This is a genomic window from Intrasporangium sp. Soil_C_50 (genome assembly GCF_057656595.1).
In genome coordinates this window covers 1340923-1397321 of the sequence record NZ_JBDGKB010000001.1, presented here as the reverse complement: position 1 = coordinate 1397321, position 56399 = coordinate 1340923, and the positions used below count along the sequence as shown (strand labels likewise).

At 72.0% G+C, this 56399-nt stretch carries 51 protein-coding genes, 1 tRNA gene and 1 riboswitch (2 of these 53 only partly in view); of the genes, 32 read left to right on the top strand and 20 right to left on the bottom strand.

Annotated features, from left to right (window positions below; translation table 11 throughout):
• Positions 1 to 682, bottom strand: partial view of an ABC transporter ATP-binding protein gene (locus tag AC3A5R_RS06580; protein WP_487619926.1) — the 5' portion only. The gene continues 422 nt to the left of window position 1, outside the view; the window shows 682 of its 1104 coding nt (coding positions 1–682); the start codon lies at positions 680 to 682; its stop codon lies off the left edge, out of view.
• A gap of 278 nt (positions 683 to 960) precedes the next feature.
• Between AC3A5R_RS06580 and AC3A5R_RS06575 the strand changes: the two genes are divergently transcribed.
• The 5 genes from AC3A5R_RS06575 to AC3A5R_RS06555 all read left to right on the top strand — a co-directional run bounded on the left by AC3A5R_RS06575 (position 961) and on the right by AC3A5R_RS06555 (position 7822).
• Positions 961 to 2283, top strand: coding sequence for a sugar ABC transporter substrate-binding protein (locus AC3A5R_RS06575; protein WP_487619925.1), 1323 nt, complete (start codon positions 961 to 963; stop codon positions 2281 to 2283).
• A gap of 147 nt (positions 2284 to 2430) precedes the next feature.
• Positions 2431 to 3975, top strand: a complete 1545-nt coding sequence (locus AC3A5R_RS06570) for an ABC transporter permease subunit (RefSeq protein ID WP_487619924.1) — start codon at positions 2431 to 2433, stop codon at positions 3973 to 3975.
• Complete coding sequence (locus AC3A5R_RS06565; protein WP_487619923.1) at positions 3975 to 4919, top strand: sugar ABC transporter permease; 945 nt, start codon at positions 3975 to 3977, stop codon at positions 4917 to 4919. Before AC3A5R_RS06570 ends, AC3A5R_RS06565 begins: the two co-directional genes overlap by 1 nt.
• Positions 4916 to 6808 (top strand): glycoside hydrolase family 13 protein, encoded by a 1893-nt coding sequence (locus tag AC3A5R_RS06560; protein WP_487619922.1) that lies wholly within the window; start codon positions 4916 to 4918, stop codon positions 6806 to 6808. Before AC3A5R_RS06565 ends, AC3A5R_RS06560 begins: the two co-directional genes overlap by 4 nt.
• Positions 6809 to 7822 (top strand): LacI family DNA-binding transcriptional regulator, encoded by a 1014-nt coding sequence (locus AC3A5R_RS06555; RefSeq protein WP_487619921.1) that lies wholly within the window; start codon positions 6809 to 6811, stop codon positions 7820 to 7822.
• Between the two features lie 7 nt (positions 7823 to 7829).
• Here AC3A5R_RS06555 and otsB read toward each other — a convergent pair whose 3' ends face one another.
• Together otsB and AC3A5R_RS06545 are read right to left on the bottom strand one after the other, a co-directional pair.
• Positions 7830 to 8630, bottom strand: coding sequence for a trehalose-phosphatase (gene otsB, locus AC3A5R_RS06550; protein WP_487619920.1), 801 nt, complete (start codon positions 8628 to 8630; stop codon positions 7830 to 7832).
• Positions 8627 to 10156 (bottom strand): alpha,alpha-trehalose-phosphate synthase (UDP-forming), encoded by a 1530-nt coding sequence (locus AC3A5R_RS06545; RefSeq protein WP_487619919.1) that lies wholly within the window; start codon positions 10154 to 10156, stop codon positions 8627 to 8629. Before AC3A5R_RS06545 ends, otsB begins: the two co-directional genes overlap by 4 nt.
• A gap of 215 nt (positions 10157 to 10371) precedes the next feature.
• Here AC3A5R_RS06545 and AC3A5R_RS06540 point away from each other — a divergent pair, with 215 nt between their 5' ends.
• The 4 genes from AC3A5R_RS06540 to AC3A5R_RS06525 all read left to right on the top strand — a co-directional run bounded on the left by AC3A5R_RS06540 (position 10372) and on the right by AC3A5R_RS06525 (position 14116).
• Positions 10372 to 10803 (top strand): CBS domain-containing protein, encoded by a 432-nt coding sequence (locus tag AC3A5R_RS06540; protein ID WP_487619918.1) that lies wholly within the window; start codon positions 10372 to 10374, stop codon positions 10801 to 10803.
• An 86-nt stretch (positions 10804 to 10889) separates the two neighbouring features.
• Positions 10890 to 12707 carry a serine/threonine-protein kinase gene (locus tag AC3A5R_RS06535; RefSeq protein ID WP_487619917.1) on the top strand — a complete coding sequence of 606 codons (1818 nt, stop codon included), beginning with the start codon at positions 10890 to 10892 and terminating at the stop codon, positions 12705 to 12707.
• 311 nt (positions 12708 to 13018) lie between these two features.
• A riboswitch (cyclic di-AMP (ydaO/yuaA leader) is annotated at positions 13019 to 13222 on the top strand.
• 5 nt (positions 13223 to 13227) lie between these two features.
• Entirely contained in the window at positions 13228 to 13890 is a 663-nt protein-coding gene (locus AC3A5R_RS06530) for a transglycosylase family protein (protein WP_487619916.1), read from the top strand.
• 153 nt (positions 13891 to 14043) lie between these two features.
• A tRNA-Thr gene (locus AC3A5R_RS06525) sits at positions 14044 to 14116 on the top strand.
• A gap of 74 nt (positions 14117 to 14190) precedes the next feature.
• Here AC3A5R_RS06525 and AC3A5R_RS06520 read toward each other — a convergent pair.
• Positions 14191 to 14676 (bottom strand): DUF5994 family protein, encoded by a 486-nt coding sequence (locus tag AC3A5R_RS06520; RefSeq protein ID WP_487619915.1) that lies wholly within the window; start codon positions 14674 to 14676, stop codon positions 14191 to 14193.
• Positions 14677 to 15095: 419 nt separating this feature from the next.
• On the opposite strand from AC3A5R_RS06520, the gene AC3A5R_RS06515 reads away from it, so the two are divergent.
• Entirely contained in the window at positions 15096 to 15542 is a 447-nt protein-coding gene (locus AC3A5R_RS06515; protein ID WP_487619914.1) for a hypothetical protein, read from the top strand.
• Between the two features lie 599 nt (positions 15543 to 16141).
• Here the strand turns inward: AC3A5R_RS06515 and AC3A5R_RS06510 are convergent.
• Entirely contained in the window at positions 16142 to 16753 is a 612-nt protein-coding gene (locus AC3A5R_RS06510) for a helix-turn-helix domain-containing protein (RefSeq protein ID WP_487619913.1), read from the bottom strand.
• A 125-nt stretch (positions 16754 to 16878) separates the two neighbouring features.
• Between AC3A5R_RS06510 and AC3A5R_RS06505 the strand changes: the two genes are divergently transcribed.
• From AC3A5R_RS06505 to AC3A5R_RS06495, 3 genes are all read left to right on the top strand, one after another.
• Positions 16879 to 17814, top strand: a complete 936-nt coding sequence (locus AC3A5R_RS06505) for an NAD(P)/FAD-dependent oxidoreductase (protein ID WP_487619912.1) — start codon at positions 16879 to 16881, stop codon at positions 17812 to 17814.
• A gap of 61 nt (positions 17815 to 17875) precedes the next feature.
• Positions 17876 to 18148 (top strand): hypothetical protein, encoded by a 273-nt coding sequence (locus AC3A5R_RS06500; RefSeq protein WP_487619911.1) that lies wholly within the window; start codon positions 17876 to 17878, stop codon positions 18146 to 18148.
• Between the two features lie 88 nt (positions 18149 to 18236).
• Entirely contained in the window at positions 18237 to 20969 is a 2733-nt protein-coding gene (locus AC3A5R_RS06495; RefSeq protein ID WP_487619910.1) for a winged helix-turn-helix domain-containing protein, read from the top strand.
• 42 nt (positions 20970 to 21011) lie between these two features.
• Here the strand turns inward: AC3A5R_RS06495 and AC3A5R_RS06490 are convergent, their stop codons facing one another.
• Positions 21012 to 22274, bottom strand: a complete 1263-nt coding sequence (locus tag AC3A5R_RS06490; protein ID WP_487619909.1) for an MFS transporter — start codon at positions 22272 to 22274, stop codon at positions 21012 to 21014.
• 291 nt (positions 22275 to 22565) lie between these two features.
• Here AC3A5R_RS06490 and AC3A5R_RS06485 point away from each other — a divergent pair, with 291 nt between their 5' ends.
• The 5 genes from AC3A5R_RS06485 to AC3A5R_RS06465 all read left to right on the top strand — a co-directional run bounded on the left by AC3A5R_RS06485 (position 22566) and on the right by AC3A5R_RS06465 (position 29027).
• Entirely contained in the window at positions 22566 to 23630 is a 1065-nt protein-coding gene (locus AC3A5R_RS06485) for a DUF4386 domain-containing protein (RefSeq protein WP_487619908.1), read from the top strand.
• A 39-nt stretch (positions 23631 to 23669) separates the two neighbouring features.
• Positions 23670 to 24587, top strand: a complete 918-nt coding sequence (locus AC3A5R_RS06480) for an ABC transporter ATP-binding protein (protein WP_487619907.1) — start codon at positions 23670 to 23672, stop codon at positions 24585 to 24587.
• A complete protein-coding gene (locus AC3A5R_RS06475; protein WP_487619906.1) occupies positions 24584 to 25396 on the top strand; it encodes an ABC transporter permease in 813 nt (270 codons plus the stop codon). Before AC3A5R_RS06480 ends, AC3A5R_RS06475 begins: the two co-directional genes overlap by 4 nt.
• Before the next feature lie 72 nt (positions 25397 to 25468).
• Positions 25469 to 28183, top strand: coding sequence for a winged helix-turn-helix domain-containing protein (locus AC3A5R_RS06470; RefSeq protein ID WP_487619905.1), 2715 nt, complete (start codon positions 25469 to 25471; stop codon positions 28181 to 28183).
• Between the two features lie 157 nt (positions 28184 to 28340).
• A complete protein-coding gene (locus AC3A5R_RS06465; RefSeq protein WP_487619904.1) occupies positions 28341 to 29027 on the top strand; it encodes a hypothetical protein in 687 nt (228 codons plus the stop codon).
• Positions 29028 to 29144: 117 nt separating this feature from the next.
• Here AC3A5R_RS06465 and AC3A5R_RS06460 read toward each other — a convergent pair whose 3' ends face one another.
• Entirely contained in the window at positions 29145 to 30746 is a 1602-nt protein-coding gene (locus AC3A5R_RS06460; RefSeq protein WP_487619903.1) for an Hsp70 family protein, read from the bottom strand.
• A 157-nt stretch (positions 30747 to 30903) separates the two neighbouring features.
• Here AC3A5R_RS06460 and AC3A5R_RS06455 point away from each other — a divergent pair, with 157 nt between their 5' ends.
• Entirely contained in the window at positions 30904 to 32043 is a 1140-nt protein-coding gene (locus tag AC3A5R_RS06455) for an alpha/beta hydrolase (protein ID WP_487619902.1), read from the top strand.
• On the opposite strand, the gene AC3A5R_RS06450 is transcribed toward AC3A5R_RS06455, so the two are convergent.
• The 3 genes from AC3A5R_RS06450 to AC3A5R_RS06440 form a co-directional block, all read right to left on the bottom strand.
• Entirely contained in the window at positions 32024 to 32542 is a 519-nt protein-coding gene (locus tag AC3A5R_RS06450; RefSeq protein ID WP_487619901.1) for a copper chaperone PCu(A)C, read from the bottom strand. The two genes, AC3A5R_RS06455 and AC3A5R_RS06450, sit on opposite strands and share 20 nt — an antisense overlap.
• Positions 32543 to 32655: 113 nt before the next feature.
• The gene (locus tag AC3A5R_RS06445; protein ID WP_487619900.1) at positions 32656 to 33906 is read right to left on the bottom strand and encodes an arginine deiminase; all 1251 of its coding nucleotides are present in this window, start codon (positions 33904 to 33906) and stop codon (positions 32656 to 32658) included.
• A gap of 23 nt (positions 33907 to 33929) precedes the next feature.
• Positions 33930 to 35465 carry a basic amino acid/polyamine antiporter gene (locus tag AC3A5R_RS06440; protein WP_487619899.1) on the bottom strand — a complete coding sequence of 512 codons (1536 nt, stop codon included), beginning with the start codon at positions 35463 to 35465 and terminating at the stop codon, positions 33930 to 33932.
• Positions 35466 to 35899: 434 nt separating this feature from the next.
• Here AC3A5R_RS06440 and AC3A5R_RS06435 point away from each other — a divergent pair, with 434 nt between their 5' ends.
• The 8 genes from AC3A5R_RS06435 to AC3A5R_RS06400 all read left to right on the top strand — a co-directional run bounded on the left by AC3A5R_RS06435 (position 35900) and on the right by AC3A5R_RS06400 (position 42205).
• Positions 35900 to 36985, top strand: a complete 1086-nt coding sequence (locus tag AC3A5R_RS06435; RefSeq protein WP_487619898.1) for a sigma-70 family RNA polymerase sigma factor — start codon at positions 35900 to 35902, stop codon at positions 36983 to 36985.
• Positions 36970 to 37875, top strand: coding sequence for an STAS domain-containing protein (locus AC3A5R_RS06430; protein ID WP_487619897.1), 906 nt, complete (start codon positions 36970 to 36972; stop codon positions 37873 to 37875). Before AC3A5R_RS06435 ends, AC3A5R_RS06430 begins: the two co-directional genes overlap by 16 nt.
• Before the next feature lie 26 nt (positions 37876 to 37901).
• Positions 37902 to 38288 (top strand): STAS domain-containing protein, encoded by a 387-nt coding sequence (locus tag AC3A5R_RS06425; protein ID WP_487619896.1) that lies wholly within the window; start codon positions 37902 to 37904, stop codon positions 38286 to 38288.
• On the top strand, positions 38285 to 38593 hold the full coding sequence (locus AC3A5R_RS06420; protein ID WP_487619895.1) for a phosphatase RsbU N-terminal domain-containing protein: 309 nt from the start codon (positions 38285 to 38287) through the stop codon (positions 38591 to 38593). The genes AC3A5R_RS06425 and AC3A5R_RS06420 overlap by 4 nt, the downstream gene beginning before the upstream one ends.
• 227 nt (positions 38594 to 38820) lie before the next feature.
• Complete coding sequence (locus AC3A5R_RS06415) at positions 38821 to 39381, top strand: ABC transporter substrate-binding protein (RefSeq protein ID WP_487619894.1); 561 nt, start codon at positions 38821 to 38823, stop codon at positions 39379 to 39381.
• Positions 39382 to 39647: 266 nt separating this feature from the next.
• The gene (locus AC3A5R_RS06410) at positions 39648 to 39962 is read left to right on the top strand and encodes a hypothetical protein (RefSeq protein ID WP_487619893.1); all 315 of its coding nucleotides are present in this window, start codon (positions 39648 to 39650) and stop codon (positions 39960 to 39962) included.
• A 6-nt stretch (positions 39963 to 39968) separates the two neighbouring features.
• Complete coding sequence (locus tag AC3A5R_RS06405) at positions 39969 to 41198, top strand: peptidase MATCAP family protein (protein WP_487619892.1); 1230 nt, start codon at positions 39969 to 39971, stop codon at positions 41196 to 41198.
• Positions 41195 to 42205, top strand: a complete 1011-nt coding sequence (locus AC3A5R_RS06400; protein WP_487619891.1) for an ATP-grasp domain-containing protein — start codon at positions 41195 to 41197, stop codon at positions 42203 to 42205. Before AC3A5R_RS06405 ends, AC3A5R_RS06400 begins: the two co-directional genes overlap by 4 nt.
• 21 nt (positions 42206 to 42226) lie before the next feature.
• On the opposite strand, the gene AC3A5R_RS06395 is transcribed toward AC3A5R_RS06400, so the two are convergent.
• From AC3A5R_RS06395 to AC3A5R_RS06365, 7 genes are all read right to left on the bottom strand, one after another.
• Positions 42227 to 42724, bottom strand: a complete 498-nt coding sequence (locus tag AC3A5R_RS06395; RefSeq protein ID WP_487619890.1) for a VOC family protein — start codon at positions 42722 to 42724, stop codon at positions 42227 to 42229.
• 7 nt (positions 42725 to 42731) lie between these two features.
• Positions 42732 to 43547 (bottom strand): maleylpyruvate isomerase family mycothiol-dependent enzyme, encoded by an 816-nt coding sequence (locus tag AC3A5R_RS06390; RefSeq protein WP_487619889.1) that lies wholly within the window; start codon positions 43545 to 43547, stop codon positions 42732 to 42734.
• 53 nt (positions 43548 to 43600) lie between these two features.
• Positions 43601 to 44266 (bottom strand): nitroreductase family protein, encoded by a 666-nt coding sequence (locus AC3A5R_RS06385; protein WP_487619888.1) that lies wholly within the window; start codon positions 44264 to 44266, stop codon positions 43601 to 43603.
• Between the two features lie 39 nt (positions 44267 to 44305).
• On the bottom strand, positions 44306 to 45244 hold the full coding sequence (locus tag AC3A5R_RS06380; protein WP_487619887.1) for a universal stress protein: 939 nt from the start codon (positions 45242 to 45244) through the stop codon (positions 44306 to 44308).
• A gap of 183 nt (positions 45245 to 45427) precedes the next feature.
• Positions 45428 to 46090: a response regulator gene (locus tag AC3A5R_RS06375; protein ID WP_487619886.1), complete on the bottom strand. Its 663-nt coding sequence runs from the start codon at positions 46088 to 46090 to the stop codon at positions 45428 to 45430.
• Positions 46091 to 46151: 61 nt separating this feature from the next.
• Positions 46152 to 47783: a sensor histidine kinase gene (locus AC3A5R_RS06370; protein ID WP_487619885.1), complete on the bottom strand. Its 1632-nt coding sequence runs from the start codon at positions 47781 to 47783 to the stop codon at positions 46152 to 46154.
• Positions 47784 to 48017: 234 nt separating this feature from the next.
• Positions 48018 to 49067 carry a zinc-dependent alcohol dehydrogenase family protein gene (locus AC3A5R_RS06365; protein ID WP_487619884.1) on the bottom strand — a complete coding sequence of 350 codons (1050 nt, stop codon included), beginning with the start codon at positions 49065 to 49067 and terminating at the stop codon, positions 48018 to 48020.
• A 119-nt stretch (positions 49068 to 49186) separates the two neighbouring features.
• Here AC3A5R_RS06365 and AC3A5R_RS06360 point away from each other — a divergent pair, with 119 nt between their 5' ends.
• A complete protein-coding gene (locus tag AC3A5R_RS06360) occupies positions 49187 to 50086 on the top strand; it encodes a universal stress protein (protein WP_487619883.1) in 900 nt (299 codons plus the stop codon).
• A 131-nt stretch (positions 50087 to 50217) separates the two neighbouring features.
• On the opposite strand, the gene AC3A5R_RS06355 is transcribed toward AC3A5R_RS06360, so the two are convergent.
• Together AC3A5R_RS06355 and AC3A5R_RS06350 are read right to left on the bottom strand one after the other, a co-directional pair.
• Positions 50218 to 50694 (bottom strand): CoA-binding protein, encoded by a 477-nt coding sequence (locus AC3A5R_RS06355; RefSeq protein WP_487619882.1) that lies wholly within the window; start codon positions 50692 to 50694, stop codon positions 50218 to 50220.
• Positions 50695 to 50792: 98 nt separating this feature from the next.
• A complete protein-coding gene (locus AC3A5R_RS06350; protein ID WP_487619881.1) occupies positions 50793 to 51713 on the bottom strand; it encodes a TIGR03618 family F420-dependent PPOX class oxidoreductase in 921 nt (306 codons plus the stop codon).
• 241 nt (positions 51714 to 51954) lie between these two features.
• On the opposite strand from AC3A5R_RS06350, the gene AC3A5R_RS06345 reads away from it, so the two are divergent.
• The 4 genes from AC3A5R_RS06345 to AC3A5R_RS06330 all read left to right on the top strand — a co-directional run bounded on the left by AC3A5R_RS06345 (position 51955) and on the right by AC3A5R_RS06330 (position 56065).
• Positions 51955 to 52473 carry a CcdC protein domain-containing protein gene (locus tag AC3A5R_RS06345; protein WP_487619880.1) on the top strand — a complete coding sequence of 173 codons (519 nt, stop codon included), beginning with the start codon at positions 51955 to 51957 and terminating at the stop codon, positions 52471 to 52473.
• A 397-nt stretch (positions 52474 to 52870) separates the two neighbouring features.
• The gene (locus AC3A5R_RS06340; protein ID WP_487619879.1) at positions 52871 to 54007 is read left to right on the top strand and encodes a sensor histidine kinase; all 1137 of its coding nucleotides are present in this window, start codon (positions 52871 to 52873) and stop codon (positions 54005 to 54007) included.
• A complete protein-coding gene (locus tag AC3A5R_RS06335; protein WP_487619878.1) occupies positions 54004 to 54801 on the top strand; it encodes a response regulator in 798 nt (265 codons plus the stop codon). Before AC3A5R_RS06340 ends, AC3A5R_RS06335 begins: the two co-directional genes overlap by 4 nt.
• 115 nt (positions 54802 to 54916) lie before the next feature.
• Complete coding sequence (locus AC3A5R_RS06330) at positions 54917 to 56065, top strand: acyltransferase family protein (RefSeq protein WP_487619877.1); 1149 nt, start codon at positions 54917 to 54919, stop codon at positions 56063 to 56065.
• A 35-nt stretch (positions 56066 to 56100) separates the two neighbouring features.
• Here AC3A5R_RS06330 and AC3A5R_RS06325 read toward each other — a convergent pair whose 3' ends face one another.
• A protein-coding gene (locus tag AC3A5R_RS06325; protein ID WP_487619876.1) for a TerC/Alx family metal homeostasis membrane protein crosses the window boundary here: on the bottom strand, positions 56101 to 56399 show its end. The gene runs 676 nt beyond the window's last position; the window shows 299 of its 975 coding nt (coding positions 677–975); its start codon lies off the right edge, out of view; it ends in the stop codon at positions 56101 to 56103.

Genomic DNA, 56399 nt, shown 5'->3' with positions numbered 1-56399 from the left:
CCGGGTGGTCGTACATGCGGCGCGGGGTGTCGCACTGCTGCAGGATGCCGTCCTTGAGGACCGCGACGCGGTCACCCATGGTCATGGCCTCGATCTGGTCGTGCGTGACGTAGACCGTCGTGACGCCGAGGCGGCGCTGGAGCGAGGCGATCTGGGTGCGGGTCTGGACGCGGAGCTTGGCGTCGAGGTTCGACAGCGGCTCGTCCATGAGGAAGACCTGGGGCGAGCGGACGATCGCACGGCCCATGGCGACGCGCTGGCGCTGGCCACCGGAGAGGGCCTTCGGCTTGCGGTCGAGGTAGGGCGTCAGGTCGAGGATCTTGGCGGCCTCCTCGACGCGCTTGCGGATCTCGGCCTTGTCGACGCCGGCGATCTTGAGCGCGAAGCCCATGTTGTCGGCGACGGTCATGTGTGGGTAGAGCGCGTAGTTCTGGAACACCATCGCGACGTCGCGGTCCTTGGGGGACAGGTTCGTCACGTCACGGTCGCCGATGAGGATGCGGCCGCCGTTGACCTCCTCGAGGCCGGCGAGCATGCGCAGGGACGTGGACTTGCCACACCCGGAGGGACCGACGAGGACGAGGAACTCACCGTCCGCGATCTCGATGTTGAGCTTGTCGACCGAGGGAATCGGGTTCCCGGGGTACTGACGCGTCGCGTTGTCGAACGTCACAGTTGCCATGGCTTCATTGCCTTCCTTCACCGGCAGGAACGTGCCGGACGATCCGTTGTAAAGGGCTGCCTGCCCGAGTGGGCGGGCACGGCCATCCTGCCCCATGGCCGTCTCGGTGACCAGACCCGGGTGCGGCGGGGCAGGGCTGTGGCGTCCACCGTGTCCCGACTTCGTGTCCGGAACGTTGCAAAAACTTGCTGCAAGACCCGTGGTTGGGCGTTGCAAGTTCTTGCTATCGTCTGCGCCACCGGTGGCGGCGTGTGCCACCTGGCTTCAAAGGAGAATCCATGCACAAGCGTGCGCTCGGCGCTGCTGCCGTCACGGGTGTTGCCGCCCTGGCCCTCAGCGCCTGCGGTGGGTCCAGCCCCACCACCCCGTCCAACACCGGCGGCGCCGGCACGAGCAAGCCGGCTGCCACCTCCGGCACCCCCGAGACGCCCAGCGGCACCGCGGCCCCCGTCCGCGACGCGAACGTCGACCTCGTCATCTGGACCGACGCCGACCGTTCTGCGGCCGTCCAGAAGTACGCCGACCAGTTCGCCCAGGAGAACGGCGTCTCGGTCAAGGTCCAGATCTCCACCGACGTGCGTGCGCAGTTCAAGGACGCGACGAAGGTCGGCAAGGGTCCTGACGTCATCGTCGGTGCCCACGACTGGCTCGGCGAGCTCGTCCAGAACTCGACCGTCGCCCCGATCAACCTCAGCTCCGACGTGGCGGCGAAGTTCCTCCCGAAGGCGATCGAGGCCACGAAGTTCAACGGCCAGTCCTACGGCGTCCCCTACGCCGTCGAGAACATCGGCCTCATGTACAACAAGGACCTCGTCCCGAACCCGCCGAAGACGATGGACGAGCTGGTCGCCATGGGCGAGAAGCTCGTCAAGGAGGGCAAGGCCAAGCAGGTCCTGTCGCAGTTCGTCTCCAAGGTCGGCAACGCCTACTTCGCCTACCCGTACCTGTCGGCCTTCCAGGGCGGTGGCATCTTCGGCACCAAGCCCAACGGCGACTACGACCCCAACAAGGTCATCGTCAACAGCCCCGGCTCGGTCAAGGGTGGCGAGGTCCTCGCCGACCTCGGCAAGAAGAAGGTCCTGTCGACCAACGTCGACGACACGAACCAGGACGCGCTCTTCGACACGAAGGCCGCCCCGTTCATGATCAGCGGCCCGTGGAGCGTCGCCAAGGCCAAGGACGCCGGCATCAACTACGGCATCGCCCCGCTGCCCTCGCTCACCGGCGGCGGCCCGATGCAGCCGTTCCTCGGCGTGCAGATGTTCTACGTCTCGAGCAAGGCCAAGAACGCGGCCCTCGCCCAGGAGTTCGTCACGAACTACATCCCGCGCAAGGACGTCCAGCTGGCGCTCTTCGAGGTCGGCAAGCGTCCGCCGGCCCTCAAGGAGGCCTACGACCAGGTCTCCGCGAGCGACCCCGACGTCAAGGCCTGGTACGAGGCCGGTGTCGGTGGTGCGCCGATGCCCAACATCCCCGCGATGAACTCGGTCTGGGGCCCGTTCGGCCAGGCGACCGCTGACATCATCGCCGGCAAGGCCGGTGCCCAGGCGCGTCTCGACGCCGCCGCCAAGGAGATCACCGCCAACATCGCCAAGGGCTGAGTCCCTCTGATGTGACAGGGGTTCCGGGGTCCGCCACCATGGCGGACCCCGGGACCCCGACCCCTCTCGGGGTCTCTCGGGAGTGCTGGTTCTCCCTCTACGGCATCGACGGCAACGGCGCCGCGACGGCGCAAAAGGACGTGTGACATGACCAAGCCCCTCGCGCTCGCGATCAAGTGGGTCCTCATCCTCGTGACGATGGCCGGCCTCCTGTGGATCGCCACCAAGCTGGCCCAGGCGGGCAACACCACCTTCGTCATCATCACCGGGCTCGTGGGGATGGGCATCCTCGCGGTCTACGCGACGCGGCGCGCGGTGCCACTGAAGTACCTCGTCCCCGGCCTGATCTTCATGGCGCTGTTCCAGCTGTGGCCGGTGCTCTACACGGCGGCGCTGTCCACGACGAACTACGGCGACGGACACCTCTACAGCAAGGAGGCGTCGGTCAGCGACATCATCGCCCAGTCGGTGCGTGAGGTGCCCGACACCCCGCGCTACAAGATGTCGATCGCCACGAAGGAGGGCGGCGACCCCGCCACCGCGGACCTCGTGCTGCTGCTGACCAAGCCCGACGGCTCGATGTACGTCGGCGACAAGGAGGGCCTGCAGCCGCTGCCCGCCACCGGGGTCGAGAAGACCTCCATCGGAAAGATCACCAGGGCGCCGGGCTACACCGTCCTCAACGCCAAGCAGGCCAACGCGCGGAGCAAGGACCTGTCCGCCATCGCCATCCCGACGTCCGACGGCGGCGGCATCAAGCCGGTCGGTCTCTCCGAGGCGTTCGAGGGTCGCGCGACCGTCACCTACGACGCGAAGACCGACCGACTCACCGACCACGCGACCCAGCCCCCGACGGTCTACGGGCCGAAGGACGCACGCTGGGTCAACGTCGCCGACGCGACGCAGTCCTATCCGCAGGGCTGGAAGGAGAGCATCGGCCTGGCCAACTACACGCGCATCTTCACCGATGACACCATCCGCAGCGGCTTCCTCGGGATCTTCGTCTGGAACGTCGTCTTCGCCATCGTGTCGGTGCTCTCGACGTTCCTGCTCGGCATGCTCATCGCGCTGCTCTTCAACGACCCGCGCCTCAAGGGCAAGGCCATCTACCGGTCGCTGCTGATCCTGCCCTACGCCCTGCCCGGCTTCGTCACGGCGCTGGTGTGGAAGGGCATGTTCAACCAGGACTACGGCATCATCAACCAGACGCTGCACATCGGCGTCGACTGGCTCGGCTCCGACGCCGGAGCCAAGGCCGCCATCCTCATCACGAACCTCTGGCTCGGCTTCCCGTACATGTTCATCGTGTGCACGGGCGCCCTGCAGTCCATCCCGCAGGACGTGCGCGAGGCCGCGACCATCGACGGCGCCAACGCCTTCCGCACACTGCGCTCGATCATCATGCCGCTGCTGCTCGTCGCGGTCGGCCCGCTGCTGCTCGCGTCGTTCGCCTTCAACTTCAACAACTTCGGTCTGATCTACCTGCTCACGAAGGGCGGACCGTTCAACGGCGCCGACACGAGCATCGGGTCGAGCGACCTGCTCATCACCTACGCGTACCGCCTGGCCTTCTCCGGCAGCGCGCCCAACTACGGCTTCGCGGCCGCGGTGTCCGTCGTCATCTTCCTGCTCGTGGCGCTGATGAGCATCCCGGGCTTCCGTCGCACCAAGGCTCTCGAGGAGGTCAACTGATGTCGACCGTCAACCCCCCGGTTCCCGCTGACCCCCGCCTGGACGCCCGCGTCGAAGTCGAGACCGGCACGCGCGTGCCGAGCTCGCCCAAGCGTCGCGGCCTCGGCGGCTCGGTGTGGTGGCGCCACGCCCTCGGGATCGTCGCCCTCATGTGGGCCCTCTTCCCGATCCTGTTCATCTACTCGGCCGCCACGAACCCGAGTGGCACCCTCAACACGGCGAGCCTGTGGCCCTCCGGCTTCTCGACGAAGAACTTCACCGCCCTGTTCAACGACCCGTCGCGCCCGTTCTGGACCTGGTACAAGAACTCGATGATCATCTCGTTCTCGGGGGCGCTGCTGGCCGTCTTCATCGGCGCGTGCGCGGCGTTCGCCTTCTCGCGACTGCGGTTCAAGGGTCGCCGCCCCGGGATGATGTTCCTCCTGCTCACGACGTTCTTCCCGGCGCTGCTGGCCATCGTCGCGATGTACATCATCTTCGCCGGCATCAGCGACGTGCTGCCGGCCATCGGCCTCAACACGACCACGGGCCTGATCCTCGCCTACCTCGGCGGTGCGCTCGGCGCGAACGTCTGGCTGCTCAAGGGCTATTTCGACACGGTCCCGCGCGAGCTCGACGAGGCGGCGATCGTCGACGGTGCGAGCCATGCCCGGATCTTCTTCACCATGACCCTGCGCCTCGTCATGCCGATCCTCGTCACGGTGTTCATGCTCGTCTTCGTCGGCCTCTACGGCGAGTTCATGCTCGCCAGCGTGTTCCTCACCGACGTCGACCAGCAGACGCTCGGCGTCGGCCTCTACGGCATGACTCTAGGCAACGACGCGAACACCCTCTTCGGGCGGTTCACGGCCGGCGCGCTGCTCGGCTCCATTCCCGTCATGCTGCTCTACCTGGCCTTCCAGAAGCAGCTCGTCGGTGGCCTCACCACGGGCTCCGTCAAGTGAGTCCGAGCCCCGCACCGATCACCACCCTCCTGTCCGAACCGCACCACGACGGCTCCGCCCGTTACGTCTCCAACCTCGCGCCACGGCTCGGCGACACCGTCGACGTGCTCGTGCGAGTGCCGCTCGAGTGCGAGGTCGACGCCGTGCACGTGCGCACGTCACCCGACGGCGAGCAGCAGTTCGCCAAAGCGCGTCTCGTGCGCACGACGGCGACCGACGCGTGGTGGAAGGCGAGCCTCGTCTGCCACAACCCGGTGACGAACTACCGCTTCCTGCTCGCGGGCGGCCCGACGAAGTACGCGTGGCTCAACGGCACCGGCGTGCAGCTGCGCGACGTGCCCGATGCCAGCGACTTCCGTCTCGTCGCGCACGACAAGCCGGCCCCGGCGTGGGCCGAGGGCTCCGTCGTCTACCAGATCTTCCCCGACCGGTTCGCGCGGTCGGCGCGGGCCGACCGGCGCACGCTGCCCGACTGGGCGGTGCCGGCGTCGTGGGACGACCCGGTCGACACGAGCCCGGGCGTCATCGCCCACCAGCTCTACGGCGGCGACCTCGACGGCATCGTGGAGCACCTCGACCACCTCGAGTCGCTCGGTGTCGACGTCGTGTACCTGACTCCGTTCTTCCCGGGGCGCTCCAACCACCGCTACGACGCGTCCTCCTTCGAGGCGGTCGACACCCTCCTCGGCGGCGACGCGGCCCTGCGGCGTCTGACCACGGCCGCGCACGAGCGGGGCATGAAGGTGCTCGGCGACTTCACGACGAACCACACGGGCGACACCCACGAGTGGTTCCTCACGGCGTCCGGGCCCAGCGGGAAGAGCACGCCCGAGCGTGACTACTACATCTGGGAGGGCGGCAAGTACGTCTCCTGGCTCGGCGTGCCCTCGCTGCCCAAGCTCAACCACCTCAACCGCGACCTGCGCCGGCGCCTGTTCGAGGACCGCTCGGGCGTCGTGCGCAAGTGGCTCAGCCGTTCCGGCGGCCTCGACGGCTGGCGCGTCGACGTCGCCAACATGACCGGTCGCTGGCGTGCCACCGACGTCAACCACGAGGTCGCCGCGCAGATGCGTGACGCCCTGGGCCGCTGGGCCCCGGAGGCGCTCCTCGTCGGCGAGCACGTCCACGACTACACGGTGGACATGCCGGGCGACGGCTGGCACGGCGTCATGAACTACGCCGGGTTCTGCAAGCCGGTGTGGACCTGGCTGCGCGACGACACCGGCGACCCGAACTTCCTCGGTGCGCCGGTGCCAGTGCCGCTGCTCGACGCAGGCGCCGTGGTCGAGACGATGCGCGACTTCACCTCGCGCATCGCGTGGTCCTCGCTCGTGCACTCGTTCAACCTCGTCGGCTCGCACGACGCGACGCGCGTGCGCACCCTCGTCGGCGACGACGACCGCATGGTCGACGCGGCGGCCGGACTGCTCTTCACGCTGCCCTCGATGCCGATGCTGACCTACGGTGACGAGATCGGCATGGAGGGCTCCTTCGGCGAGGACGGCCGCCGTCCCATGCCTTGGGACGAGTCTCGTTGGGACGCAAGGATCCTGGCTGCCTACCGCGGCCTGATCGCGGCGCGCCGGCGCTCGGTCGCGCTGCGGCGCGGCGGCCTGCGCTGGGTCCACGCGTCGGGTGACGCCATCGTGTTCCTGCGCGAAACCGCCGACGAGGTCGCCCTCGTGCACGTCGCCCGGGCGGCCCACGAGCCCGTCGTCGTCGACCGTCGCCACCTCGGCGGCATCGAGAACGGCACGTCGGCGTACGGACCGGCTCCGAAGCTCGGCGCGCGTGCTGTCACACTGTCGGCGAGCGCGCCGGGAGTGCGCATCTGGACGTGGAAGCCCACCGACGGCGGGGCCAAGCACGTCCGACGTAAGGGGGTCTAGGTGAAGGCACGGCTGCGCGACATCGCCGAGCAGGCGAACGTGTCCGAGGCGACGGTGTCGCGCGTGCTCAACGGCAAGCCCGGGGTGGCGGAGTCGACGAAGCAGGCGGTGCTCACCGCCCTCGACGTCCTGGGCTACGATCGGCCGAGCCGCCTGCGCCGCAAGAGCGCCGGGCTCGTCGGGCTGATCGTGCCCGAGCTGACCAACCCGATCTTCCCGGCGTTCGCCCAGATCATCGAGAACTCCCTCGCCCAGAACGGCTACACGCCGGTGCTCTGCACCCAGGTGGCCGGGGGAGTCCACGAGGACGACTACGTCCAGATGCTCCTCGAGCGCGGTGTGGCCGGCATCATCTTCATCTCCGGCCTGCACGCCGACACGACGACCGACCCCGACCGCTACGTCGCGCTGCGCGACCGGGGCCTGCCGCTCGTCCTCGTCAACGGCTACATCGAGGGCGTCGACGCGCCGTTCATCAGCAACGACGACGTCGCCTCGATGGGCCTGGCGCTCGAGCACCTCGTCGCGCTCGGTCACCGCGAGATCGGCCTGGCGGTCGGCCCGGACCGGTACGTGCCGGTCATCCGCAAGATCGCCGGCTTCCGCCACTCGATGCAGGAGCTGACCGGGCGCTCGGACGTCGACGACCTCATCGAGCGCTCGCTGTTCTCCGTCGAGGGCGGGGCCACCGCGGCCGGGCGGCTGCTCGACCGCGGCGCCACAGCCGTCGTGTGCGGGTCCGACCTCATGGCGCTGGGCGCGATCCGCGAGGCTCGCAAGCGTGGCCTGCAGGTGCCGCGCGACTTCTCGGTCGTCGGCTACGACGACTCGACGCTCATCGCCTTCACCGACCCGCCGCTGACGACGGTGCGCCAGAGCGTCAACGCGATGAGCGCCGCCACGGTGCGGGCCCTTCTCGACGAGATCGCTGGGCAGCCTTCTCCCCGTGCGGAGTACGTGTTCCGGCCCGAGCTCGTCGTGCGCGGGTCGACGGGCGCTGCCCGCCACCGCTGACCGCCGGTCAGTCGGTGGCGGCCGCCCGGCGTCGCTCGAGCAGGGTGTCGAGGAACCGGGCGACGGCGGGCTCGTCGTCGAGGCGGTAGCGCGCCGCCGTTGAGCCGGTGCCGACCTTGACCGTGACGTCCTCCGGTCGGGTCATCCGCATGAAGGCGTCCTCGTCGGTGACGTCGTCGCCGAGGTAGACCCGTGCGGTGGCGCCGACCGCGCGCCCGAGGGCCGTGACGGCGGATCCCTTGTCCGCGTGGGAGACCGACAGCTCGAGCACCGACTTGCCCTTGAGCACCTTGACGCCCTCGTGGTCGAGCGCGACGCGTCGGGCGTCGGCGATGGCGGCGTCGCCGACGTCCTTGGGCAGACCGCGGGTGTGCACCACGACGGCCGCGGACTTGTACTCGATTCCGGCGTCGGGGTGACGCTCCTTGACGAGGGTCTCGATGTCGGACCGAAGCTCGGCCAGCGTGGCCTCGTCCTCGGGCGTGACCGCTGCGGCCTCCATCGCGGCCCGCACGTGCTCGTCCGAGGACTCTGCGCCGTGGCTGGCGATGAGGACGATCGGCTCGTCCTCCGTGAGCCCGGTCAGGGTGCGCAGGGTGTCGAGGTCGCGGCCCGACACGACGGCCACGCGCACGCCGGGCAGGCCGGCGAGCGCGCGGAGCGTGTCGACGGTGCCCGGCAGCGGCAGCGCCTTCATGGGGTCGGCGTCGAACGGCGCGAGCACGCCGTCGAAGTCGGTGGCCACGAGCAGCGTCGACGCGGCAGCGACGCCGCCGAGGGCGTCCTCGGGCGACGAGGCGGCGCTCATCGGCCGCCCCCCTCACGCATCGGCTCCGAGGCGCCGTCGGGTGAGGAGACGTGTGCGGCAGAAGAGTCCGCTTGCTCCTCGCTCGACCGGGTCGAGCCTCCCGCAGGCGGCTGCGGCACGTCCGGCGCGGCATCGAGCGCTGCGAGGTAGCGCGCCGCCCACCGCTGCACGTCGTGGTCGGCGACGCGTCGGCGCAGCGCCCGCATGATGCGCTGCTTGTCCTTGGCCGGGGTGTTGATGGCGCGCAGGATGGTCTGCTTGAGGCCCTCGATGTCGTGCGGGTTGCACGCGAACGCCTGGTGCAGCTCGTGCCAGGCGCCGGTGAACTCCGACAGCACGAGCGCGCCGCCCAGGTCGTGGCGGCACGTGACGTACTCCTTGGCCACGAGGTTCATGCCGTCGCGCAGAGGCGTCACGAGCATGACGTCGGCGGCCTGGAAGAGGGCCGCCATCTCCTCGCGCGGGTAGGAGTGGTGCAGGTAGTGCACGGCTGGGGCGCCGATCTTGGCGAGGTCGCCGTTGATGCGTCCGACCGTCTGCTCGATCTCGTTGCGCAGCGTGCGGTAGGCCTCGACGCGCTCGCGGCTCGGTGTCGCCACCTGCACGAGGGTCACCTCGGGCGGGCCGATGCGTCGCTCGCCCAGCAGCTCCTCATAGGCCTTGAGCCGGTGCCTGATGCCCTTGGTGTAGTCGAGGCGGTCGACGCCGAGCATGAGCACCTCGGGATCGCCCAGGCTCGAGCGGATCTCGCGGGCCCGCGCCATGACGTCGGGTCGCTTCGCAAGCTCCTCGAGGCCGTGGAAGTCGACGGAGATGGGGATGGCCGATGCCCGCACCCGTCGGTTCTGGCCCTCGACCGTGACGAGGTCCCGCTTCGTGGGCGCGCCGAGCAGCTGACGGCAGGCCCGCACGAAGTTGCGGGCGTCGGCCTGGCGCTGGAAGCCGAGGAAGTCGGCCCCGAGCAGGCCCTCGAGCAGCTGGGCGCGCCAGGGCAGCTGGGCGAAGAGCTCGACGGGCGGGAAGGGGATGTGGTTGAACCAGCCGATCCGCACGTCGGGCCGCAGCCGGCGTACGAGGGCGGGGACGAGCTGCAGCTGGTAGTCCTGCACCCACACCCGGGCGCCCTCGGCGGCCACGTCGGCCACCGCCCGTGCGAACCGCTCGTTGACGGCGCGGTAGGCAGCCCACCACTCCCGGTGGAAGGTCGCCGGCACGATGACGTCGTGGTAGATCGGCCACAGGGTGTCGTTGGAAAAACCCTCGTAGTAGTCGCGGATCTCGTCGGCCGACAGCGCCACCGGGTGCAGGTGGATGCCGTCCTCGTCGAAGGGCTCGGGCGCCTCTCCGGAGTCGCCGGCCCAGCCCACCCACGCGCCGGGCTGCGTGCGCATCACCGACTCCATGGCCGTGACGAGGCCGCCGGGGGAGCGGCGCCACTCGATCTCGCCGTCGTCGAGGATCACCTTGTCGACGGGGAGGCGGTTCGCGGCGATGACGAGGTCGAAGGTCTGCCGTTCGGGCGGCACCGGGGATCAGCTCCTGTGGTCGAGGGGACGGCTGCGCGGCCACCGTCCGGCATACCCACGTCGGCGCCGGGTGGAGCGGGCAGGGTGCGATCTCACTCTAACGAGCGAACGGTGGCGCCCTGTCCGGTGTCGCTCTAGGGTCGAGTCAGGGCACCGCGCCGCGTCGTCGACGACGACACGCGTCGGGGCACTCACCCGAGGTGAAGGAGGTCGCCGTGAAGATTTCTGACGTGCTGAGGGCGAAGGGCAGCGGGGTCATCACCGTGCAGCCCGACGAGACCGTGTCCGGGCTCCTGGGACTGCTCGACGAGCACCGCATCGGCGCCGTCGTCGTCAGCTCCGACGGCACGACCGTCGAGGGCATCGTGAGCGAGCGCGACGTCGTGCGCCACCTGCACTCGACCGGCGCCGGCATCCTCGAGGCCCCGGTGTCGCAGATCATGACGAGCGAGGTGTCCACCGGCACCGCCGCCGACGACATCGCCGACCTCGCCGCGACGATGACCGAGGAGCGGGTACGCCACGTGCCGATCCTCGACGCCGAGGGCCGTCTCGTGGCCATCGTCAGCATCGGCGACATCGTCAAGCACCGCCTGTCCGAGCTGCAGTCCGAGCGCGACCAGCTGCGCGACTACATCTCCGGCTGACGCGGTCCGGACAAAACGGACATCCGACCCGCGCCACGTCCCGGAGGTCGTGGGCCGCAGACCCTGCGGTCGCATACCGTAGGACCATGACTGCGTACGACCGGACCGAGCGGGTCGCCGCCCCACGGTCCGGCCCGCGGTCGGGTCCGCGCACCGGCGGCGTGCCCATCGGTGGCGCGCGCGACGGCTGGGACACCGGGCGCATCGGACGGTACCGGCTCGTCGAGGAGATCGGCGAGGGTGGCATGGGCGTCGTCCACCTCGCGCTCGACCCCCGAGGCCGCGCCGTCGCCATCAAGGTGCTGCGCGCGCACGTGGCCCACGACGCCGACGCGCGCCAGCGGCTCATGCGCGAGGTCGAGACGCTCTCGCGCATCCGCGATCCCCGGGTCGCGAGCGTCATCGACGCCGACGTCATGGGCCCGCGCCCCTACATCGTCACCCGGTACGTGCCCGGTCCCGCGCTCGACGAGATCGTCGAGGAGCACGGGCCGCTGCACCCCGGCGAGCTGCTCAGCCTCGCCCGCGGCGTGGCCGAGGCGATCCGCTCGATCCACGCGTGCGGCGTCGTCCACCGCGACATCAAGCCCGGCAACGTCCTCGTCGAGGACGGCGAGCCGGTCCTCATCGACTTCGGCATCGCCCATGTCCAGGACGACGTGCGGCACACCGTGGGCGGCCTCGTCATGGGCACGCCCGGCTACCTGTCGCCCGAGCTCGTCGAAGGGGCGGCGATCACCGACGCCACCGACTGGTGGGGCTGGGCCGCGACGATCACCTACGCCGCGTCGGGACGCCCGCCGTTCGGCCGGTCGCGGATGGACGCCGTCCTGAGCCGCGTGCGCGCCGGCGACGTCGACGTCGAGGGCGTCGACCCCCGTCTGGTGCCGCTGCTGCGCGCGTCCCTGTCGCCCGACCCGTCGCGGCGCCCGCACGCCGACGAGGTCATCGCCGCGCTGGAGCAGTACGCCGCCGGCCGGGCCGCCACGGTGCCGACGCCACACGCGTCCTCGTGGGACGCGCCCACCGACGTGCTCGGCGCCGCGGAAACGGCTGCTCCCGGCGCCACACAGGCCTTCCTGGACCGCGGCACCGCCGTGCTGCCCCCGGTCGCGCCGACCGCCGACGACGTCCGATGGGCGCCACCGCCGAGCGGTCCGCGCCGGAGTCCCGAGCCCGAGCCCGACCCGACGCCGTACGACGACGGCGCGGGCGCCACCGACCTCTACGACGAGCGCTGGGGTCGCGGTGCCGGCCTGGACGACTGGGACGACGAGTGGGCCGAGCCCGAGCCGGCGCCGCGCGAGGGCGACCCGCGCATCGGCATGGCCATGCGTACCGGTGTGCTCGGCGCCGCCGGCATCGCCTGGGTCGGCGCCCTCATGGCCTGGCCCGGGTACGCGGTCGTCGCGCTGGCGGTGTGGTCGATCCTCGCCCGTGCCACCGACCGGTCGGTGTCCGCACTCGTCTTCCGGCGCTACGCCCACGGCCGACGCGGCAGCGACATCCCGCTCGCCGTCATCACGAGCCCGTGGCACCTGCTCGTCGGGGCCATCGCCACCGCCGTGACGCTCGTGCTGCCGATCGCGGTGGCGCTGGCGGGCATCTTCGCGACGGCGTTGCTGCTCGCCGGGGCCACCGGGGCCGACCTCGTCCCCGGTTCGCCCTCGACGCTTGCGGTCGGCGGGATCGTCGGGCTGGCCATGCTGTGGTGGGGCCCGGGCGGGGTGTCGCTGCGGCGTGGGTCGCGCTCGATCGTGCGGCGTGCCGTGCCGGTCGGGACGGCGTCGCAGGTCGTGGCCATCACGCTCGTCGCGGCCGGCCTGGTCGTCGGGCTGGTTGCGGTCGACCACGGTGCCAGCCTCACGTGGCTGCCGTTCGGCGCCAACCCCCTCCCCCGCTGAGGGGCCACGGGGCGGTCGTCCAGCCGACACGCGGGGTCCGGCGGGACCCGTCTGCGGCATCCGGCTTGGTCAAGCCCGGATATCGAGAAGATCACGAAATCATCTCGGACCGGGTTGTGGATCGTTGATTCCTCACGTACCGTCGTGCCTCGGCGGCCCCGACTCTCGGGCCGGACGGGGTGGGTCCCGGGTACGTCCCGGGGTGTCCACGACCGGTGGCTGCCATGGTGTTCCGGCCTCCACACGGCACGCTGCACAACTTCACATGGACACCCAGCAATCCGGTCCCTGAGCGCGCCGAGCCTCGCCAGCCAGGGACATCGCCCACTCCAGTGGGCCGGGCGAGGACGGGGGACCCAGTGTGGTCAGTGAGTCGTGATGTCGAAGGCCGTCGGTACACCGACGGTCGAGTCCTCGTGCTCGGCTGACCTTGGGGTGAAGCCGCATCCGCGGCAGGGCACCTGACGTCCCCAACCCGACAGCTAACCCCGCAGGCGCCGCGTCAGGAAGGAATACCCCTATGCAGTACCTGTCCAAGCATGCTGCCGCCAAGCGGGTCTCGATGAAGCAGCGCCTCGCCGGGGTCGGCATCGCCGGCGCCGCCACCGTCGTCGGTGGCCTCACCACTGCCGGGTCGGCCAAGGCCGCGTCGGTGTGGGACTCGGTCGCCCAGTGCGAGTCGGGCGGCAACTGGAGCATCAACACCGGCAACGGCTACTACGGTGGCCTGCAGTTCTCGCAGAGCACGTGGGCCGGCTACGGCGGTCGCGCCTACGCCCCGCGCGCCGACCTCGCGAGCAAGGCCGAGCAGATCACCGTCGCCCAGAAGGTCCTCGCCTCGCAGGGCCCCGGGGCCTGGCCCGTCTGCTCGCGTCGTGCGGGCCTGACCAAGGCCAACGGGGGCGCCAACGCCGCTGCGTCGCGCTCGACGGTCCGCGCGCCGATCACGACCGCCAAGAAGGTCGTGAAGAAGAAGACGTACGCGACGAAGACGACGACCAAGAAGGTCAACAGCTACGTGGGAGCCGGCAAGCAGGTCTCGGTGCGCCGTGGCGACACGCTCGGGAGCATCGCCCAGCGCTACCACGTCTCCGGCGGGTGGAAGGCCCTGTACTCTGCCAACAAGGCACGGGTGCACAACCCGAACCTCATCTACGTCGGCCAGGTGCTGCGTCTTCCGTGACGCACCTCTGACCGAGCACGACCGGACGGCCTCGCGCGACCAACCCCTGGGTCCCGCGGGGCCGTCCTTCGTCTGCCGTGTGGGACGGGACGGTCGGCCTCCGTTACGCTGGCGCCCGACCGGACGGCAGCGGATCTGCCGCACGACCGGGCCGCTGGCGTGGCGCAACTGGCAGCGCACCTGTCTTGTAAACAGGTGGTTGGGGGTTCGAGTCCCCCCGCCAGCTCTCTCACCTGTATGACTCCGCTTGATGCTTGACGTTTCGGCTCTGGCCCATGCCTGACGGTGCTTCGGCTTGGTCTAGGAGTCCCGCGGATCTCGATGGGGTGTTGCCAGCCCGTCGGCAAGCTGGATCAGGCCGTTGCCGTGTGCAGCGCTGCCGCGTTCCACGGCCCGTCGCATCATCCAGTCGGCGTTGTGAGGCGAGGTTGCAGGAGGAACGACGAGGAGCTCCACCCTCCTCCCATCGACCATCACCAGCGTGACCTCGTGAGGTTCGTCGGAGAGTACCGACCCCATCCGTAGTGCGACTCCCGAACGAGGGATCGTTCGTCGAGTCGCCGTCCAGATGCTGGGGTCGTAGGCGATGCCCTCCACCCGGCCGCTCCGCCGGGCCCCGACGACCCTGGCCAGGTCGACGGCCTGGCTCTCCAGGTCGTCCGAGTAGGGCCACCATGCGCCGTCGAGGCAGGCCCGGGCCCGCTCCGGGATGGCCACGGGAAGGTACAGCCGAAGTGGGTGAACCAACGGGAGGCCGGACGCCTCGACGGGGTCTGTGCCGGTCATGCCAGACCGCCTTGAGCCGGACGATGTCCAGCGAGAGGAAGAACTGGCAACGACCAGAATGCCGTCGCCGAGGAAGTCCTTGTTTCTCCACAGTACGTCCTGCGTGAGGGCGGACCATGAGCTTCACCCGAAAGGGGAACTAGGATGGGATGAGTCTCGCACGCCGGAACCGTCCCGGGCCGCGAGGGAGTCGAGGTCCTACATGCCCGCCGACCCGCTCCGTGGCTCCCGGCCCGACGGCCCTTCCCTGTCAGCGTTGCTGGACGACCTCCACACTGCTCGCGGGGAGCTCGGAAGGCTGCGTGCCGGGCCGGCGTCGCCTGACCGCCTCGTGGCCGCCCACGCGTCGCTGCTGCAAGCCATGGAACATTACGCTTCAGCTCTCACCGCCCGTGGGTGGCCCACTCCTCGGGGGCTGCGTGACGGTCTGCGCCTGGAACGCGACATCGGCGGCCGCCGAAGCCATCCCCGCCCCTGAAAGGCTGCGCGAGATGATGCGGCGCCTCGTTGTCATCGACCTGTTCTCAGGTCCGGGCTGGCTCGACGCGTCGGAAATGCCCGAGCACGTCCAAGCCGGGGAAGCCGGTGCGTGGCTCCTCATTGAGCCGCGCAGCATTCGCGTCATGGACGGTGCGGCCGGCGACCTCCAACAGCTACGCGATGCTGTCCAAGGGGGTCCATCCCTCTACTGCCACACGTGGTACACGACAGGGGGGCCCGATCGTCCGACGGTCCACACGTTGGAGGTCGGCCAGGCAGACCTGTACGAGGAGGTCCTCATGACTATCGGGTTCCAGCTGGGGCAGCCCGACGGGATCGAGCTCCAGAAGGATGAGTCGGGCGTCTACTGGGGGTACTACGTCTGAGCTGTGAGGTCATCTGCGACCAGCAGCACGAGAGCCGGGAATCGGTGGCCGCGGTGCCGGAGCCCGCCTGCCCGCGCACATCCGCTCCAGTCCGCGAAGTACGGTGACCGCTTTGATGGTGAACGTTGCGCAGCGGCCGGTCGCTGCTCAGAATGCTCACGTCGCCGCCTGGAGCCGCACTGCTGGAGCACCCAGGCGGCGGCGCCACAACGAGCCATACCCCAGTTCGGGCCGTCCACCCACCGTCGTCCCGGCAGGCGCTTCTCGCTGCGAGAGGCGCCGGATCGGCCGTATCCCGCGCATGCTCGGTCGGGTATTTGTGTGGGTCTTCCCATCTCGTCCCGACGAGCGCATGATGGCCAGAGGTCCGTAGGGAGGGGTCGGACCAGTTGCGCTTGTGGAGATGGCTGTGGGAGGGCCAAGGGCGCGGCGATCTGTAGGTGCAGAACCCGGCGCCGTCGAACTCCGCGACCTCACCGAGCGAGGCCGGCCAGCAGGGGTGTACCCGAGGCCGGCCTCGCGCATCTTCGGCGTCGCTGGTGACTCCTTGGGCTGTGGCCACCCTCGACCCAGCCACTCCGGCGCGCCGTCCTGCTCCGCTACCGGGTCCGTGGCTCTCCCTGCCCACCCACCGGGGGTCGCGCCCGGGCATGCACCCGCTCGCCCTGGGGGCCGAACAGGCTGAGGACCTCCGCCGGTCCGGTGCCGTCGCTGCCGAACCAGTGGGGTACGTGCGTGTCGAACTCCGCCACCTCGCCGGCGCGCAGCACCGAGTCGTGATCGCCCAGCACCAGACGCATCCGCCCGGAGAGCACGTAGAGCCACTCGTAGCCCTCGTGGGTCCTGAGCTCGGGCCTGCTGTTGCCGGCGGGCACGATGATCTTCCACGCCTTGACGCCGCCGGGCTGCCGGGTCAGCGGGAGCACCGTGCGGCCGTTGCGCTTGCTGGCCTTGAGCCGCACCCGCGGGTCGCCCACTTCCGGCGCGCCGACCAGGTCGTCGAGCGGCACCCGGTACGCGAGGGCCAGCGGCAGCAGCAGTTCCAGGCTGGCCTTCCGCTGCCCGTTCTCCAGCCGGGACAGGGTGCTCTTGGAGATCCCGGTCGCCTCGGCCAGCTCGGTCAGGGTCAGGCCCCGGTGCGCCCGCAGCAGCCTCAGTCGCGGACCGACCTGCTCGATCGCCTGCGCGATGACTGCAGCGGAGTCGTCCATGGACACATGGTGGCGACGTCGTGCCGGCCTGCGCAACGGGACTGCCCGGACGCAGGAGCGGCCGCCGTTCCCGGAAACGGCAACGTTTCTGGCGTGACGCGGTTGGGCCGCCGCACAGTGCCTCCATGAACACCTGCGACGTCCTGGTCATCGGCGGTGGTGCCGCCGGACTCTCTGCAGCCCTGGTGCTCAGTCGCGCCCGACGCGATGTCGTCGTCGTGGACTCCGGCGCCCCGCGCAACGCACCGGCGGCGCACATGCAGGGCTTCCTCTCCCGCGACGGGATGCCACCGGCCGACCTGCTCGAGGTCGGCCGGCGGGAGATCGCCGGCTACGGGGCCACCCTCGTGCGCGGCACCGTGCGAGAGCTGGCCCGCTGCGACGGCGGCGGCTTCCGTGCGTCGCTCACCGACGGCCGGCGCATCACCGCGCGAAGGGTCCTGGTCACCACCGGACTTCACGACGAGGTGCCCGACGTCCCGGGTCTGTCCGAACGCTGGGCCAAGGACGTGCTGCACTGCCCGTACTGCCACGGGTGGGAGGTCCGGGACCAGCGGCTCGGCGTCCTGTGGCACGGCGCGACGACGGTCCGGTATGCCCACATCGTCCGCCAGTGGACGCCCGACCTCGTCCTCTTCGTCCCCGAGGGACTGCTCACCGAGGGGGACCGGTCACAGCTCGTCGCCCGTGCGATCGGTGTGGTCGAGGGCGACGTCGAACGCCTCCTCATCGAGGACGACGCCCTCCACGGGGTCGCGATGAGCGACGGTCGCGTGGTCCCGCGTGACGCGCTGTTCGTCCCACCGCGGTTCAGCCCTCACACCGACCTCCTCGCCGGCATCGGGTGCGACCTCGACGAGCACGGCTGGCCCATGGCCGCCGCCGACGGTGCCACCACGGTGCCCGGGGTGTGGGTCGCCGGCAACGTGGCCGACCCCCGGGCCCAGGTCATCACCGCCGCGGGCGAAGGGTCTGCCACCGCCATCGCCATCAACAACGACCTCGTCGACGACGACATCCGCACGGCTGTCGCGCTCTTCGACGAGGGATCAATCGCCTGACCCGACCCGGTGCCGCCCCGGCACGAGCGTCCTCACCACCGCACGACCCAGGAGGTCACCCATGCCCAGCTCCCACACGCCTGCACCCGGCTCGGACGCCCCGTCGCCGGCCGTCGCGCCCCCGACCAAGCACCAGCTCGCCCTGATGATCTGGCTCAGCGTCTTTCCGACGCTGACCCTCATCAACCTGGCCCTGGGTGGCTGGCTGGTGAGCCTGAACCCGGTGCTGCGGACCCTGGTGCTCGCCACCGTCGCGGTGCCCATCGTCATCTACGGACTCATGCCGCAGCTGCACAAGGTCCGGGTGCGCCTGGTGACTCGCTCCTCGCGGTAGCGCTCGCGACCAGCGGAAGCCCCTCTGGTGTCGGCCTCGGCTGTTCTACGCTGCAAGCAGCCAGCCGGGTGTCACGAACGGAGCAGGAATGACGGGTCCCCTGCTCAGCAGCAAGCTGTACGTTCCCGGCTCCAGGGCGGGCGCGCTCGATCGGGCCCGCGTCAGCGACCTGCTCGACCGCGGCACGACGACGAAGCTCACCCTCGTCTCGGCCCAGGCCGGGTTCGGCAAGACCACCGCGATCGCCAGCTGGGTGCAGCACCGTCGCGCCCCGGGCGGGGTGGCCTGGCTCTCCTTGGACGCCGGGGACGCCGGGCCGGACGCCTTCTGGACGTACGTCGTGACCGCCCTCTCGGGCGTCGACCCGGACCTCGCCGCCGGTGTCGCACCGCTGCTGGCAGCGGGAGCAGCACTGCCGGCCGTGCTGACCGAGCTGCTCAACCGGCTCGCGGACCTCGACCACGACCTCGTCCTCGTCCTCGACGACTACCACCTGGTCGACGGCCCCGAGATCGCGGACGGGCTCGCGTTCGTGCTCGCGCACCTGCCGCCGCACGCCCACGTCGTGCTCAGCACCCGTGCCGACCCGAGCCTCCCGCTGAGCCGGCTGCGTTCGCACGGGGAGCTCGTCGAGATCCGCGCCGCCGACCTGCGGTTCACCAGCGACGAGGCGACCAGCTACCTGCGCAGCCACGGGGTCGACCTCACCCCCGCCGACGCCGCCGCGCTGGAGGGAAAGACCGAGGGCTGGGCGGCCGCTCTCCAGCTGGCCGTCCTCTCGCTGCGCGACCGCGCAGACGTCAGCGAGTTCCTCGCCGGCTTCGCCGGTGACGACCGGTTCATCGTCGACTACCTCGTCGAGGAGGTGCTGAGCCGGCAGCCCCGACCCGTTCGCGACTTCCTGCTGCGCACGTCCGTCCTCGACCGACTGACCGGGAAGCTGTGCGACGCCGTGACGGGTCGCGAGGGCGGCGGCGAGCTGCTGCGCGAGCTGGAGCGCCAGAACCTCTTCGTCGTCCCGCTCGACGCGCGTCGGCAGTGGTACCGGTACCACCACCTCTTCTCCGACGTCCTTCGCGCGCACGCCGCGTCGGACCCCGCCGTGCCCTCCTCGGGCACGCTCCACCGACGCGCCAGCACCTGGTACGAGCGGGACAGCCAGCCGGTCCCTGCGGTCCGGCACGCCCTGATGGCAAGCGAATTCGCGCGTGCAGCCGTGCTGATGGAGAGGGCTGTCCCCGACCTGCTCCGTCAGCGACAGGAGGGCACGATCGTCGCCTGGGTCCCTGCCCTGCACGAGGACGTCGTCCGCTCCCGGCCGGCCCTGGCCATGGGCCTCGTCGCGGGGCTCATGGCCCGCAACGAGGTCGACAGCGTGCCGCGGCGCCTCGACGAGATCGAGGACCTGCTCGAACGGCACCGTGCCGCGGCCACGGCCGGATCGGCCCCGGTGGCGCTGCTGGTGGAGGACCCCAGTGAGCTGGCTCGGCTACCGGGCAAGGTCCAGCTCTACCGGGCGGCGCACGCCCTGGTGAGCGAGGACCTCGAGGCGACGCAGCGGTACGTGCAGCTCGCCACGGCGACTGCGGCGCCCGACGACCACCCCACCCGCGCCGGTGCGTGGGGCCTGTCCGGGCTGGCCCACTGGCGGACCGGCGACGTCGAGGCCACGCACCGCTGCTACTCCCGATGCGTCGAGGAGCTTCTCGAGGCCGGTCACCTCTCCGACGTCCTGGGATGCACGACGACCCTGACCGACATCCGCGTCTCCCAGGGCCGGATCGGGGAGGCGGAGCGGACCCTGCGAGGTGCCCTGGCCCTCGTGGCGGACGAGGACGAGACGCCGCGGGGTGCGGCCGACATGCACACCGGCCTGGCGGGCATCGCGCTGGAGCGCGGCGTGCTCGACGACGCCGAGAGCCACCTGCGTCGCGCCCAGCAGCTCGGCGACGCGGCGGGCATGCCGGCCCACGCCGCGCAGGTCCGGGTGACGATGGCCCTGGTGCGCGCGGCCCGTGGCGACGTCGACGAGGCGCTGACCCTGCTCGACGAGGCGGAGCGGCTCTACGTCGCCGACTTCAAGCCGGACGTCCGCCCGGTGCACGCCACTCGTGCACGCGTCCTCGTCGGCGCCCGTCGGCTGGGGGAGGCCCGGGGCTGGGCCGTCGAGCACGGGCTGCGACCGGATGACGAGCTGTCGTACCTGCGCGAGTACGAGCACGTCACCCTGGCCTCGGTGCGTCTGGCCGAGCACCGCGAGGGGCTACGCCACGACGTGGACGAGACCCGGGCCTTCCTGGGCCGGCTGCACACGTCCAGCGAGGTCGGGGGCCGCGCCGGCACCCTTCTGGAGATCGCACTGCTGCAGGCAGTCGCCGCGGCCGCGGCCGGTGACCCCGGTGCCGCCACCGAACACCTGCGGCTGGCGGTGCGCCTGGGTGGGCCGGAGCACGTGGTCCGGCCCTTCACCGACCACGCCGCCGACCTGCCCCGGCTGGTCGGGCTGCTCCACCGCGAGGAGCAGCAATCGCCTTACGTCCGAACGATGCTCGCGGCGAGCAAGCCCACTGGCCCACCACCCACGGAGGCTGCGCCTCCGCCGCGTCAAGACCTCGTGGACGCGCTCAGCCGGCGCGAGCTGGAGGTTCTGCGTCTGCTCGCCACCGACCTCAGCGGGCCGGAGCTGGCCCGGCACCTGGTCGTGTCGCTCAACACCGTGCGCACCCACACGCGGAACGTGTACAGCAAGCTCGGTGTCAGCGGTCGACGCGCCGCCGTCAGCCGCGCCCGGGAGCTGGACCTGCTCCGCCGCGACGGCTGACACCGACGCCCGACGCGTGTGTGCGCGCTCCGGCGTCCGGCGTCAGCGCAGCGCCTTCACCGGGATGATGGCGAACGCCCCGGCGGCCGCGCAGGCTGCCGCGACGGCGAACAGGACGCCGTAGCCTCCCGCGCCGAGCGACAGGATGGCCGGGGCCAGGGCCGGCGCGAGCGCGAACGGCAGGGCTCCGGCGTAGTTGAAGACCCCGAGGTCCTTCGCGGCGTCGGCCGGATCCGGCAGCACCTGGGTGACGAGGGCGAGGTCGACCGCGAAGTAGAGGCCGAACCCGAGGCCGCTGAGGGTCACGGCGACCAGGTACCCCGTGACGCTGGACGCGACGCCGAGCAGCCCCATGGCCAGGGCGTACACGAGCGCGGCGGCCCCCACGAACACCTTGCGGCGCCCGGCCCGGTCGGACAGGCGCCCGCCCACGAGCGAGGCCAGCACGACGGCGGACGACTGCAGCAGCGTCGCCAGGAACACGAGGCTCGGGATCTCGGCCTCGGTGCGGTGCAGCCGGTCCAGCAGGAAGTACACCTGGTAGGTCGTGAGGAACGCGTACGCCATGACGAGGAGGAACCTGCTGAGGAAGGCCCACGCGAAGTCCGGGTGACGCCGCGGGTCGACGACGAACGTGTCGACCGCGACGCGCCAGGTCCACGCCGGTCTCGCCTCGGGCTCGAGCCGTCGGTCATCCAGGTTCGCGGCGAAGACCACGACGAAGAGGCCGCCGATCGCGCACGGCAGCAGGAACATCGCCAGCTCGTGACCGCTGAACATCCTCACGACGAAGGTCGCACCGATCGAGGCGACGGGCAGGCACACGCCCAGGACGCCGGACACCCGGCCCCGCTGCGTCGCCGGAACCTGGTCGGGCAGCACCGCGACGTGCACGGCGAGGACGGCGTTGAAGGACAGCTGCGCGATGCACCAGCCGAGGACCACCGTGGCGACGTTCGCGGCAGTGGCCACGAGGAGGATGCCCGCCGTGCCCACCAGCAGTCCGCCGACCATCCACGGCCGGCGCATCCCCCATCGTGACGTCGTCCGGTCGCTGAGTCGGCCGAAGGCGGGGTTGCCGACGAGAGCCACGGCCGAGCCGGCGCCGGCGACGAGGGCCAGGCTGCTCGGAGCGGACGCCGTCCCGACCAGGTCGTTCACCTTGAGGGCCAGCGTGACCGTCAGCGGCGCGATGAACAGCAGGCACGTGCCCAGGTAGGAGAGCGTGTAGAGCGCCACGAAGCCCCGCCCGACCCGGCGCCCGGGCCGGGATGGGCGAACCGCGTGGGTGGACTCCTCGTGCACGTGCGGCCTCCCCGGCGACCGGCTCCCGGACGGGCGGTGGTCGCCGGTCCCACGGTAGGCAGCCCTGGGCGATCCCCGTGGCGGAAGAGCGCAGGTCACGGCACCTGCGCAACACGTGGTCCGCGCCTGGTTCCCCCGCTCCGCCCACCGTGACCTCTCGTGCCTCACCCAGATTCACCGTGCCGCTCACCAGATGCGGTGATGCCCGCTCACCACCCCCGCTCCTAGCGTGCGCCGTACCGAGCCTTCCACCACTGCAGCGCCGACCCGGCGCCGGCCCCGAGGAGAGCCATGACAGACCACATCGCCGACACCGGCCGTGACCGGGCGTGGTACGAGATCCGCCTCCAGGGACAGCTCGGGGCCCACTGGGCGAGCCGCTTCGACGGCATGAGCCTGGCTCCGCTCGAGGACGGCACGACCGTCCTGCGCGGTCCGGTCGCCGACCAGGCGGCGCTCCACGGGCTCCTGCGCCAGCTCGGCGACATCGGCATCCCCCTGCTGTCCCTGCACCGGCACGACCCCGACACCACCGCCCCGCAATCCGCAGCACCCGCACCGACCCAACCGACCCAACCGACCCGACCGACCGGACCGACCCACCAGGAGACTGACATGGCCACCACCACCGCGACCGCGCCGACGAACGTCGGGCGTCCCGCCGCCGACTGGACCCGCAACCACGCGCGGGCATCCGGCATCTGCTACCTGCTGACCTTCGCCTCGTCGATCGCGGCAGTCGTGTACTTCCTCAAGCCGATCCTCGACGACCCCTTCTACGTCGTCGGCCCGGGGCAGGACACCCGGGTCATCATCGGGTGCCTGCTCGACACCGTGAACGCCGTCACGGCCGTCGGCTCGGCCGTCGCCGTCTACCCGGTGGTCAAGCGGCAGAACCATGCGATGGCCCTCGGGTTCGTCACCTCCCGCATGTACGAGGCGGCCGTCATCATGGTCGGCGTCCTCGCCCTCCTCGGCGTCGTCGCCCTCCGGCAGAGCAACCCGGGCGGTGACACGGCAGCCCTCCTGACGACCGGGCACGGCCTGGTGGAGATGCGCAACTACTCGTTCCTCTTCGGGCCGAACCTGGCGCCCGTGATGAACGCGGTGCTCTTCGGCACGCTCCTCTACCGGTCCCGTCTGGTGCCGCGTTTCATCCCGATCATGGCCCTGGCCGCCGCCCCGCTGCTGCTCGTCCCGACCGTCGCCACCATCCTCGGCGCCACCGAGCACGGGTCCGTCTGGTGGGCCCCCGGCGGCGTGCTCATCTTCGTCTGGGAGCTGACCGTCGGCCTCTACATGACGTTCAAGGGCTTCAAGCCCACGCCCCTGACGGCGAACCCACCCCGGTCGTGACGGCCCGGCACCGAGCGACCTCGAGAGAAGGACCCACTCATGATCACCGTGGATCGACTGACCAAACGCTACGGCCCGGCTGTCGCCGTCGACGACATCTCCTTCACCGCCCGACCCGGACGCGTCGCCGGGTTCCTCGGCCCCAACGGTGCCGGCAAGTCCACGACGATGCGGATGATGGTCGGTCTCACCCGGCCGACCGCCGGCACCGCCACGGTCCGGGGCCGCGCCTTCACCGACCTGCCCAACCCCGGCCGGGAGGTCGGCGTCCTGCTCGACGCGTCCGCCCAGCACGCCGGCCGGACCGGGCGTGAGACCCTCACCCTGGCCCAGCAGACGATGGGTCTCCCGTCCGACCGGGTGCCGGAGATGCTCGCCACGGTCGGCCTCACCGACACCGAGGCGGCCCGACGCGTCCGCGACTACTCGCTCGGCATGCGGCAACGCCTCGGCATCGCCACCGCCCTCATCGGCGACCCGCAGGTCCTCATCCTCGACGAGCCCGCCAACGGCCTCGACCCCGCGGGCATCCGGTGGATGCGCGACCTCCTGCGCGGCCACGCCGACCGCGGCGGCACCGTGCTGCTCTCCTCCCACCTCCTGCACGAGATCGAGGTCATCGCCGACGACCTCGTCGTCATCGGCCACGGCCGGATCGTCGCCCAGGGCACCAAGTCCGACCTGCTCGCGACCAGCGGGACCCTCGTGCAGACCCGGGACCGCGCCCGCCTCGCCACGGCGCTCGCGGATGCCGGAACGACGTTCACCGACCACGGCCCCCGCACCACCAGCGGCGTCTGCACGCTGCGCGTCGACGCCGACCCCGAGCACGTCGGTCGCCGGGCCGCCCTCGCCGGCGTCGCCCTGCTCGACCTGCGCCCCGCGGAGGGCGCCGGCCTCGAGGAGATGTTCCTCGAGCTCACCGCCCAGACCCAGCGAGAAGGAGCTGTCGCATGAGCACCACCACCCTGCCCGAGCCCGTCACCCAGGTCGCCACACGACCTCTCCACGCGCCGACCCGCGTCCCGGTGCACCGCCTGGTCCGGGTGGAGCTGCGCAAGTCCCTCGACACGCGCTCCGGTTTCTGGCTCCTGGTCGGCACGGCCTTGACGGCCGTGGCCACGACGATCCTCGTCATCGCGTTCGCGCCGGCAGACCAGCTCAGCTACGCCAGCTTCACGCTGGCCATCGCCAAGCCGATGAGCGTGACGCTGCCGCTCATGGCCGTCCTGTCCGTTACGGCCGAGTGGACCCAACGCAGCGGGCTGAGCACCTTCACCCTGGTCCCGCACCGCGGGCGCGTCATCCTCGCCAAAGGCATCGCCATGCTCCTGGTCGGCGTCCTCGCCATGGTCCTCGCGTTCCCGCTCGGTGCGCTCGGCAACCTCGCGGGCAGCGCCGTCCACGGCCTCGAGCCCGTCTGGGACCAGAGCGCCGTCGACCTGGCCTACTTCGCGCTCGCGAACACCCTGCTCATGGCGGTCGGCTTCATGTTCGGCGTCCTGATCCGGGCCTCCGCAGGCGCCATCGTCGCCTACTTCGTCTACGCCTTCGTCGCCCCGACGCTGCTCACCTTCCTGGCCATGGGTCAGGAGTGGTTCCGCACCGCGCAGCCCTGGGTCGACCCGAACTACAGCCAGGACGCTCTGTTCCACGGCGGCTTCGGCGCCGAACAGTGGGCGCAGCTCGGGGTCACCGCAGCCGTGTGGCTCGTCGCGCCGCTGGTCATCGGCGTCATCACCCTGCGGCGCACCGAAGTGAAGTAGCGGGCACCGGCCACGGCCCGCGCTCCGCCGATCTCGCTGACCTTCGCACGGCCGCACTCCTACACTCGGCGCGTGGCCGTGTTGGGGACCAAGCTCCACCTGCCTGCCGCGCGCCCCGGTCTCGTCGCGCGCCCCCGGCTCAGCGGTCGCCTGGCCGGCGCCGCCCGTCCTCGGGTCGTGCTCGTCTCGGCCCCGGCCGGTTTCGGCAAGACGACCCTCCTGACGCAATGGCTCACCACCGCCGACGAACGACGCAGCGTCGCCTGGGTCTCGCTCGACGACGACGACAACGACCCGGCACGCCTGCTCGAGCACGTCGTCGCCGCCCTCGCCTCCGTCCGCGGCCTGCCGGAGGCGTCGCGACTCATGGCCGACGGCGGTGCGCCTCCACCGCAGGCCGTGCTCACGAACGTCGTCAACGACCTCGACCTGCACGAGGGCCAGACCGTCCTGGCCCTCGACGACTACCACGTCATCGACGCCCCCGAGTCGCACGCCATCACCTCGTTCCTGCTCGAGCACGCGCCACCCCGGCTCACCCTGGCCATCGCGACGCGGGCGGACCCGCCACTGGCCCTGTCCCGCCTCCGCGCGAGGGGCGAGCTGCTCGAGATCCGCGCCGCCGACCTGCGGTTCACCCCGGACGAGACCTCCTCGTTCCTCGACCAGGTCATGGGCCTGTCCCTGCCCCGGGCCGACGTGCAGGCGCTCGCCGACCGGACCGAGGGCTGGGTGGCCGGTCTCCAGCTCGCGGGCCTGTCGCTGCAGGGCGTGGAGGACCGCGCCTCGTTCGTGCAGGAGTTCGCCGGCACCCACCGGTTCATCCTCGACTACCTCGTGGAGGAGGTGCTCGCGCAGCAGCCCGAAGACGTGCGTCGGTTCCTCCTCGACACCTCCGTGCTGCACGAGCTGACCGGTCCGCTCACCGACGCGCTGACCGGCCGGCACGACGGACGCGCGGTCCTCGAGGCCCTCGACCGAGCCAACCTCTTCGTCGTCCCGCTCGATGACCGACGGACCTGGTACCGATACCACCACCTGTTCGTCGAGGCGCTCCGCGCCCGGCTGGTCGCCGACGACCCCGACCGCGTCCCACGGCTGCACCACGCGGCCAGCGTCTGGCACGCCGGACACGACCGCCCCCGGGACGCGGTGCGGCACGCCCTGGCCGCCGGTGACCCGGACCACGCGGCCGACCTCGTCGAGTGGGCGCTGCCCGACCTGCGGCGCACCCGCCACGACCGACTCTTCCGGGACTGGCTGACCGCCCTGCCCGACGACGCCGTGCGGGCCCGGGCGCTGCTGGCCACCTACCGGGCGTGGACCCGGCTCGTGGAAGCAGACCTCGACGGTGTCGATGCGTGGCTCGCCGCGGCCGAGGCCGCCTTCGCCGCCCACCCGCCGGTCGCGGCGCCGGACGCGTCGGAGGTCACCCGCGAGGAGGTGCGGACGCTGCCCGCCACCATCGCGATCTTCCGGGCGTCCGCCGCCCAGGCACGCGGCGACACCGCCGCGGCACAGTGGCACGCGCGGCATGCCCTCGACCTGTGCGGACCGGAGGACCACATGGCCCGGGGCGGGGCCGCCGGGTTCCTCGCGATGGCCGCCTGGGCCGACGGTGACCTCGTCGAGGCGGTCTCGACCTTCCAGGGCGCGCTGGAGGACCTCACCGCCGCCGGTGACGTCGCGGACGAGTTCGGCGGCACCGTGCCCCTGGGCGCCATGTGGACCGCCCGCGGGCGACCCGACGAGGCCAGGCGCCTGTTCGAGCGGGCCCTCGCTGCGGCCGAGGCCCACCCCGGCGCCGCCCTCGCGACCCTCGGCGACATCCACGTCGGTCTGGCGGACGTCCTCGTCGAGCAGGGCCACCTCGACCGTGCCGACGCACACCTCGCGGCGGCCTCCGCGCTGGGTGAGTCGGCGTCCCTGCTGGAGAACCGGTACCGCTGGGCGATGACGGCCGCCCGCCTGCGCCGCGCGCTCGGCGACCTCGACGGAGCCCTGCGGCTGCTCGAACAGTCCGCCGACGCGTACCGAGCCGGCTTCTTCCCCGACGTGCGCCCCCTTCCGGCCCTGCGGGCCCGCATCCTCATCGCCCAGGGCCGCCTGGCCGACGCCCGGCAGTGGGCGACCGCCACAGGCGTCGAGCAGCGGCCGGCAGGGCGCTACCTCGACGAGTTCAACGAGGCCACCTACGTGCGGCTGCTGCTCGCGGAGCACATCGCCGGCCCGGAGTCACACCCGGTCGCCGACGCACTCGACGAGGCCGAGTCGCGCCTCGCCGCCATCGCTCGGGACGCCGACCGGGGCGGTCGCGGCGCGAGCCTCGTCGAGGTCCGGCTGATGCAGGCTCTGTGCAGCGACGCCCGCGGTGACCACCGGGTGGCCGTCGAGCGGCTGGCCGAGGCCCTCGCCCTCGGCGTGCCGGCCGGGTTCGTCCGCCTCTTCCTCGACGAGGGTGAACCGCTCGAGCGGCTCCTGCCGGCGGTGGAGCGGCACCCGACCGCTGGTGGGCAGGCCCGCGCCCTCCGGCACGCCACGTACCGCCCGCCCCCGGGGTCCGCACGGACCTCCGCCCCGGACGCCCCGCATCCCGACGCGCTCAGCGACCGTGAGCTCGACGTCCTCCGCCTGCTCGCCACCACCCTCAGCGGCCCCGACATCGCTCGCGAGCTGTACGTCTCCGTCAACACCCTGCGCACCCACACCAAGCACATCTTCACCAAGCTGGACGTCAACACCCGCCGCGCCGCCGTCGAACGCGCCCGCGAGCTCGGCCACCTCTGACCCGGCCTCTGGCCCGACCTCGCCGCCCGCGAGCCGGTCCGGTGACACGACAGGTCACCACCCGGATCACCACCGATGGTGATCCGGCGTCACCCGTCCGGTTCCTACCGTCGAGCGCATCGGCACGCCCGCCGAGCCACCGAACAGAGGAACCGCCATGAACATCTCCACCGCCCGCCTCGGCCAGGCCGCCGGCGTCGCTGCCGCTGCAGCCGGAGCCATCTACATCGCCGTCCAGATCAACCACCCCGCCATGACCGTCGAGTCGGCCACGACCACCGACTGGGTCGTCCGCAACGCGGCCAAGACCGCGATGTCCGCGTTGGCCCTGGCCGGGATCGCCGGTATCTACCTGCGCCAGCACGCCAGGGCCGGACTCGTCGGCCTCGTCGGGTACCTCGTCCTGTCGGCAGGCTTCCTCATGATGTTCGCCACGACGTTCATGGCGGCTTTCGCCCTGCCCACGACGGCCCGCACGGACCCCGCGTGGACGGGTGACGTCATCCAGGCGGCCTTCCACGGCAGCGCGGGTGGCGACATCGGTGCCCTGACCACCGTGTTCGCCGTCACGGGTGTCGCGTACGTGCTCGGCGGTCTGCTGTTCGGCGTCACGACGTTCCGGGCCGGCATCCTGAGCCGTTGGGCCGCGGTGCTGCTCGCCGTCGGCAACGTCGCCACTGCGGCCCTCGCCGTGCTGCCGCAGTCGTTCAACCGGCCTCTCGCCGTCCCCACCGGCCTCGCGCTCATCGGCCTCGGGGTCTCCCTGTGGCGCGACCAGCACGGTGCAGCGGACGGGATCGCGACCTCGTCCCCTCAGAGCCGGGCCGCAGCATCGTTCCGATGAGCCACCCCAGAGCGGCTGGGACACCGCCCTGACCTGCACCCTGCAGGTCGGGGCGGTGGTGCTCCCCGGTGGACCTCGACCGCCGGGCGACGTCGTGCCGGCACGCCCAGGGTCCACTCAGACCTGGAGGAGGTGCTCCTGCCGGTAGCCCGTCGTGAGGTCGGTGAGGGACAGCTCGATGATGCCGGCCGGGTCGACCGTGTAGCGCTCCTCAAGCAGCGGGCCGCCCTCGAGCCGCACGATGGGCACCTCGCGCAGGACGGCGGCGTGGGCAGCGGGGTCATCTCCCGCCTCGCGCACGGTCTGCTGGAGCGCAGGATCGAACGGGAAGACGATCTCGGCCACCGGCGCGAGGTCGCCACGGGGCTCGCCCTGGTCGTCGACGGAGGAGTACTCCACGAACCGGAACCAGCCGATGTTGTGCGCGGCCCGGTAGCGGCGCGTCACCACCACCGGCTCGGTGTCTCCCGACGCGCCGAGGGCGTCGCCGGTCGGCAGGGACCGGTCGAGGACCGGGTCGAACGACACGCTCGTCCCGCTCTCGCGCTCGCGGAAGACGCCGAAGCCACGGGAGAGCCGGTCGCGCAGCGAGTAGCCGGCCTCGGAGTCGGCCGCGATGGCCAGGCCCACGGCGGTGGAACCGCTCGGCATCGGTGAGCGGTGCACCCGCCTGCCGAAGCGGGACCGCAGCAGCCGCGGGACCAGCGGCAGGCCGCTGGCGCCACCGACGATGTAGATGCCGGCCACGCCCTGAAGGTCGTCGTCGGCGCCATCCGCGCCGTCGGATGCCTGGAGCGACTGGACCAGCGGCTCCATCGCCTCGGTCGTCGCCGCGACGAGCGGCGTCACGGCGGCGTAGTAGTCCTCGACCGGGACGGTGACCGCGGTGCCCGGCCCGCCGTCGGCCGCCGGCACCTCGACGGCGACCCGGCGCGACTGCGGTCCGATGCGTTCCTTGGCCTCCCGGCACTCCTCGACCAGGGCCGCCCACGCTGCCGCCGACAGCTCGCGCTCGTCGCGGCCGGCAGCCGCGAGCGCGACCGAGGCGAGAGCCTCGTCGAAGTCGTCGCCGCCGAGCCGGTTGACGCCGAAGGAGTCGAGCACCTCGTGGTGGGTGCCCGAGAGGCGCAACAGAGAGGCGTCGAACGTGCCCCCGCCCAGGTCGTAGACGATGACGAGGTCGCGACGGGAGGTGATGGAGCGGGCCTGCCGGTGCGCGAACTCGAAGCTGGCGGCGGACGGCTCGTTGACCAGACCCGCCACGTCGAAGCCCGCACGTCGGCACGCCTCGAGGGTGAGGAAGCGCTGGGCGCTGCCCGCCTGCGCCGGCACCCCGAGCACGGCGCGGGGCCGCGTCGACGCCTCGATCCCGCCCTCGATGCTCGAGGCCGTACGGAGCGCGTCGAGCACTGCGGCGAAGTACCCGGTGAGCACGTCCAGGAGGGGGACCTCGCGCTCACCGAGCGGCATCAGCGTGTGCGGGGTGACCTGCGGCTCGGCGAGCAGACGCTTGAACGAGCGGGCCATGGGCCGGCCACGCCGGGCCGCCTCCAGCGCGGCGAAACCGAAGACCAGGGTGCCTCCGTCGTCCGCGACGACCGATGGGAAGTGGTCATGGGCATCGCCCTCCTCGTCGAGGAAGGCCACCACCGGGTAGTTGCCTCGGTCGCCGTGGGCGACGACGGTGTGCGTCGTGCCGAAGTCCAGGCCCAGGTCCATGGCCCAAGGCTAGGCGCGTCGACCCCGGGCTCCCCGGTCTGTCCACGCGGCAGGGTCACGACGGACCGCCACGTCGCCCGGCCGGAGGACCTTGGGCTCTGCCCCCACGACGCATCGGGTCGCACCCTGGTGCTGGAAGCACTCCTTGGAGCTCACGATGTCCCGATCCGTGCGACTGCGCGGCCCCGCGCCGACGACGCTGCACGTCGTGGCCGGGGCGGTCGGGCTGCTCGCCGGTGCCTGCCTGTTCGCGGTCGGCGTGGGGCTGTTGCCGCACCTCGGCGCGGGAGGAGCCACGACGGGCGCCGTGGTGGGCCTGGTGTGCCTCGTCCTGGGGTCGACGGTGCTCGTGGCCGGCAGTGCGCGTCTGTGGCGTGGCCGGCGCCGGCCGACGCGGGTGCTTCTCGCGGGCGGCACGGTCGTGCTCCTCGGTGTCGCCCTGCTGACGGTCGCGCAGGCGGTGGCGGCCACCGTCGTGCCGCGTGGTCCCGTCGATGCCACGCCGGCCGACGTCGGGCTCGCCTACGTCGACGTCACCGCGCGCACCGCCGACGGGGTCGAGCTCTCCTGCTGGTACGTCCCGTCGCGCAACGGTGCCGCCGTCGTGGTCCTGCACGGATCCGGCTCCACGCGCTCGAGCGTGGTCGGTCAGGCCAAGGCACTGGCCGACCTGGGCTACGGCGTCCTGCTCGTCGACGCGCGCGGGCACGGACGCAGTGCCGGTCGAGCCATGGACCTCGGCTGGTACGGCGACCTCGACGTCCGAGCGTCCGTGGACCTGCTCGCCGCTCGGCGGGACGTCACGGGCGGGCGGATCGCAGTGCTCGGCATCTCGATGGGTGGTGAGGAGGCCATCGGGGCGATGGCGGCCGACGTCCGCATCAGGGGCGTCGTGGCCGAGGGCGCGACCAACCGGGTCCCGGCCGACAAGGCATGGCTCTACGAGAAGTACGGCGTGCCGGGGCGGCTGCAGCAGCAGCTCGACCGACTGACGTACGGCCTCGCCGACTGGTTGACCCCGGCCGCTCCACCGACCGCGCTGCGCGATGCCGTCTCCGCGGCCGCTCCCCGCCGGACCTTGCTGGTCGCGGCAGCCGAGCGGCCCGACGAGGGCGACGCAGCGGCCTACCTGCGCGCCGCCTCCCCGGTGAGCGTGCAGGTCTGGGTGGCCCCCGGCGGCCACGCCGCGGCGCTGGCGTCCGCACCGTCCGAGTGGGAGCGTCGGGTGGGCGCCTTCCTCGACGCTGTGCTGGCCCCCGACCCGGTACGCCCGGTCGCTAGCTCCCGGACGGGGTGACCGGCGACACCGTCGGCAGCCCGAACCCGTCGACGAAGACGTTGACGGTGGCGGTGCCGGACCGGGCGAAGCGGAACTGCACGGGCAGCAGCCGGCCTGCACGGACGTCCACCTTGAGGTCGACGAGCTCGAGGTGCGTCTGGCCCGGGTACTGCATCGAGACGACGCCGTGCGCGGGGACGGGCACGTTCACGGGGCGCTCGGCGCCGTCGGTGCCGTCGCGCAGGATCGTGCGCGTGGCGTAGCTCGTCGACACGGCCACGAGCGTGTCGGCCTGGCTCCCGTCGTTGGCGAGCGTCGTGAACAGCCCGGTGCTCGTGGCGGCCAGCACCTTGCGCTCCTCCGGGGCGTCGATCCGGGTGGCGAGCAGGCGGATGTCGCCGATCTGGGCGTTGACGCTGTTGCCGCGCGCCGGGTTGTCGATGCGGGCCTGGGTGCTGTCGGGCTGGCTCTCGCAGGCGGCGGCGACCAGGGCTACAGGGAAGAACGCCAGCACCACGAACGCCGTCCGTGGACGTCGCCGCCGGAACCGTGCTGTGGTCCGGGTGCCGGACTGAGGAGTCCTGGTTCGGTGCGTTGGTCTCAATGTGCTCATCTCCCGGGCGGTGTCGGTCAGAACTCGACGGGGTCGCGGATGATCGGACACGTCATGCAGTGGCCACCCCCGCGGCCGCGTCCGAGCTCGGCGCCCACGATGGTGATGACCTCGATGCCGGCCTTGCGCAGCAACGTGTTGGTCAGGGTGTTGCGGTCGTAGGTGACCACCACGCCGGGTTCGACGGCGACGGCGTTGTTGCCGCTGTCCCACTGCTGGCGCTCGGACTGGTAGACGTCGCCTCCGGTCTCGATGACGCGGAGCGAGGCCACCCCGAGGGCTTTGGCGACCACGTCGACGAAGGCGGCGCTGCCCTCGTCGACGACCTCGACGCCGGGTGCCTTGTCCGTCGGGAGCAGCGTGAACGTGTGCACCGCGTCCATGATCGTGCGGTAGAGGGTCACGACGTCGCGGTCGACGAACGTGAAGACGGTGTCGAGGTGCATCGCGGCCCTCAGCTTCGGCATGCCGGCGACGACCACGCGCTGGGCCGCGCCCTGCTCGAACAGCGCCGCCGCAACCTGCGTGATCGCCTGGTGCGAGGTTCGTTCGCTCATGCCCATGAGGACGACCCCGTTGCCGACCGGCATGATGTCGCCGCCCTCGAACGTGGCCTGGCTCCAGTCCTTCTCGGGGTCGCCCCACCAGACCGTCGACCCGGCGTAGTCGGGGTGGAAGGTGTAGACGGCCTTGTAGATGAGCGTCTCGTCGTGACGCGCAGGCCAGTACAGCGGGTTGAGGGTGAGGCCGCCGTAGAGCCAGCACGTGGTGTCGCGGGTGTAGAGGGTGTTCGGCAGGGGCGGCATCAGGTACTCCCGAGCGCCGGTGTGTTCCCGGGCGAGGGCGATGTAGCCGGTGCGGTAGTCCTCGGGCAGGTCGTTGGTGGCGAGCCCGCCGATGAGGAACTCCGACAGCTCGCGTGGCGCCAACGACTCGAGGAAGGCGCGCGTGCCCTCCACGAGGCCGAGCCCGACGTGGTTCGGCTCGATCTTGCGGTCCAGGAGCCAGTCCCGCGCCGCTGGGTCCCTCAGCGTCTCGGCGAGGAGGTCGTGCAGCTCCACCACCTCGACGCCGCGCTGGGTGAGCTTGTTGACGAAGTCGGCGTGGTCGCGCTGGGCGTTCTCGACCCACATCACGTCGTCGAACAGCAGGTCGTCGCTGTTGGTCGGCGTGAGCCGGCGATGCGCGAGACCGGGGGCGCACACGAGCACCTTGTGGAGCCGCCCGACCTCTGAGTGCACTCCGTACGTCGTCGATGGGCTGGTCATCCGGTCGCCTCTTCTCGATGGGGTCAGATGGTGATGCGCCCGGTGACCAGGCCGACGACGCCGGCCGCGCCACCGAGGACGATGAGGACGAAGAGCGCGAGCTCGGAGGGCGTGAACAGCCGCCGGCCCTGCTCGCTGCGAGCCTTGATGTAGAGCAACGAGGCCGGGGCGAGGATCACGGTCATGAGGAGCACGAACTTCAGCCCTGCGGCGTCGAACAGGAAGATCGTGTACGCGGTGGCGACGCCGGCGACGACGGTCTCCTTGCGTCGCGTCCTCGGCGTCACGTCCTCGTAGCTCTCACCGGTGAGCCCCAGCTTCAGCGCGTAGGCGGCCGCCAGGAGGTAGGGCAGGAGGGCGAGGCTCGTCGAGAGGTCGAGCATGAAGTTCAGGGCGTCGTCGACGAAGAGCGTCAACGAGAGCAGGGACTGCACCCCGATGGAGGTGACGACCAGCGCCGTGATCGGTGTGCCCTTCGCGTTCTCGTGGCCCAGGAAGCGGGGGAAGTCGTCCTGACGGGCGGGGATGAACATGACCTCGGCGGCCATCAGGGTCCAGGCGAGGTAGGCCCCGAGCACGGACACGATGACCGCGACGCTGATGAACACCTCGCCCCAGTCGCCCACGACCGAGCGGAAGACGCCGATCATCGACGGCTGGCGCGTCGCGGCGAGCTCCGGCTGGGGCACCACGGAGTAGCTCGAGAGCGTCACCAGCGCGAAGATCGAAAGGACGCTGAGGAAGCCGAGCACCGTTGCGCGGCCGACGTCCTCGCGGCGGCGTGCGTACCGGGAGTAGACGCTGGCCCCCTCGATGCCGATGAAGACGAACGTCGTGATGAGCATGGTGTTGCGGACCTGCTCGTTGAGGTTGCCCAGGTCGCCGTAGCTGCCGGCCGTCCAGTTGTCGGCGAAGACGCCGGCATCGAAGTTGACGAACAGAACCACGATGAACACGAGGATCGGCAGGATCTTGAACACCGTGACGATGCGGTTGATGACCGCAGCGTCACGGACGCCCCGCGCGATGAGGTAGTGGAAGAACCAGACGCCGGCGCTCGAGAGGCCGACGGCCAGCACGGTGGCGCCGTCGCCGAAGCCGCTGACGAAGGTGTCCAGCGTGGCGCTGATGAACACCCAGTAGAAGGTGTTGCCGGCGACGGCGCTGGCCCAGAAGCCGATCGCGGAGTTGAAGCCGGCATAGTCGCCGAAGCCCGCCTTCGCGTAGATGAAGACACCGGAGTCGAGCTGGGGCCGGCGGATCGCGAGGCTCTGGAACACGAACGCCAGCATCAGCATGCCGGTGCCGGCGACGGCCCAGGCGATGAGGGAGCCGAGGATGCCCGTGGCGACGCCGAACCGCGCCGGGAGCGAGAACACCCCGGCCCCCACCATGCTGCCGACCACCATCGCGGTCAGGGTCGGCACGCTCATCTTGGCGACCGCGGGCCCGGCCGTCTCCGTCGTCCCGGGCGTCCCGATCGGCACGTCCGCCCGGGTCGACGGTCCGCCCCCCGAGCCGGCGGGCGGAAGTCGCAATCCGTCCTCCTGAGTGCTCATGCGACCTCCTCGGCTGGCACTCGTGATCGACCTACGAGCAGGCGGGTGTGCGCGGGACGCGATGGCGCGCGTTGCGCGCGTGGGGCGGCGCCGCGACGGGCAGCGAGATGGGCCGGGTGAGGGGGGTTTTCATGACGACAGCATCAAGCGTCCGCGGCCCTGTTGTGCCGCAAGCCGATTCGAGCTCAGAGCAGAACGTCGTCGGCCGGCGAGGCCCGGTGCGCCGGCGCGGCTCATCCCCGACCCGAGGCGTCCGACCGGACGCGTGAGGCGATGGTTTCATCACGGCCTCCTCGAGCAGCACCCCTCGTGCCGCTCGCCCACCAGCATGGACCCCTACCGGTAGTCGGTTCAACCCTCACATTCCGGGTGGCCGAGGCGCCCCGGCCGACCTCCGCCGTGGCAGTTTCGGTGGCGATGGGTACTTCCACGGGGTGGGCGCACCCGGTCGCGACGGCGAGGGAATCGGTCATGCGGCGCAGGACGTCGCAGACCTCATCCCCGTCGTCCGGCGCATCGTGGGCGCCCGCCTGGGGTCTCACCCGGCAGCAGAGGACCTCGTCCAGGAGACCCTGACGCGCGTCCTGGCTGCCTCCGACACGATCGAGCCGGGCATGCTGCAGCCGTACGCCATCGCCACGGCACGCAACGTCGTCGCGAGCCTGTGGCGGGAGGAGGATCGCCGGCGCCGCAACCAGCACCGCGTGGTGGACCTCAGCACGCCCGAGCTGCCGGAGGACCACCTGGTGAGCGGCGAGGACAACGGCGCGATGACACGCGCGCTCGCCCACCTCAGCGAGCAGGAACGACAGCTGCTGATCGACCACGAGGTCGAGGGCACGACCACCCGGGCCATCGCCGAGACGGCCGGCAGCACCGCGGGGGCGGTCGGCGCCCGGCTCAACCGCGTCAGGGCCCGGTTGCGCGTGGAGTACCTCCTCGAGCTGGAGGACGCCACGACCGTGACGGACCGGTGCCGGCCGGTCCTGCTCGCGCTCAGCGGCGGGGACCAGCGCCGACAACGTGAGGTCGGCGCGGCCCAGCACCTGCTCGAGTGCGAGCTGTGTGCGCGGCTGAGCGAGCCGCTCCTCGAACGAGGACAGGGCCGTGACTCCGACATCGTGCGCATCGCGATCGACCGGGATGCGGACATCGTCCGGGCGCGTGGGGCTGCTCGCGAGCTCGCCTCGCGGCTCGCCTTCGGGGCCACGGAGCTGACGCTCATCGCCACGTCCGTCTCGGAGGTGTGCCGCAACATCGTGCGGTTCGCCGGCAGGGGCGAGGTCGTCGTCGAGCTCGTCGAGCCGACCGAGCAGGACCGACGCGGACTCCGGGTGACCGCCCGCGACAGCGGTCCGGGCATCGCGGACGTCGACCGGGCGATGCGCGACGGGTTCAGCACGTACGGCGGCCTGGGGCTCGGCCTTCCCGGCGTCCGGCGTCTCATGGACGACTTCGCCGTGCTGAGCGGGACCGGGCACGGCACCACGGTGACCATGACCAAATGGGAGAGGACCTGACCATGGAGGACCAGCACACCGACGACGGCCGTGAGCAGAGCGGTGGGGGCGAGCACCTCCTGTCGCAGCTCGTCGCGCACCTGCGCGAGCACCGCACCCGTCTGCGTGAGGAGTGGGCCGAACGCATCCACCAGGCCCATCTGCTCAATGCCATGACACCGCAGGAGATGGCGGCGGAGACGACCTCCGTCTACGACAACTACGTCGAGGTGCTCGAGACCGGCAGCGTCGAGGCGCTGCAGCACTACGCCCGTGACCTGTCCGAGCGCATCATCCCGCGCGGGGTCGAGACCCACGAGGTCGTCGGTATCGTGCTGCTGCTGCGCGACGTCCTGGCGCGCTCGCTCTTCGAGAAGTACCAGCGCGACTTCGCGCTGCTCAACGAGGTCCTCGACGCCTACGAACCGGCAGCGAACCGCATCGCCAACACCGTCGCCGTGAGCTTCGTCGACGAACGCGAACGCGTCATCCGCCAGCAGCAGGACTCGATCCGCGAGCTGTCGACGCCGGTGCTGCCGGTGCGCGAGCGGCTGCTCATCCTGCCGATCATCGGCGTGCTCGACAGCGAGCGCGCCCGACAGCTCACCGAGCAGCTGCTCACCGGCATCCGCACGCACCGCGCCAAGGTCGTCGTCATCGACATCACCGGTTCTCCCGACGTCGACGAGGCGGTTGCCAACCACCTCGTGCAGACGGTCGACGCGTCACGCCTCATGGGTGCGAGCGTCATCATCACGGGACTGTCGCCGAAGATCGCCCAGACCCTCGTCACCATCGGGGTCGACCTCAGCAAGATGAACACCATCGGCGACCTGCAGGGAGGTCTCGAGGAGGCGGAACGACTGCTCGGCTTCAGCGTGATCCGGAAGGAGGTCGGCACCAGCTCGTGAACGGCGGCCCCGCTCTCGTGTCGATCATGCGTCAGGGTCACACCCTGATCGCATCGATCCACACCGCCCTCGACGACTCGGAGCTCGCGCGCTTCGAGCGGGACCTCGTCGACCGCATCGGCCAGCACCGGTCGCGTGGGGTGCTCATCGACGTGGCGGCACTCGATGTCATCGACTCGTTCGCAGCGCTGACGCTGCGCCGGATCGCCGAGATGGCGCGGCTGCGTGGGGCCCGGACGGTGATCGTGGGGATCCAGCCCGAGGTGGCCTTCACCATGGTGCGGCTCGGCCTCGGGCCGGGTCACGTGCCGACGGCGCTGGACCTCGAGGAGGGTCTGGTGCTGCTGGCGACGCTCGTGCAGCCCGCACCGTCCGTCGCGCCCCCGGACCTCGACCCCGAGGAGCGCCGGTGACGCCGCTGCCGGCGCACGCGGACGAGCTGGACCGTTTCGCGCGCAACTACCGCCCGCTGCTGCTGCGGTTCCTGCCCCAACGGGCCGAGGGGGTGAGGGCGGAGGCCTACGACCTGGGCCGTGCCGCCTTCGCCGACGGCGTCGCCCTGCTCGACGTGTGCCGGATCCACCAGGAGGTCACCGGCGAGGTGCTGTCCGACGCCCGACCGGACGAGGTCGTGGACGTCCACGCCACGTCGGGCGAGCTGCTCCTCGAGCTGCTCGCCGCGTACGAGATGACGCACCGGGCCGCGTCCGGACGCTGACCTGCGCACCGGACGCCTTGGCGGCTGGTGCATGACGCGGCGACGTCGTGGGCCGCCGGCACGCCTGGCGGGGGCCAGCGGCGCCTGCGGGCGGGAAACGGGTCCGACCGGCCCGAACCGGCGCCGTCCGCCGTCCACGAGGCCGCGTCATGCCGGGTTGCCCTCGGCATCGTCAGTGGTGACCGACGGCCCACCGGCCTCCCCGCACGAACCAAGGAGAAACGCCCATGAAGTTCGCCACCAAGCTGTACGCCAGCGGCGCCGCCCTCGCGACGACGGCCGCGCTGGGACTCGTGCCCGCGGCCGCCGCCTCTGCGGCACCGTCCGCCGCACCGTCCGCGACACCGGCAGCGCCCGCGGCGGCGACGCCGAGGGCCACCGCGTCCTCCACGATCAACCAGGTCATCGCGGGTGTCGGCACCTTCACCGGCTCCTTCACGCCGACGGGCTTCAGCAACCAGAACGGCGCCCTCGGCGTCACGGGGCTGGTGACCGGCACGCTCACCAGGCCCGACCGCACCGTCGTGCCGGTGTCGCAGACCGTCACGACCACGGTCCAGAACGCGACGACCGCGGGCTCGTGCGACATCCTCAACCTCGTCCTGGGGCCCCTGCACCTCAACCTGCTCGGGCTCAACGTCGACCTCAACCAGGTCGTCCTGAACATCACCGGCCAGACCGGCGCCGGCAACCTGCTCGGCAACCTGCTCTGCGCCGTGGCGGGCCTCCTCGACGGCAACGGCATCAACGGCCTCGCCACCATCCTGAACCGCCTGCTCGGCCTCTGACCGTCACGGTTCTCCCGCCTGTTCCCAGCCGTCTCCGTGCCGGCGTCCGGAGACGCGAGGTGGCGCCGGATCCCTTCCCAGCGCCGGCTCGCCGGTGCCCCGCGACCCGCCGGTCGCGGGGCACCACCCCGGGGCTCCGCGGCACGCCGGTGACCAGCGCTTCCGCCGCGGAGCCCGAACCAGAAGACACGGAAAGCCCACGTCTGCCGCCCCCTTGGCACACTGAAGGGGAACCGGCTCGGGGCGACACAGCAAGGAGCCACGGCATGCGACCCCTCACCACGAACGACCCGGTCGGCGCCCTCGTGCTCTACACCGGGCTCCCGGACGCCGTCCTCGTCACCCGCCCCGACGCCGTCGACGCCGGCCGTGTCCTCGGGGAGCACCACCCCGGCACCGTCACGGACGTGGACGCTCAGGAGGGCGTGTGCGTGTCCTTCCTCGGGCTCGAGGACGAGGCCGTGTGCCGTGCCCGGTTCGCACCGGAGGCCGATGGTCACGTCCCGGGTCTCGTGCACGTCTCGGGCGCCGAGTGGGAGGCTGCCAGGACCAGCGGCTGGTGGTCGAGCCTGGCCGGGTGACCGCGGGTGTCGCCCTCCGTGTCGTCGTCCGAGTCGTCGCCCGCATCGTCCTCGGCGTCGCCCCCGACCCCCAGCCTGGCGTTCGCCCTCGAGGTCGATGCCGCCCTCACCGCGCTGGAGCGCGAGGTGGACGTGCTGATCAACCTGACGCCCACCAATGCGGCCGAGGCGTGGGCCGACTTCGAGCGCAGCGACTTCGGTGCAGCGCCCGTCCTCCGCCTTCGGGCCCTGGACTTCGAGCCCGACCTGGTGCGTCGCGCCCTCTACGACCTGGCGGTCGAGGACGTCACGGACCCGGCCCTGCACGCGCTGTTCCGGGCCAAGCGCGACGAGATCGCGCGACAGGTCACGCTGCTCGAGGACCGCGACACGACGCGCTTCGTCCACGGGTCGCTGCAGCTCTACGGCGAGGTCGCGCCGTCGCTCGTCAGCGCGGCCGTGCGGCTGCTCGAGCTGATCCCGCCACAGGCGCCGAGCGGCCACAGCGTGACGGCCGGTGTCTTCGCCGACGCCGCCACGGCCGAGTTCGAGCGCTACCGGCTGCTCCACCCGGACTTCCCGGTCGCCCTCGAGGTGCGTGACGACGTCTCCGAGCTCATGGTCTCCTTCGGGAGGTTGCTGATCCCCGAGACCGCCGCCATCCGTGCGGACCGGGTGGAGCCGCTGCTGCACCACGAGGTGGGCACGCACGTCGTCACCTACCAGAACGGCGCGCGACAACCACTGCAGCTGTTGACGATCGGCCTTCCGGGCTACGACGAGACCCAGGAGGGGCTGGCCGTCCTCGCGGAGTACCTGACGGGTGGGCTGGACCCGCGGCGCCTTCGGGTGCTCGCGGGGCGGGTGGTCGCCATCCGCCGGATGCTCGACGGCGCCGACTTCGTCGAGATCTTCGAGTCGCTCCGGCGCGAGCACGCGATCCCCACGAGGACCGCGTGGTCGATCGCGATCCGCGTCGTCGTCGGCGGCGGTTCGGTGAAGGATGCCATCTACCTGCGCGGGATCACCCGACTGCTCGAGTCGCTGGCCGAGGGCCTTCGCCTCGATGCGCTCCTCGTCGGCAAGCTCGCGCTCGACCACGTGCCGCTCGTCCAGGACCTGCTCGACCGCGGTGTCCTCCGTGCTCCGTGGGTGCGACCCCGCTGGCTCGACGTCCCGGGGGCGTCCGCGCGTCTGGAGAAGCTGCGCTCGGGCGCGTCCGTCACCGACCTCTACGAGGGGAGCCCCTCCGCATGAACATCGCCTTCTTCGTCAACGACGTCGACTCCGAGGTCGACGAGTACACGACGACCCGCCTGGCGCGTGCAGCCGCACGGGCCGGGCACGAGGTCTGGTACGTCGGCGTCGGCGACGTCGAGATGGGTCGGTCCGACGGCCTGGTCGCGCGCTCACGCCCGGCCCGGTCCGACGACGGCGACTCGCTCGAGGAGTTCATGGCGCGCCTCAAGGAGGCCGAGAGCGAGCGGACCGGGATGGACGAGCTCGACGCGCTGTTCCTGCGCAACGAGTCGATCGAGGACCTGCAGAGCCGGCCGTGGGCGGTGCCCATGGGCGCCATCGTCGGACACATGCTCCAGGCCCGGGGCGTCACCGTGGTCAACGACCCGACCTCGCTCCTGCGGGCGACGAGCAAGCTCTACCTCGAGGAGTTCCCCGAGAAGATCCGGCCCCGGTCGCTCGTGACGCGCGACCCGGGGGCCATCGAGGCCTTCGTCCGGGACGTGGGCCACTCCGTGGTCAAGCCGCTCTACGGGGCCAAGGGCCGGAACGTTTTCATGGTCGGCGGCGCCGACGACGCGAACCTCGCCCAGATGACCGAGGCCGTGCTCGAGGACGGCTATGCCGTCGTCCAGGAGTTCGTCGACGGCGGCGAGGACGGGGACGCGCGGATCTTCGTCCTCGACGGCGAGATCCTTCGGCTGGACGGCACGTTCGCCGCGTTCAGGAGGGTGCCCGCGGGGAACGACCCTCGTGCCAACATCAGCGTCGGCGGTCACCCGGTCCCGCTCGAGGTCGGTGAGGTCGAGCTCGGGGTCGTCGACGCCATGCGGGACAAGCTCCTCGCCGACGGCATGTTCTTCGTCGGGCTCGACGTCATCGGCGACACGGTGGTCGAGATCAACGCCGAGAGCCCGGGAGGGCTCCAGAGCATCGAACGGCTCTACGGCATGGACGTCTGCCCGACGGTCATCGAGGCGCTGGAGCGACGCGTCCGGGGCGGCGATGCCGCTACCGGGACCTGACGGAGGGCGCTGCGCCCGGGGTCAGAGGACCGTGGTGCCGTACATCTCGCCGAGCGGGTCGGCGATGAGCTCGAGCCGGGCGCCGTTGGGGTCGCGGAAGTAGATCGACGTGCCGCTCTCCTGGACGTATTCGACGCCGGCGTCGTCGAGTCGGCCCCTGAGGCGCTCCCACGTCTGCGGCTCGACGGAGATGGCGATGTGGTGCAGGCCTCCGAGCACCTCCGCGTAGGGGCCCACGTCGAGCCCCGGGAAGTCGAAGAACGCCAGCAGGTTGCCGTTGCCGATGTCGAAGAAGAAGTGGTTCGAGCCCTTGTAGTCACGGTTCTCGAAGATCTCCGTCAGCGGGAACTCCAGGACGCCCTGGTAGAACCGGATGGTCTCCTCGACGTCGCGGGCCACGACCGCGAAGTGGTGCAGGCCTCGCGCGCTCGAGACCGGGCGGCGCTCGGCGGCCCGGAGGTACGTGCCGCGGATCCGCTCGCGCTCGGCGTCGATGGCGGCGAGGTCGATCTCGGTCATGCGTGCCTCAGATCCTGAAGAAGATGTTGAGGAAGCGATCCGCCACGGCGCGGTCGCCCCTGATCGTGCCCGCGTTGCTGCGCCCGAACGCCGTGAGCACGAAGCTGCCGGGGTCGAACTCGAGGACGGTGAGGTCGGTCGCCTCCCCAGGAGCGTACGAGAACCCCTCTTCGGTCAGGGAGACACGCGTGTCGCCGGCATGGGGACCGGACGTGATCCGGATGCCGATCTCGCACGCGTCGTCGGGGGTGACCGGCCTGGTCGTGTACTGCCACAGCACGAACATGAAGGGCGTGAGCAGGTCGGCCGCCTCGCCCGAGAGGCCGTGCGCGCGTCCGGTGCCCTGGCGGATGTCCCAGGAGTGGACGCCGTAGTCCATCAGCTGGAAGGCGGGGTAGAAGAAGGACGGCAACGGCCCCATGTAGAAGTGGGCTACCTGCAGACCGGTCCAGTCCTCGTCGGTCAGCTCGTCGAAGGTCTTCATCATCGTGTCGAAGTCGGTGCGTGCTCGCGCCACCAGCTCCTCTCGCGGCAGGTCCCGGAGCGCCTGGGCCATCGTGTCGACGCGCTGGGCCATGCCGGGCAACCCGTACGCCGGTGGCACCTCGCGGTGGTTGCGCGCGGCGTCGAAGGCCACGAAGTACGACTCCGTCGTGTCGACGAGGTGTCCGACGACGTCGCGGACCTGCCAGTGTCCGGCGCCGGTGGGCGCAGCCCAGGCCGAGTCCTGGTCGACGAGGGCGAAGAACTGCTCCGCCTCCTGCCGCACGACTCGCAGGATCGTGTTCTTGCCAGCCGGGGTCATGGCGTTCCAGTCGTCCATGCCCACACCTCCGCGGACGAGTCGGTGAGCGGTAGTTGCGCCTTCAACTCAGGCTAGTCCTGCAGGGGACCGCCGTTCCAGTGCTCGCGGTGGGTCATGTCGGCCACGGCCACCCGGCGCAGCCGCGTCAGCTGGCGGACCGGCTTGCCGAGGGGGAGGACCGCTGCCACGGCGAAGGGCTCGGGGATGCCGAGCAGCCGTTTGAGGGCCGGCTCCTCGGCGACCGCCATCGTCGTGATGGTGCCCCCGAAGCCCTCGTTGCGGGCGGCGAGCAGGATGTTCCACACCAACGGGTAGACCGAGGCTCCCGCGACGACGCCGACGCGGTCGAGGTCCTGGTCCAGCGCGGCCACCGCCCGCAGGTCGACACAGACGACGAGAACCACCGCGGCCCGTCGCAGCGGCTCGGTGACCCAACCCGGGACGGCGGTCTGCGCGACGTCCTCCTCGGTGACCGAGCTCGGGGTCCACGCGCTCCACGGGCCTTCGCCGGCGGCCCGCTGGGCGTGGTAGCGCCGGGCTCCGGGCTCGGTGATCTCCACCAGCCGCTCCCGGACGGCGGGATCGCGGACCACGACGATCTGCACGCCCTGCCTGTTGCCGCCGCTGGGTGCGAACCGCGCGTTCTCGAGGATCGTCTCCAGCACGGCGTCGGGCAGCGGGTCGTCGGTGAAGTCGCGGACGGCGGCCGTGGTGCGCATGACCTCGTACAGGTCCATGCGGGCACCATAGCCCCGCACGCGCGACCCGCGAGGGCCCTACGTGCGCAACGGGCTCGGGACGGCGGTGCTCGGGACGACGGTCACGGGGCAGGACGCGTGGTTGAGCACGGCACGGCTCACCGAGCCGAGCACCATGCGCTCGAGCGGACCCAGCCGTCGCGACCCCAGGACGAGGAGCCCCGAGCGTCGCGAGTCCCCCTCCAGGGTCGGTGCAGCGGGGGTCTCGGGGGTGACCAGCTCGACCACGAGGTCGTGGGCGACCTGTTTGGCCAGCCCCGCAGCGTCCTGAGCGGCGCCCCGAGCCATTCCGAACCGCGTCCGGGCCCACTCGTTGATCTCGGCCGGCGGCTGGTGCGCCAGCCCGGCCGCGCCCTGGTTGAGCAGGGCCCACGCCGAGACGATGCGCAGCGGGACGCCCCACCGGGCCGCCTGGTCCGCGGCGAAGCGCACGGCGGCGCCACTCGGTTGCAGGTAGTCCACGCCCACGGTGACCGGCCGTCGCCGGTCCGGCTCGTCGACGGCGCCGCGCACGACGGTCACCGGACAGTAGGCGTGCCGAGCCACCGACGCGGACACCGAGCCGAGCACCGCCGACCCGAACGCCCCGTGCCCGCGGTTGCCGACGACGACCAGCCGTGCCTCCTCGGAGGCGTGGATCAGCGTCGACGCGGCAACGCCGGCGATCTCGGTCAGCGTCACCGCGGCATCGGGGAGGAACTTGGCGGCCAGCTGCCTCGCGTCCTCGACCCGGGCCTCGGGCAGGTGGTGCGGACGGGCGGGCACCACCGCCAGGGCCACCCCGATCGGCACCGCCCACGCGTCGTGGAGCGGCAGGGCCGTGACCACCTCCAGGTGGCACCGGCGGTCGGCGGCGGCACTGGCCGCCCACTCGAGGGCTGCCGCGGCGCACGCGGAGCCGTCGTAGCCGACGACGATCCTGGACCTGCGCGGCGGCGTCGACCTCTCCGCGTTCATCGGGGTCCTCCTCGGCCGCTCCGGTGGGGGCGCCGAGGCACCTCGTCGCGGCGCTGGGTCCACTGTCGGGTGCAGCGCCGGGATCCGGTCGGGCCGAAGGTCCCCCCATCGGTGGGTGACGGACCTCGGGTGCAGCGTCCGCCAGACGCGCCAACGCGCGAGACGCGCCGGGCCGTCACGTCGTCAGGGCTTGTGTCCCTCCGCCGCCGAGTCGGGCGACTGGTGGACGGCGACGTAGACGGCGGCCTGGGTGCGCCGCTCCATGCCGAGCTTGGCCAGCACCGACGTGACGTAGTTCTTGACGGTCTTCTCGGCCAGCGACATCGCCTCGCCGATCTGACGGTTGGTCTCGCCGGCCGCGACGTGGTCCAGCACGCGTCGTTCCTGTGGGGTGAGGGACCGCAGCCGTGGGTCCCTCTCCTGCCCGTCGGCCCAGCTGGCGCGGAGCCGGTGGGCCCGAGCGGTGTCGAGCAGGTTCTCCCCGGCCGCCACCCTCTCGACCGCCTCGACGAGGCCGTTGCTGCGCACGTCCTTGAGGAGGAACCCGGAGGCGCCGGCGAGCACCGCGGCCGCCAGCGCGTCGTCGTCGTCGTAGGACGTGAGGATGAGGCACGCGATCGTCGGGTCGACGGACCGGACCTGCCGGCAGGCCTCGATGCCGGAACCGTCGGGGAGCCTGACGTCGAAGACCGCGACGTCAGGGCGCAGGGCCGGGATCCGTCGAGCAGCCTCGGCCGCGAGTCCGGACTCTCCGACGACCTCGAACCCCGGGTTCGCCTCGAGCAGGTCGCGCAGGCCGCGTCGCACGATCTCGTGGTCGTCCAGGAGGAAGACTCTGATGGTCACGGCTCTCACCTCTCGTGTCGTCGACGGCTCGTCGGCGGGTACGTGCCCGCCGACCGACGTCTCACCCGCGCGGACCTCGCCGCCTCGCGCCGCGGCCCACAGCCACCGGGGGTCGGAGCGGGACCGTCCAGCGCACCCGCGTCCCGCTCGGCTCGACCCCGTCGATGACCAGCTCGCCCCAGCGGGCGGCCGCACGGTGCTCGAGGTTCGCGAGCCCACTGCGGCGGTCGGTCGAGGTCATGCCGACGCCGTCGTCGGTCACCTCGACCGTGAGGACGTCCCCGAACGACACGCGAACCGTCGCCGTGCTGGCCTCCGCGTGACGGGACACGTTGGCCAACGACTCGCGGACGACGGCGAGGACGTCGGCCCGAAGTCCCTCGTCGTCCTCCTCCGGCTCGCCCCGCACCTCGAGGGAGGGCAGGAAGCCGAGCGTCGGGAACCAGGAGGTCACGACGTTCTCGAGCTGGTCGACGAGGCTGCCGCCGGGGGCGACCGTGTGCAGCTCGAAGATGGTGGAGCGGATGACCTTGATGGCCTCGTCGAGGCTCGTGACGGCCTCGTCCAGCCGGGACCTCACCACGGGGTGCATGGCGAGCCGTGCCGCCGCCTGGAGGGACAGGCCGGTGGCGAAGAGGCGCTGGATGACGTGGTCGTGCATGTCGCGGGCGATCCGGTCCCGTTCCTCGAGCATGGCGAGGTGCTGGCGGTCCTCCTGCGCGCGCGCCGCGACCACGCCGAGCGCCGCCTGCCGGGCGAAGAGCTTGAGCATCGACAGAGCCAGCACGGGGGCGTCGTCCTCGCCGACGCGCCAGTGGACGAGGAGGTGGCCGATCGCACGCTGGCCCGTGGAGATCGTCACGAAGGCGGCCGGGACGTCGTGGTCGACGCCGGCCAACCGCAGCAACGTCGCGAGCAGCGGCTGGGCGGGGACGGGCCCGGGCAGCACCTGGTCCGCGCCCACGACCGCCGGCCAGTCCTCCTCCGACTCGAGAGCGGGCCAGGACCGCCACGGCACCGGGCGCTCGGTCGGCTCCGCGTCGTACAGCGCGCGCACCCGCACGGTCGCGGTGCCCTCGTCACGCAGCGCCACGAGGCCCAGCCTGGCCTCGGTGAGCCGGCAGGCGTCCTTCGCGACCATCGTCAGCGCGGCATCCTCGTCATGACCCTCGAGCAGGCTCTGCGTCAGCTCGTTGACCGACTCCGCCCAGAGCCGCTGCTGCTGGCTGCGGGCGTAGAGGCGGGCGTTGTCGATGGCGAAGCCGGCGGCGCCCGCGAGGGCGACGAGCATGGCCTCGTCGTTCTCGGAGAACTCATCCTGCCCCTGCCGCTCCGCGAGGTAGAGGTTGCCGAAGACCTCGTCGCGGATGCGGATGGGGGCGCCGAGGAAGCTGGTCATGGAGGGGTGACCGGGCGGGAAGCCGTAGGAGTCCGGGTGGGCCGAGATGTCGGTCAGTCGCTGGGGCCGCGGGTCGCGGATCAGCAGGCCGAGGATGCCGTGCCCCGATGGAGGGTCCCCGATCCGGGCACGCTGGTCGGCGGTGACGCCGTGGGTGATGAACTGCATGAGGTGCTCGCCGTCGGGGCCCAGGACCCCGAGGGCCCCGTACCGTGCGTTGACGAGCGCGCAGGCGGACCGGACGATCCGCTGCAGCACCTCGGCGAGCTCGAGGTCCTCGCTGATGGCGGTCACGGCGTCCAAGAGTCCCCTGAACTGAGCATGCGAGCGCTGCGCCGAGTCCGCCCTCGAACGGAGCTCCTCCATGAGGTCGTCGACGCGTACAGACCTGCCCTCAGCCCCTCGCCGCAGGCGACGATCGGGCTCGGCGTCCGAACCCATGGCTCGAGCATAGGCTTCCGCCGGCGGCTGGTGTCCGCGTTGTTGCGATGTTCCCGACGCGACGCACCACCGGCGTCGGACCGGCCCTCACGAGACACGGACGTCGAGCACGGCGACGCCGGCGAACCGGCCCTCCGAGAGGTCGTCGAGGGCGCGGTCGGCCTTCTCGAAGGGGTAGCGGACGACGTCGGCGCGCACCGATAGCGCGGTGGCCAGGCGCAGCAGCTCCTCGCCGTCCGCCCGCGTGTTCGCGGTCACGGAGGTGAGCCGCTTCTCGTGGAAGAGGTGTTGCTGGTAGTCGAGCGGTGGGACCTGGGTCACGTGGATGCCCGCGAGCGCCACGGTGCCGCCGCGGTCCAGGGCGGCCAGCGCGAGCGGCACGAGCTCGCCCGCGGGCGCGAACACGATGGCTGAGTCCAGGGGGACCGGGGGCGCGTCGTGCGGGCCGCCGGCCGAGGCGACCCCGAGGGAGAGCGCGAGCCGACGCGCCGACTCACCGCGGGTCAGGACGTGCACCTCGGCGCCCTCGGCCATCGCGATCTGCGCGGTCAGGTGCGCGCTGGCGCCGAACCCGTAGATGCCGAGCCGGCCTCCGGGCGGCAGCGCTGCCCGGCGGAGCGAGCGGTAGCCGATGATCCCGGCGCACAGCAGCGGTGCCGCCTGCTCGCTCGGCAGCCCGGGAGGCAGCGCATAGGCGTAGGCGGCGGGCGCGACGACGAGCTCGGCGTAGCCGCCGTCGGCGTCCCAGCCGGTGAAGGTGGCCTGCGGACACAGGTTCTCGCGGCCCGCGCGGCACCAGCGGCACGTGCCGCACGTGCCGCGCAGCCAGGCGAGCCCGACGCGGTCGCCGACGGCGAAGCGCTCGCCGTCGGGCCCGACCTGCACCACGTGCCCCACCACCTCGTGGCCGGGGACCACCGCCGGCCGGTGCACCGGCAGGTCCTCGTCGGCCACGTGGAGGTCGGTGCGGCAGACGCCGCAGACCTCCACCTGCAGGAGCACCTCGCCGGGGCCGGGAGTGGGGACGTCACGCTCGCCGAGCCGGACGCGCTCACGGCGCCCCGCCCTGCCGGTCACCTCCCACGCGCGCATGCGCGACGGACGCGGGCGGGCGCCCGGGTCCTCGTCGACTGCCATGTGTGCTCCCCCTCCGCCGACGCCAGCCTGCACCCGGGCCGTGAGCCGCGACAAGGCCCTTCGGCCCTTCTCCGGTGCCGGGGAGCGACCGAGACTGGGCGGCAGCGAAGGAGCACGACATGACGAACCGGTCGGGGTCCGGGCCCGTCCTCATCGGGTACGACGGCCGTCGAAGCACCCACGCCGCCTTGGCCTGGGCGGCGCACGAGGCCGCCTCGCGCGGGCGGGCGCTGCACGTCGTCCACGCGCTGACCGGCGACGACGAGCCCCACCCCGGGTCGAGCGCGGCCCACGAGGCCCAGGCCGCCACCGACGCGGCGCTCGCGCTCGTCGACCGGCTCGCGCCCGGGCTCGAGGTCCGTGCCGAGACCATGGTCGGGCCGCCCGCACGCGAGCTCCTGGCACGGGCGCGCACCTGCGCCGTGGTGGTGCTCGGGGGCCGGCGCGACGACGACGAGGCGCTGACCCGGGGCCACGCCGTCGCGGAGCAGCTCGCCGGCCGGTGCGGCTGCCCGCTCGTCGTCGTCCGGGACACCGCCCACCTCACCGCCACGCCGAGCTACGCCGGCCGCGCCGGACACCGTCAGCGAGTGGCCGTCGGGGTCGACGGCAGCGGCTCGTGCGGCGCGGCGCTCGCGTTCGCCTTCGACCGGGCGAGCCGGCTCGGTCTCGGCCTCACCGTGCTGACCTGCCGGTGGCGTCAGGAGACGTGGCCGCACGGCGCCGATGCGGTCGACTGGGCGGCGCCGCCGCAGGAGGAGCAGGCCCGCCTCGTCGGCGAGGAGCTGGGCGGCTGGCGCGACACCTACCCGGACGTCGACGTCGAGACCAGGCTGGTCGGTGGGCACCCGGTCGACGCGCTCATCGAGGAGTCGGCGGCCTCCGAGATGCTCGTGCTGGGCAGCCGGGGCTGCGGCGGGTTCGAGGGTCTGACCCTCGGATCGGTGAGCCGCCGGGTCCTCACCCACGCCCGTACCCCGGTCGCGGTCGTGCCCTCCGACCCGCGACCGGTGCACTGACGCGCGACGGACCCGGGGCCGATGCCGCACCGACGCCCGACGGGTGCGGGTCGCGCGCCGGGCGCGTCGCCGGTTCAGTGGTCGTTTCGGCACAGCGGTTCTCGCGCACGTCCGACGACGGGTCGGGCGGCTCAGACCTGGCGGGGCACGTTCCCGGTCAGGCTGAACATCCAGCGCATCACCTTGTGGCCGGTGTCGGCCGTCGGCTCGAACATGAGCGGGCAGCCGCCGTCGATGACCGTCATCCCGTGACCGCGACCCCACTGGGTCGCCTCCTCGGAGACGCTCCCGGCGCCGGGACCGCGGTGCATCCACACCTGCTTGATGCCCAGCCCAGCGCACTCCTCGAGGGTGGCGAGGGCGTGATCGGGACGCGTCCCGATGACGACGGCCTCGACGCCGCCGGGGATGGCCCCGAGGTTCGGGTAGGCGGTGTCGCCCTCGACCTCCGACGCGTTCGGGTTGACCGCGAAGACGTCGTAGCCGCGAGCCCGAAGCCGCTGGTAGACGGCGTTGCTGCCGTGCGAGGCGGGGGTGCGCGAGACGCCCGTGACGGCAACCCGCTTGTGGCTCAGGAAGTCTGCTGCGGCGTCGTTGATCGATGGCATTCGCTGCGCCCCCTCGCGGCGGCGCGTCGATCGCGCCGCTCCTCGACGCGTCCACGATCTCCCGACCCGCCGCGCCCGGGCAGGGCCGAAGGTCCCGATCACGGGCCGGCGTGGATCGCGTCGCACGTGACATGACGCGCGTGGAGGCGGCAGATGACGCGAGTTTCCTTCGAGGCCAAGGCCGCTGGGTGGACGTGGCCGTAGAAGCCCGACTGGTCGGTGTATGTCCGGGTCAGGGCGTCGAGGTGCTCGAGCGCGCCGTCGCGTACCAGCTCCACCTCACCGCGGATCTGCACGTAGCGCGACGTGTCGTCCGGGTCGACGACGAGCAGGCTGGCGCTCGGGTCGGCGAGCAGGTTGCGGCCCTTCTGCCGCTCGAGGGTGGTGTTGACCCGCGCGCACTCGCCGTCGGTGTCGAGCCACACGAGGCTCGACTGCGGCCGGCCGAGGGAGTCCATCGTCGTGAAGACGCCGCAGATCCCGCGGCGGAGCAGGTCCAGGTGGGAGCGGGGGACCGGGCCGCCGGCGTCGGCCGTCGCCGTCGTGGCCGACGCCGACGGTGGGCGTGGCCCGCCGGCCGGGCCCGGCCGGCCGGGGGAGCGCGGCTCCTCATCGACCGCCACCACGTGCCGGGGCCGGATCCGGCACAGGACCGGGACCTCGGTCTGCGCGTAGTGCGCCGGGACGACGTCGCCGAAGTACCGGACCGGCCGTCCGGCGTACGCGGAGGCGATGGCGTCGAGGTGCTCGTGGGCGCCGTCCTCGTCGAGGCCGACGACGGTGCCGCGCACCTCGAGGTAGCGCAGTGGCCGGCGTGGGTCGTAGCCCAACACGGCCACCTGAGGCCGGCGACGCATGTTGCGCTCCTTGGCGAAGCCCCGCATCGTGTTGACCCGCAGCACGTCGCCGTCGAGGTCGCACCAGACGACGGAGGTCTGCGGACAGCCGTCGCGCGCGACGGTGGTGAGTGCGGCGACGCGCGGGTGCTGCGCGAGGTCGGTGTGGGAGGCGGGGATCACGCCGGCGGCGTGACCCGCTCGCGGAGCGCGGGCCGACATCCTCACCCCTTGAGGTTCGCGCCCTCGGGCCCCGGGCGTCAGGGGCGTTGGTCCCCGAGCCGAGTCGAGCCTCGTCTCCACCCGTGGGTGGAGAACCGGTGATCCACCCGTGCGCCGATGCCGAGGGCACCGCCTCGTTCCTACCGTCAGAGGACAGGCGGCTCACGGTGAGCCGCCGGACAGCCCGGAAGGAAACACCGCCATGTCGACCGCTCAGTACCTGCTCAACGGAGCGCTCCTGCTCTTCATCCTGGGTACCAACCTCGGCACCCGACGGCTCTCGCCCAGGCGGCTCCTGCTCCCGGTCGTCCTGGTCGCCGTGGCCGGCTCGTTCTTCCTGCGGGACGTGCCGACCATCGGTCACGACGTGCAGCTGGAGGCCGTCGGCGTCGTCGCCGGACTGGCGCTCGGAATCGTCGCAGGCCTGCTCCTGCGGGTCGAGCGTCGTCCCGACGGCATCGTCACCACCTCCGCCGGGCCGGCCTACGCCGCGCTCTGGGTGGCCGTCATCGGCGGCCGCGTCCTCTTCGCGTACGGCGCCGACCACTGGTTCGGCCGACACATCGGGGAGTTCTCCCGCGCGCAGCAGATCACCGGTGCGGACGCGTGGACCGCGGCGTTCGTCCTCATGGCGCTGACCATGGTCGCCGCCCGCGTGGCGGTCACCGCGGCCGCCGCGGCCCGCACCGGTCGCGACCGCGACACCGCGGTGACGGCATGAGCGCGTCTCCGGTACCCGCCGGCGGCCCGGTGATCCCGGGTCGCCGGCGGGCGCGCGTCACCGGCCCCGCCGGCCCCCGGCAGGCCCTGGTCGCCGGGCTGGTGGCCCTCGGGGGGAGCCCCACCGTGACGGTGGCCGGGGCAGTCGTCATCCGGGCACTCATGCCGGACGCCTCCGGAGCCATCCGCGCGCTGGTCGTCCTCGCGACGGGCCGTGACGACGCCCCCTGGCCAGACCGCTCCGCCCGTCCGGCACCGAACCTACAGTGACGGATGTGACCTCTCGATGGCGCCGCACGCTGGGACCGGCGGACCCGGTCGACCCGGGATGGCGTCATGGCCTCGTGGTCCTCGGGACGGTGTGTGCGGTGGCGGTGACTCTCGGCATGGTCCCCTCCATGGCCCAGTGGCGCCCGGGCACGGCCTGGGTGGTCCTGGCGGGCGTCGGGCTGTGGCTCGTCGAGCTGTACCGCACCCCGCGGGACCGCGTCCTGGAGGCTGCCACGCTCCTCGGCGTCGGTGCCGCGGGCGCGCTGCTCAACGCGCTGGCGCCGCAGTCGCCAGGGTTCGTCCTGACGTTCTTCGCCGTCTCCGGCCTCGGGATGCGATTCCCGCTGCGGCCCGCGGCGGTGCTCAGCGCGGTGCTCGTCGTCGCGGTCGACGTCGGTATCGTCGCCACCTCGACCCAGGTCGCGACGTCGGTCACCACGAGCGACGTCGGGTTGGCCTTCGTCTTCGTCGCGGCGGCTGCCACGCGCAGTGCCCGCACCGCGAACGCCCGCACGACCGTTCTGCTCGCCGAGCTCGAGGAGTCGCGCGCCGCGCAGGAGGCCGCGGCCGCCCTGGCCGAGCGGGCTCGTCTGGCTCGCGAGATCCACGACATCCTCGCCCATTCGCTGTCCGGCCAGGTCATGTCGTTGGAGGCCACCCGGATGCTGGCCGAACGCACCGGCTCCGACCCGCGTGTCGTCGCCGAGATCGAACGGGCCCACCGGCTGGCCAAGGACGGCCTCGGCGAGGCCCGACGCGCGGTGGGTGCCCTGCGCGGGGAGGCCCTTCCCGGGCCGGAACGCCTGCCACAGCTGGTCCGCGACGCCCAGGCAGCACAGCAGGTCCGGGCCACCCTGGAGGTCCACGGCCAGTCCCGGCCGCTCGCCCCGGACGCCGGCCTCTGCCTGTACCGGGCGGCCCAGGAGGCCCTCACCAACACGGCGAAGCATGCCGGCCGGGGCGCGAGCGCCCGCCTGGTGCTGCGCTGGTCGCCCGACGCGGTGCAGCTGGAGGTCACCGACACGCGACGACCCGGCAGCGCCCACGCCCCCGAGCCCACCCCGGAGGCACTGCCGTCCGGGGGCTACGGCCTGACCGGGCTGCGTGAACGGGCCGAGCTCGCCGGTGGCAGCCTGACGACCGGTCCCACGGTCGACGGGTTCCGCCTCAGCCTCACCCTGCCGACCCGGCACGGGACCGACGCCGCCTGGGACTCGCCCGTCGGGCAACCGCACGGCACCCCGACTGCCGGAGGGGCGCGATGACGGTGACCGACCCGCCCGCCCAGGACCCCACGCGGGTCCTCGTCGTCGACGACCAGCGGGTCGTCCGGGAAGGGTTGCTCATGCTGCTCGGGCTCATCGACGGCCTCGAGGTGGTCGGGGCGGCGACGGACGGCGAGGAGGCCCTCGGCCTCGTCGAGGACACCGACCCCGACGTCGTCCTCATGGACCTCAACATGCCCCGTCTCGACGGCATCGAGGCCACCCGCCGCCTGACCGAGAGCCACCCCCACCTGCCGGTCGTGGTGCTGACCACCTACACCGACGACGAGCGGGTCTTCGCCGCCCTCCGGGCCGGCGCCCGTGGCTACCTGACCAAGGATGCCGGCGCGGACGAGATCCACGTCGCCATCACCGCCGCCACGTCGGGGCGGGCCCACCTCGACCCGGACGTGCAGCGGCGCCTGCTCGACGCCCTCAGGGCCGGCGAACCCTTCGGTGTCACCGATGCCGGTCCCGCCGGTTCGGAGGCGGCCCCCGTCCCTCCGGATGTCCCCGGCGTCGGGCACGTCGTCGCCTCCGGCGCAGAGGGACTGACACGTCGCGAGCTCGACGTCGTCCGGCACATCGCCGCCGGGCGTTCCAACGCCGAGATCGCGGCGACGCTGTTCGTGTCGGAGGCGACGGTCAAGACCCACATCAACCACGTCTTCGCCAAGACCGGCGTGCGCGACCGGGCCCAGCTCGTCGCGTACGCGTTCCGCGCCGGGCTCGCCGACCCCACCGACGGCCCCCCTTCTCCTCCAAGGGCGCCCGAGGGGCCGGCCCCAGGGTGACTCCTGCGTCACAGCGGCCCTGGCGTCGGTGCCGCGCCTTCTAGGCTGGAAGTGGCACCCGCGGCCGGTCGCGGTCACCCGCCGAGCGGCCCGCACGGAGCCCGGAGGTGATGGCATGAACGCCGCGACGACATCCTTGGCCCACCCCGTCACCCGTCCCGGCGACGGAGCGAGGTCCCTGTGGGCCGACAACCTCAAGGTCGTCCTCATCGCCGGCGTCGTCGTCGCGCACACGACGATGGCGTGGACGCACGTGGGCAACTGGGTCTTCCTCGAGCCGCTCGTGCGCGACCCGCTGCTGTCGGTGCTGTCGCTGGCCACAGCGACCGTGGGCCTGTTCGGCATGCCACTCTTCTTCCTCGTGGCCGGGTACTTCACTCCGACGTCTTTGTCGCGCAAAGGACTTCGGCGGTTCGTGGCCGACCGCGCCATGCGGCTGCTCCTGCCGATGCTGGCGTTCGCGCTCCTGCTCAGCCCACCGATCGAGTTCGTCGACCCCCAGAACGCCGGCTGGCCGGGTGGGTTCTGGGAGTTCCTGCCGCACGTCCTGTGGTTTCCCGTGCCCGGACCGACCTGGTTCCTCGGCGTCCTGTTCCTGTTCTCTGTGGGGTACGGCCTCCTCCGGCAGGTCCGGCCGCAGCCAGAGCACGCGGCCGGTGCCCCGGGGGCCGGCTCGCTGCTCGCCCTCGCGCTCGCCGTCGCGGTCGCGGGCTTCCCGATCATGGCGGTCGCGCCGCTGGGGCAGGAGGTCTGGCGCCTCGCCATCGCCCAGGCGCCGGCCTGGCTCACGGGCTTCGCCCTGGGCGTCGTCGCGCGCGAGCGCGACTGGCTGCCGTTCGACCGCGAGCACGCGCGGCGCATCCGCTGGACCGCGTGGACGGCCCTGTCCGGGTGCGCCCTCGTCTTCGTCGGCGCCGGCGTCACGGGCGCGGACCTGACGCTGCTGCTCGGCGGCGGCTCGTGGCAGTCCGCCGTCGTCGCGCTCGTCGAGGGCCTGCTCGTCGTCTTCGCCTCGCTCTGGGTCGTCGACCTGTTCGAGCGGAGGTTCGACGCGCAGGGCACCCGTGGCGCGGCCCTCAGCAGAGCGGCCTACGGCGCCTTCCTCGTGCACCAGGGCGTGCTCGTGGCGCTGGTGCTGGGCTCCCACGCGCTGGCCTGGCCGCCCGAGATGGCCTACCTCGCCGTCACCACCGCCGGGGTGGTGGGGTCGTTCGCCGTCGGTGTCCCGCTGGCGCACGTCCCCGGGATCCGGCGCGTCGTCTGAGGCTCGGGCGGGGACGGGCGCCGTCCTGGACGGGCTCAGGACGAGGTGGCGCGCTCGTCGAGCCAGTTCTTGCCGAGGCTCGCGAGCGCCGCGGAGACGAGGACGACGACGATGAAGCCGAGCGAGGTGACGATCCCGATCTCCGGCAGGGGCACCGAGCCGATGCTGTCGATGTGCGACCCGTGCAGGGCCTCGACGATGAGCTTGACGCCGATGAAGGCGAGGATCGCCGACAGCCCGATGTTGAGGTAGATGAGTCGCTCCAGCAGGCCCCCGACGAGGAAGTACAGCTGGCGCAGCCCCATGAGCGCGAACGCGTTGGCGGTGAAGATGA

Excerpts from the sequence above, each read along its gene's own strand:
- AC3A5R_RS06365 (WP_487619884.1), bottom strand. The coding sequence starts at position 49,067 with ATGGCAGTCGACGAGGACCCGGGCGCCCGCCCGCGTCCGTCGCGCATG.
- AC3A5R_RS06445 (WP_487619900.1), bottom strand. The coding sequence starts at position 33,906 with ATGACCAGCCCATCGACGACGTACGGAGTGCACTCAGAGGTCGGGCGG.
- AC3A5R_RS06520 (WP_487619915.1), bottom strand. The coding sequence starts at position 14,676 with ATGACCGGCACAGACCCCGTCGAGGCGTCCGGCCTCCCGTTGGTTCAC.
- AC3A5R_RS06570 (WP_487619924.1), top strand. The coding sequence starts at position 2,431 with ATGACCAAGCCCCTCGCGCTCGCGATCAAGTGGGTCCTCATCCTCGTG.
- AC3A5R_RS06400 (WP_487619891.1), top strand. The coding sequence starts at position 41,195 with ATGAACATCGCCTTCTTCGTCAACGACGTCGACTCCGAGGTCGACGAG.
- AC3A5R_RS06340 (WP_487619879.1), top strand. The coding sequence starts at position 52,871 with ATGGCCCAGTGGCGCCCGGGCACGGCCTGGGTGGTCCTGGCGGGCGTC.
- AC3A5R_RS06395 (WP_487619890.1), bottom strand. The coding sequence starts at position 42,724 with ATGACCGAGATCGACCTCGCCGCCATCGACGCCGAGCGCGAGCGGATC.
- AC3A5R_RS06565 (WP_487619923.1), top strand. The coding sequence starts at position 3,975 with ATGTCGACCGTCAACCCCCCGGTTCCCGCTGACCCCCGCCTGGACGCC.
- AC3A5R_RS06495 (WP_487619910.1), top strand. The coding sequence starts at position 18,237 with ATGACGGGTCCCCTGCTCAGCAGCAAGCTGTACGTTCCCGGCTCCAGG.
- AC3A5R_RS06430 (WP_487619897.1), top strand. The coding sequence starts at position 36,970 with ATGGGAGAGGACCTGACCATGGAGGACCAGCACACCGACGACGGCCGT.
- AC3A5R_RS06410 (WP_487619893.1), top strand. The coding sequence starts at position 39,648 with ATGCGACCCCTCACCACGAACGACCCGGTCGGCGCCCTCGTGCTCTAC.
- AC3A5R_RS06535 (WP_487619917.1), top strand. The coding sequence starts at position 10,890 with ATGACTGCGTACGACCGGACCGAGCGGGTCGCCGCCCCACGGTCCGGC.
- AC3A5R_RS06500 (WP_487619911.1), top strand. The coding sequence starts at position 17,876 with ATGCCCAGCTCCCACACGCCTGCACCCGGCTCGGACGCCCCGTCGCCG.
- AC3A5R_RS06345 (WP_487619880.1), top strand. The coding sequence starts at position 51,955 with ATGTCGACCGCTCAGTACCTGCTCAACGGAGCGCTCCTGCTCTTCATC.
- AC3A5R_RS06355 (WP_487619882.1), bottom strand. The coding sequence starts at position 50,694 with ATGCCATCGATCAACGACGCCGCAGCAGACTTCCTGAGCCACAAGCGG.
- AC3A5R_RS06575 (WP_487619925.1), top strand. The coding sequence starts at position 961 with ATGCACAAGCGTGCGCTCGGCGCTGCTGCCGTCACGGGTGTTGCCGCC.
- AC3A5R_RS06380 (WP_487619887.1), bottom strand. The coding sequence starts at position 45,244 with ATGAACGCGGAGAGGTCGACGCCGCCGCGCAGGTCCAGGATCGTCGTC.
- AC3A5R_RS06440 (WP_487619899.1), bottom strand. The coding sequence starts at position 35,465 with ATGAGCACTCAGGAGGACGGATTGCGACTTCCGCCCGCCGGCTCGGGG.
- AC3A5R_RS06460 (WP_487619903.1), bottom strand. The coding sequence starts at position 30,746 with ATGGACCTGGGCCTGGACTTCGGCACGACGCACACCGTCGTCGCCCAC.
- AC3A5R_RS06510 (WP_487619913.1), bottom strand. The coding sequence starts at position 16,753 with ATGGACGACTCCGCTGCAGTCATCGCGCAGGCGATCGAGCAGGTCGGT.
- AC3A5R_RS06415 (WP_487619894.1), top strand. The coding sequence starts at position 38,821 with ATGAAGTTCGCCACCAAGCTGTACGCCAGCGGCGCCGCCCTCGCGACG.
- AC3A5R_RS06360 (WP_487619883.1), top strand. The coding sequence starts at position 49,187 with ATGACGAACCGGTCGGGGTCCGGGCCCGTCCTCATCGGGTACGACGGC.
- AC3A5R_RS06335 (WP_487619878.1), top strand. The coding sequence starts at position 54,004 with ATGACGGTGACCGACCCGCCCGCCCAGGACCCCACGCGGGTCCTCGTC.
- AC3A5R_RS06425 (WP_487619896.1), top strand. The coding sequence starts at position 37,902 with ATGCGTCAGGGTCACACCCTGATCGCATCGATCCACACCGCCCTCGAC.
- AC3A5R_RS06465 (WP_487619904.1), top strand. The coding sequence starts at position 28,341 with ATGAACATCTCCACCGCCCGCCTCGGCCAGGCCGCCGGCGTCGCTGCC.
- AC3A5R_RS06455 (WP_487619902.1), top strand. The coding sequence starts at position 30,904 with ATGTCCCGATCCGTGCGACTGCGCGGCCCCGCGCCGACGACGCTGCAC.
- AC3A5R_RS06385 (WP_487619888.1), bottom strand. The coding sequence starts at position 44,266 with ATGGACCTGTACGAGGTCATGCGCACCACGGCCGCCGTCCGCGACTTC.
- AC3A5R_RS06485 (WP_487619908.1), top strand. The coding sequence starts at position 22,566 with ATGACAGACCACATCGCCGACACCGGCCGTGACCGGGCGTGGTACGAG.
- AC3A5R_RS06330 (WP_487619877.1), top strand. The coding sequence starts at position 54,917 with ATGAACGCCGCGACGACATCCTTGGCCCACCCCGTCACCCGTCCCGGC.
- AC3A5R_RS06505 (WP_487619912.1), top strand. The coding sequence starts at position 16,879 with ATGAACACCTGCGACGTCCTGGTCATCGGCGGTGGTGCCGCCGGACTC.
- AC3A5R_RS06530 (WP_487619916.1), top strand. The coding sequence starts at position 13,228 with ATGCAGTACCTGTCCAAGCATGCTGCCGCCAAGCGGGTCTCGATGAAG.
- AC3A5R_RS06480 (WP_487619907.1), top strand. The coding sequence starts at position 23,670 with ATGATCACCGTGGATCGACTGACCAAACGCTACGGCCCGGCTGTCGCC.
- AC3A5R_RS06390 (WP_487619889.1), bottom strand. The coding sequence starts at position 43,547 with ATGGACGACTGGAACGCCATGACCCCGGCTGGCAAGAACACGATCCTG.
- AC3A5R_RS06475 (WP_487619906.1), top strand. The coding sequence starts at position 24,584 with ATGAGCACCACCACCCTGCCCGAGCCCGTCACCCAGGTCGCCACACGA.
- otsB (WP_487619920.1), bottom strand. The coding sequence starts at position 8,630 with ATGAGCGCCGCCTCGTCGCCCGAGGACGCCCTCGGCGGCGTCGCTGCC.